The organism is Paenibacillus sp. 32352, assembly GCF_002042965.1.
In the GTDB taxonomy this organism is placed as follows: Bacteria; Bacillota; Bacilli; order Paenibacillales; family NBRC-103111; genus Paenibacillus_S; species Paenibacillus_S vulneris.
The window spans coordinates 1-57,671 of sequence record NZ_MZNT01000010.1 but is presented as its reverse complement, the minus strand read 5'-3'; the positions used below and the strand labels follow the sequence as shown (position 1 = coordinate 57,671).

The 57,671-nt window shown below is 51.3% G+C and carries 49 protein-coding genes and 1 riboswitch (1 of these 50 running past the window's edge); of the genes, 44 read left to right on the top strand and 5 right to left on the bottom strand.

The window, feature by feature from the left end:
* The 10 genes from B1728_RS22275 to deoD all read left to right on the top strand — a co-directional run.
* Positions 1-685, top strand: partial view of a glycoside hydrolase family 88/105 protein gene (locus B1728_RS22275; RefSeq protein WP_256865465.1) — the 3' portion only. Its footprint begins 443 nt before the window's first position; only the last 685 of its 1,128 coding nucleotides appear in the window; its start codon lies beyond the left edge, outside the window; its stop codon occupies positions 683-685.
* 14 nt (positions 686-699) lie between these two features.
* Entirely contained in the window at positions 700-2,217 is a 1,518-nt protein-coding gene (locus tag B1728_RS22270) for an extracellular solute-binding protein (protein WP_256865464.1), read from the top strand.
* Positions 2,218-2,598: 381 nt separating this feature from the next.
* Positions 2,599-10,170 (top strand): pectinesterase family protein, encoded by a 7,572-nt coding sequence (locus B1728_RS22265; protein ID WP_079912616.1) that lies wholly within the window; start codon positions 2,599-2,601, stop codon positions 10,168-10,170.
* Positions 10,171-10,368: 198 nt separating this feature from the next.
* Positions 10,369-12,675 (top strand): glycoside hydrolase family 95 protein, encoded by a 2,307-nt coding sequence (locus B1728_RS22260; protein WP_079912615.1) that lies wholly within the window; start codon positions 10,369-10,371, stop codon positions 12,673-12,675.
* A 161-nt stretch (positions 12,676-12,836) separates the two neighbouring features.
* Positions 12,837-13,238: an NUDIX hydrolase gene (locus B1728_RS22255; protein WP_079912614.1), complete on the top strand. Its 402-nt coding sequence runs from the start codon at positions 12,837-12,839 to the stop codon at positions 13,236-13,238.
* Positions 13,239-13,370: 132 nt separating this feature from the next.
* Positions 13,371-13,430, top strand: a riboswitch (Fluoride riboswitch).
* 76 nt (positions 13,431-13,506) lie between these two features.
* Positions 13,507-14,823 (top strand): voltage-gated chloride channel family protein, encoded by a 1,317-nt coding sequence (locus B1728_RS22250; RefSeq protein WP_079912613.1) that lies wholly within the window; start codon positions 13,507-13,509, stop codon positions 14,821-14,823.
* A 93-nt stretch (positions 14,824-14,916) separates the two neighbouring features.
* Positions 14,917-15,483: a sigma-70 family RNA polymerase sigma factor gene (locus B1728_RS22245; RefSeq protein WP_256865463.1), complete on the top strand. Its 567-nt coding sequence runs from the start codon at positions 14,917-14,919 to the stop codon at positions 15,481-15,483.
* Positions 15,480-16,325, top strand: a complete 846-nt coding sequence (locus tag B1728_RS22240; protein WP_079912612.1) for a DUF4367 domain-containing protein — start codon at positions 15,480-15,482, stop codon at positions 16,323-16,325. The genes B1728_RS22245 and B1728_RS22240 overlap by 4 nt, the downstream gene beginning before the upstream one ends.
* Before the next feature lie 306 nt (positions 16,326-16,631).
* Positions 16,632-17,756, top strand: a complete 1,125-nt coding sequence (locus B1728_RS22235; RefSeq protein ID WP_079912611.1) for a glycoside hydrolase family 88/105 protein — start codon at positions 16,632-16,634, stop codon at positions 17,754-17,756.
* A gap of 218 nt (positions 17,757-17,974) precedes the next feature.
* Positions 17,975-18,688, top strand: coding sequence for a purine-nucleoside phosphorylase (gene deoD / locus B1728_RS22230; RefSeq protein ID WP_079912610.1), 714 nt, complete (start codon positions 17,975-17,977; stop codon positions 18,686-18,688).
* A gap of 138 nt (positions 18,689-18,826) precedes the next feature.
* Here deoD and B1728_RS22225 read toward each other — a convergent pair whose 3' ends face one another.
* The 4 genes from B1728_RS22225 to B1728_RS22210 are packed head-to-tail and all read right to left on the bottom strand — an operon-like array spanning position 18,827 to position 21,309.
* Positions 18,827-19,318: a CcdC protein domain-containing protein gene (locus tag B1728_RS22225; RefSeq protein WP_079912609.1), complete on the bottom strand. Its 492-nt coding sequence runs from the start codon at positions 19,316-19,318 to the stop codon at positions 18,827-18,829.
* 49 nt (positions 19,319-19,367) lie between these two features.
* On the bottom strand, positions 19,368-20,051 hold the full coding sequence (locus tag B1728_RS22220; RefSeq protein ID WP_079912608.1) for a hypothetical protein: 684 nt from the start codon (positions 20,049-20,051) through the stop codon (positions 19,368-19,370).
* Positions 20,051-20,944, bottom strand: a complete 894-nt coding sequence (locus tag B1728_RS22215; RefSeq protein WP_079912607.1) for an ABC transporter ATP-binding protein — start codon at positions 20,942-20,944, stop codon at positions 20,051-20,053. Before B1728_RS22215 ends, B1728_RS22220 begins: the two co-directional genes overlap by 1 nt.
* On the bottom strand, positions 20,941-21,309 hold the full coding sequence (locus B1728_RS22210; protein ID WP_079912606.1) for a GntR family transcriptional regulator: 369 nt from the start codon (positions 21,307-21,309) through the stop codon (positions 20,941-20,943). Before B1728_RS22210 ends, B1728_RS22215 begins: the two co-directional genes overlap by 4 nt.
* A 273-nt stretch (positions 21,310-21,582) precedes the next feature.
* Here B1728_RS22210 and B1728_RS22205 point away from each other — a divergent pair, with 273 nt between their 5' ends.
* The 9 genes from B1728_RS22205 (at position 21,583) to B1728_RS22165 (ending at position 31,651) form a co-directional block, all read left to right on the top strand.
* Positions 21,583-22,572 carry a LacI family DNA-binding transcriptional regulator gene (locus tag B1728_RS22205; protein WP_079912605.1) on the top strand — a complete coding sequence of 330 codons (990 nt, stop codon included), beginning with the start codon at positions 21,583-21,585 and terminating at the stop codon, positions 22,570-22,572.
* Positions 22,573-22,751: 179 nt separating this feature from the next.
* Positions 22,752-24,275, top strand: coding sequence for an arabinosylfuranosidase ArfA (gene arfA, locus B1728_RS22200; RefSeq protein ID WP_079912604.1), 1,524 nt, complete (start codon positions 22,752-22,754; stop codon positions 24,273-24,275).
* Positions 24,276-24,880: 605 nt separating this feature from the next.
* Positions 24,881-25,477, top strand: coding sequence for a CD3073 family putative ECF transporter S component (locus tag B1728_RS22195; protein ID WP_079912603.1), 597 nt, complete (start codon positions 24,881-24,883; stop codon positions 25,475-25,477).
* On the top strand, positions 25,464-25,958 hold the full coding sequence (locus B1728_RS22190) for a CD3072 family TudS-related putative desulfidase (RefSeq protein ID WP_079912602.1): 495 nt from the start codon (positions 25,464-25,466) through the stop codon (positions 25,956-25,958). Before B1728_RS22195 ends, B1728_RS22190 begins: the two co-directional genes overlap by 14 nt.
* 18 nt (positions 25,959-25,976) lie before the next feature.
* A complete protein-coding gene (locus B1728_RS22185) occupies positions 25,977-26,789 on the top strand; it encodes an ATP-binding cassette domain-containing protein (RefSeq protein ID WP_079912601.1) in 813 nt (270 codons plus the stop codon).
* A complete protein-coding gene (locus tag B1728_RS22180) occupies positions 26,786-27,694 on the top strand; it encodes an energy-coupling factor ABC transporter ATP-binding protein (RefSeq protein ID WP_079912600.1) in 909 nt (302 codons plus the stop codon). Before B1728_RS22185 ends, B1728_RS22180 begins: the two co-directional genes overlap by 4 nt.
* Positions 27,673-28,464, top strand: coding sequence for an energy-coupling factor transporter transmembrane component T family protein (locus B1728_RS22175; RefSeq protein WP_079912599.1), 792 nt, complete (start codon positions 27,673-27,675; stop codon positions 28,462-28,464). Before B1728_RS22180 ends, B1728_RS22175 begins: the two co-directional genes overlap by 22 nt.
* Before the next feature lie 201 nt (positions 28,465-28,665).
* Positions 28,666-29,358, top strand: coding sequence for a response regulator transcription factor (locus B1728_RS22170; RefSeq protein ID WP_079912840.1), 693 nt, complete (start codon positions 28,666-28,668; stop codon positions 29,356-29,358).
* Complete coding sequence (locus B1728_RS22165; protein WP_079912598.1) at positions 29,336-31,651, top strand: sensor histidine kinase; 2,316 nt, start codon at positions 29,336-29,338, stop codon at positions 31,649-31,651. The genes B1728_RS22170 and B1728_RS22165 overlap by 23 nt, the downstream gene beginning before the upstream one ends.
* On the opposite strand, the gene B1728_RS22160 is transcribed toward B1728_RS22165, so the two are convergent.
* Positions 31,643-33,907 (bottom strand): helix-turn-helix domain-containing protein, encoded by a 2,265-nt coding sequence (locus tag B1728_RS22160; protein WP_079912597.1) that lies wholly within the window; start codon positions 33,905-33,907, stop codon positions 31,643-31,645. The two genes, B1728_RS22165 and B1728_RS22160, sit on opposite strands and share 9 nt — an antisense overlap.
* A 219-nt stretch (positions 33,908-34,126) precedes the next feature.
* On the opposite strand from B1728_RS22160, the gene B1728_RS22155 reads away from it, so the two are divergent.
* The 25 genes from B1728_RS22155 (at position 34,127) to B1728_RS22040 (ending at position 57,552) form a co-directional block, all read left to right on the top strand.
* Complete coding sequence (locus B1728_RS22155) at positions 34,127-35,032, top strand: ABC transporter permease (RefSeq protein WP_079912596.1); 906 nt, start codon at positions 34,127-34,129, stop codon at positions 35,030-35,032.
* Between the two features lie 16 nt (positions 35,033-35,048).
* Complete coding sequence (locus tag B1728_RS22150; RefSeq protein WP_079912595.1) at positions 35,049-35,930, top strand: carbohydrate ABC transporter permease; 882 nt, start codon at positions 35,049-35,051, stop codon at positions 35,928-35,930.
* Positions 35,931-35,985: 55 nt separating this feature from the next.
* Complete coding sequence (locus B1728_RS22145) at positions 35,986-37,614, top strand: extracellular solute-binding protein (RefSeq protein WP_079912594.1); 1,629 nt, start codon at positions 35,986-35,988, stop codon at positions 37,612-37,614.
* A complete protein-coding gene (locus B1728_RS22140; protein ID WP_079912593.1) occupies positions 37,614-38,705 on the top strand; it encodes a ComEC/Rec2 family competence protein in 1,092 nt (363 codons plus the stop codon). Before B1728_RS22145 ends, B1728_RS22140 begins: the two co-directional genes overlap by 1 nt.
* Before the next feature lie 14 nt (positions 38,706-38,719).
* Positions 38,720-39,739 (top strand): Gfo/Idh/MocA family protein, encoded by a 1,020-nt coding sequence (locus B1728_RS22135; RefSeq protein ID WP_079912592.1) that lies wholly within the window; start codon positions 38,720-38,722, stop codon positions 39,737-39,739.
* Positions 39,732-40,742 carry a Gfo/Idh/MocA family protein gene (locus tag B1728_RS22130; protein WP_079912591.1) on the top strand — a complete coding sequence of 337 codons (1,011 nt, stop codon included), beginning with the start codon at positions 39,732-39,734 and terminating at the stop codon, positions 40,740-40,742. The genes B1728_RS22135 and B1728_RS22130 overlap by 8 nt, the downstream gene beginning before the upstream one ends.
* Positions 40,743-40,864: 122 nt before the next feature.
* Positions 40,865-41,953, top strand: a complete 1,089-nt coding sequence (locus B1728_RS36380; protein WP_179136150.1) for a hypothetical protein — start codon at positions 40,865-40,867, stop codon at positions 41,951-41,953.
* A 25-nt stretch (positions 41,954-41,978) separates the two neighbouring features.
* Positions 41,979-42,542: a HupE/UreJ family protein gene (locus B1728_RS22125; RefSeq protein ID WP_179136149.1), complete on the top strand. Its 564-nt coding sequence runs from the start codon at positions 41,979-41,981 to the stop codon at positions 42,540-42,542.
* A gap of 137 nt (positions 42,543-42,679) precedes the next feature.
* Positions 42,680-42,919: a hypothetical protein gene (locus B1728_RS22120; protein ID WP_079912589.1), complete on the top strand. Its 240-nt coding sequence runs from the start codon at positions 42,680-42,682 to the stop codon at positions 42,917-42,919.
* Between the two features lie 61 nt (positions 42,920-42,980).
* Positions 42,981-43,211: a hypothetical protein gene (locus B1728_RS22115; RefSeq protein ID WP_079912588.1), complete on the top strand. Its 231-nt coding sequence runs from the start codon at positions 42,981-42,983 to the stop codon at positions 43,209-43,211.
* Positions 43,212-43,548: 337 nt separating this feature from the next.
* The gene (locus tag B1728_RS22110) at positions 43,549-43,806 is read left to right on the top strand and encodes an HPr family phosphocarrier protein (protein ID WP_079912587.1); all 258 of its coding nucleotides are present in this window, start codon (positions 43,549-43,551) and stop codon (positions 43,804-43,806) included.
* A gap of 46 nt (positions 43,807-43,852) precedes the next feature.
* Positions 43,853-45,592 carry a phosphoenolpyruvate--protein phosphotransferase gene (gene ptsP / locus B1728_RS22105; protein WP_079912586.1) on the top strand — a complete coding sequence of 580 codons (1,740 nt, stop codon included), beginning with the start codon at positions 43,853-43,855 and terminating at the stop codon, positions 45,590-45,592.
* 13 nt (positions 45,593-45,605) lie between these two features.
* On the top strand, positions 45,606-47,567 hold the full coding sequence (locus B1728_RS22100) for a BglG family transcription antiterminator (RefSeq protein ID WP_256865461.1): 1,962 nt from the start codon (positions 45,606-45,608) through the stop codon (positions 47,565-47,567).
* Positions 47,568-47,569: 2 nt separating this feature from the next.
* The gene (locus B1728_RS22095) at positions 47,570-48,703 is read left to right on the top strand and encodes an amidohydrolase/deacetylase family metallohydrolase (RefSeq protein ID WP_079912585.1); all 1,134 of its coding nucleotides are present in this window, start codon (positions 47,570-47,572) and stop codon (positions 48,701-48,703) included.
* On the top strand, positions 48,694-49,065 hold the full coding sequence (locus B1728_RS22090) for a PRD domain-containing protein (protein ID WP_079912584.1): 372 nt from the start codon (positions 48,694-48,696) through the stop codon (positions 49,063-49,065). Before B1728_RS22095 ends, B1728_RS22090 begins: the two co-directional genes overlap by 10 nt.
* A gap of 5 nt (positions 49,066-49,070) precedes the next feature.
* Positions 49,071-49,436, top strand: coding sequence for a glycine-rich SFCGS family protein (locus B1728_RS22085; RefSeq protein WP_079912838.1), 366 nt, complete (start codon positions 49,071-49,073; stop codon positions 49,434-49,436).
* A gap of 5 nt (positions 49,437-49,441) precedes the next feature.
* Positions 49,442-49,780 (top strand): DUF4312 family protein, encoded by a 339-nt coding sequence (locus tag B1728_RS22080; RefSeq protein WP_079912583.1) that lies wholly within the window; start codon positions 49,442-49,444, stop codon positions 49,778-49,780.
* 51 nt (positions 49,781-49,831) lie between these two features.
* Positions 49,832-50,620, top strand: coding sequence for a DUF4311 domain-containing protein (locus tag B1728_RS22075; RefSeq protein ID WP_079912582.1), 789 nt, complete (start codon positions 49,832-49,834; stop codon positions 50,618-50,620).
* 1 nt (position 50,621) lies between these two features.
* Complete coding sequence (locus B1728_RS22070) at positions 50,622-51,278, top strand: DUF4310 family protein (protein WP_079912581.1); 657 nt, start codon at positions 50,622-50,624, stop codon at positions 51,276-51,278.
* A 26-nt stretch (positions 51,279-51,304) separates the two neighbouring features.
* Positions 51,305-52,405 carry a DgaE family pyridoxal phosphate-dependent ammonia lyase gene (locus tag B1728_RS22065; protein WP_079912580.1) on the top strand — a complete coding sequence of 367 codons (1,101 nt, stop codon included), beginning with the start codon at positions 51,305-51,307 and terminating at the stop codon, positions 52,403-52,405.
* 43 nt (positions 52,406-52,448) lie between these two features.
* Positions 52,449-53,165, top strand: a complete 717-nt coding sequence (locus B1728_RS22060) for a KDGP aldolase (protein ID WP_079912579.1) — start codon at positions 52,449-52,451, stop codon at positions 53,163-53,165.
* A gap of 206 nt (positions 53,166-53,371) precedes the next feature.
* Positions 53,372-54,679: an ABC transporter substrate-binding protein gene (locus B1728_RS22055; RefSeq protein WP_079912578.1), complete on the top strand. Its 1,308-nt coding sequence runs from the start codon at positions 53,372-53,374 to the stop codon at positions 54,677-54,679.
* A gap of 190 nt (positions 54,680-54,869) precedes the next feature.
* Positions 54,870-55,916 carry an ABC transporter ATP-binding protein gene (locus B1728_RS22050; protein ID WP_079912577.1) on the top strand — a complete coding sequence of 349 codons (1,047 nt, stop codon included), beginning with the start codon at positions 54,870-54,872 and terminating at the stop codon, positions 55,914-55,916.
* Positions 55,913-56,725 carry an ABC transporter permease gene (locus B1728_RS22045; protein ID WP_079912576.1) on the top strand — a complete coding sequence of 271 codons (813 nt, stop codon included), beginning with the start codon at positions 55,913-55,915 and terminating at the stop codon, positions 56,723-56,725. Before B1728_RS22050 ends, B1728_RS22045 begins: the two co-directional genes overlap by 4 nt.
* 5 nt (positions 56,726-56,730) lie before the next feature.
* Positions 56,731-57,552 carry an ABC transporter permease gene (locus B1728_RS22040; protein WP_079912575.1) on the top strand — a complete coding sequence of 274 codons (822 nt, stop codon included), beginning with the start codon at positions 56,731-56,733 and terminating at the stop codon, positions 57,550-57,552.
* The last annotated feature ends 119 nt before the right edge of the window (positions 57,553-57,671 follow it).

Sequence of the window (57,671 nt, the reverse complement as noted above, 5' to 3'; positions counted from 1 at the left end):
GCCGTTTCTCGCCCGTTACGGGCTTTTGACCGGAGAGCGCGCATGGCTGGATGAAGCGGCCTATCAGCTCCTGCTGGTAGAGAAGAAGACGCGGGATGAGGCAAACGGATTGCTCCGGCACGGCTGGGATTCTTCGCTTCAGCAGCAGTGGGCGGAGCCTGGTACGGGCCGTTCTCCTCATGTCTGGAGCCGTGCTATGGGCTGGTATATGATGGCGCTGGCGGATGTGCTTGAATGTCTTCCGTCGGATCATCCGAACCGGGATGAACTGAAGGCGGTTATGCAGCGGCTGGCTGCGGCTTTAAGCAAGGTGCAGGATCCGGCGACAGGACTGTGGCCGCAGGTGCTGGATCAGGCAGGACGGGAAGGCAATTACCTGGAATCATCGGGAAGCTCCATGTTCGTCTATGCGCTGGCCAAGGGCAATCGGTTAGGACTGCTTGGGAATGAAGCCAGAGAGCAGGCTGTTCGGGGATATCAAGGACTGCTTGAGCATCTGGTTGTTACGGATGAAGAAGGCCAATATCATCTCACCCAGTGCAACAGCGTTGCAGGCTTGGGAGGCAACCCTTACCGTGACGGCTCTTACAGCTACTATATAGGGGAAGGTATTGTTCATAACGACCCGAAAGCGGTATCTCCGTTTATATTGGCCGGGATAGAGGTGACCCAGACTAGTTCCTAATGAGGGGGGCGGCAATGGATATTCAACGCAAAGCATCGCTGATGAGCATTCTTTTGCTGCTATCTGTGCTGCTGACGGCATGTACAGACGGAACGTCAGAGGATGGGGGGAAAGGCTCGGCCCTAAGAAGCTCCGATGAGGCTTATCCACTAACCATTGTTGTGAATCAAGCGGGCGACATCCCGCCTAAAGACAATGAGATGGAGAAAGCGATTCAAGCCTATACGCAGACCGATTTGCAGATACAATGGATTCCGACTTCCGGCTACGATGAGAAGGTGAACGTCATGGCCGCCTCCAACGAGCTGCCGAAGCTGATCAAGCTTAATTATACGCCGACAATCATGGGGGCATTGAAATCGGATTTGTTTTGGGAAATCGGGCCCTATTTGAAGGATTATAAAAATTTGTCTGCACAGGACCGGCGGTATTATGACAACATTGCCGTAAATGGCAAAATATACGGTGTTCCGTTGTTTCGGGAGCTGGGCCGGGCTGCCGTTCATTACCGCAAGGATTGGTTCGACGCACTCGGCGTGCAGCTGCCCCAAACTCTCGATGAATGGTACAGCGTCATCAAGCTCATGGCGAAGGGTGATCCGGACCATAACGGCAAGGACGATACCTACGGATTTATGCTGGATAAAAAATATAACCAGGATACTTCCTCCACGTTAACCAGATTCACCGTAGCTCAAGGCGGCCCGAACAAGTGGAAGGTAGAAAACGGAGAATTCATCCCGGAATTCATGACGGAGCCCTTCTTCAGCACCATGAAGCTGTTTCGCAAGCTGTATGAGGAGAAGCTGATTAATCAGGATTTTGCGGTTGTCGATGCGACAGAGATCGATAAAGCTTTTGAGTCGGGCCGTACGGCTATCCGGATGTCCGGAGGCAATGCGCAGACCATGCAGGACAAGCTGATCAAGGCAGTACCGGCCGCTGTCATCGATGCAGCTCCCGTAGAAGGACCCTTCGGCAGAAGACTGCCCGGGGAAAGCGGAAATGCGGGCTTCCTGGCCATTCCCAGAGATACGGTCCAAACGGTCGACGAATTGAAAAGAATATTAAAGTTTATTGACCAGCTGATGGATCCTCCTATGGCGACGCTTCTTGTTAAAGGGCTTGAAGGCAGGCATTGGGAAGACAAGGGAGAATTCACCGTGCCATTGAACCCGGAGGCGGATGCAAGAGAGGTGAAGCCGTACCGTGATGCACTGCCGCAGCGCAATGAAAGCTATAATATATCGAAGCCGATGAAGCAAAGCGATTTATATTTAAAAAACAATCAGATTACGAAAGAAAATGAGAAATACATCGTCGTTAATCCTGCGTTAACGCTGGATTCTGCCACGTTCTCCGAAAAAGGGCGGATGCTGGAGCAGCTTATCAGCGACGCGGAAACGAATTTCATCATGGGCAAGATCGACGAAGCCGGCTGGAAGGCCGAAATCGAAAGGTGGAAGCAAGCGGGCGGAGAGAAGATGGCCCAAGAATACAAAGCGGCTTATGAACGAGGCCGTAAGCAGTAAGAACATTCCGTAGGCTCCCTTAAAGAAAAGTCCAAAAGCATCCCGATTCGTACAAATACGGTCAGGGTGCTTTTTTACATTGGCGGATTTGGGTTAAATCCGGCATATCGCATGTTGTTTACAAGCTATATTCGCAGTGTTTGGTAAATATTGGGCAGGTTTCAACATGAAGTTATCTTGCAGGTATAGCTATGAATGCGTTATCAGAGCATAATCGAGTTCGTAATGTTTTTACTGAGCGCTTTTAAACGATTCTACGTTCAGGCAGGAAGCTTCAGGAGGTGTATGGCTCAAAAGGATGTTGAATGCTAATTGGAACCGCATTCAAAATCAAATGCATCAAGCCAAGGTCATCAAAGATTTTTTAGGAGGAGAAAAGACTTGAAGAAGGTAATAAGCTATGCGCTGATTGCAGCCATGCTGGCGTCGTTCGTACCGGGTCAAGCCTCAGCGGATACGACAGCCGTCAAGCTGCCCGCATTTCCGGGTGCGGAAGGCGGCGGCAAGTATACGACGGGCGGACGGGGTCAGGAAGTCTATATTGTCAATACATTGGCGGACTACAGCAAGAATGAAGCGCCCATTCCAGGCTCCCTGCGGGATGCCGTTAGTCAGAGTAACCGAACCATCGTTTTTCGCGTCGGTGGCACCATCCACTTGAAGGAGTCGCTCAAAATATCGGGCTCCAATATTACCATTGCAGGTCAAACGGCACCTGGCGACGGAATTACGGTCAGCGACTACACGACCAGCGTTGAAGCGGACAATGTGATCATCCGCTACTTGCGCTTTCGGTTAGGGGATCGTTTTGCGAGCGAGGATGATGCCTTTGGAATTCGTTATCATAAAGATATTATCATTGACCACTGCTCCTTCAGCTGGTCGGTAGATGAGGTCGTCAGTCTGTATGAGAACACGAATACAACGGTGCAGTGGTCCATATCGGAAGAAAGCATGCTGATGACAAGCCACCAAAAGGGGCGGCACGGCTACGGCGGCATATGGGGCGGAAATAACGCGACGTTCCACCATAACCTGATCGCCCACAGCGTGAGCCGCAATCCGCGCTTCCCGACCATCAAGCAGCTTCTAGATATTACGGATGCAAGCAACAACGTCATCTATAACTGGGGTATTGCTTCCTCTTACGGCGGCGGCGAGGGCTACTATAATCTGGATAGCAACTATTACAAATATGGCCCGAACACGTACAGGAATGTACGCAACATTTTATTCCTGGATGTGATTCCGGAGAGCAAGATGTATTTTAACGGCAATTACATGGATGGTGACCCTGCAGTAACCGCAGATAACTGGAAAGGCGTGCAAACCGTCGTTGACCTTGCATCGTCGAAGCAATCGACGCGGGCTGATGTAGCTGGTTATGTGCCGGAATCCGCACAGGATGCTTATGCTAATGTATTGGCCAATGCTGGCGCTACCTTGCCTAAACGGGATGCCATCGATGCCCGGGTTATCAATGATGTGAAGAACCGAACCGGTCAGCATATTAACTCCCCCAAAGAAGTGGGCGGTTTTGCCGAATATCCGGAGGTGCGCTCTTCCGTCGTAGACCAGGATGGAGACGGGATGGATGATGCGTGGGAAACGGCTCACGGGCTGAGTCCGTCAAATCCGGATGACCGCAATTCGATAACACTTTCTCCGGAAGGGTATACGAATCTGGAAGTTTATTTGAATGATCTGGTGGTCCAAGGGAATGCATCCGGCAGCAATACGGATAACCCGACGGCTGTCATTACGTCTCCCGCCAATAATACGATTACTGAAGCAGGCAGCGATGTCGTCATCAACGCTTCGGCGGACGATAAGGACGGAATTGCCAAGGTCGAGTTTTTCATTGATGGAACGAAGGTAGGCGAGGACACATCGGGGCCATACAGCTTTACCTGGACTAACGTGGAAGACGGCACGCATTATGTCGTGGCCCGCGCTATTGATAACAGCGGTGTAGGGACCCAATCGGATAATGTGACGGTACATGTTAATACGACGACGACGTTGGGCCCATGGCAAGCCGTTGACATTGGAAGCGTTGGAATTCCAGGACATACGCAGCTTGGAGCTGATGCCAAGACCGTTACTGTGAAATCGCCGGGGGATGTCGGCGGAAATGCGGATGCGTTCCTCTATGCGTATCAGAAGCAATCCGGCAACGGGGAAATTATTGCGAGAGTAGAGCATGTTACGGCCAATGACGATAATGCGGAAGCGGGCGTCATGATTCGCGAATCGTTAGACCCTTCCTCCAAAATGGCCTTCCTGTCTATCCCTTATGTCAAAATGGGGAAAAAAGGAGTAATGATCACCCGTGATGCAGACGGGGGAAATACTGCACGAATCGAGCCGGATGCTTTTATTAACACGCCTTATTGGGTTAAGCTGGTTCGCCTTGGCGATCACTTCACAGGTCTCATTTCCCAAGATGCGGTAAACTGGCAAAAGATCGGCACAGTTACGATCGACATGCCGGACGAGGTGTTCTACGGCTTGGCTGCTGACGCCTCGAAGGCGGATAACGACATTAACAAATACAACACTTCGAATTTTAGTGGAGTTGAACTTCATGCCATTGATCCAGACTTCCCTGCGGAACCGACAGGACTCACCGGAACCCCGGGAGATAAATCTGCAACGCTGACATGGAATGTGGATGCTTCAGCAGAATCCTATAATGTGAAAAGAGGCGATATGCCGGGAGGGCCTTATACGGCAATCGCTACTGGAATTGTAGGTACGAATTACACAGATACAAAGCTGACACCGGGCAAGGCTTATTACTACGTGATCAGTGCGGTGAACAGCAAGGGCGAAAGCTTTACTTCTTCCGAGGTTAGTGTGGAGCCCACCGGTGAACCGGAACCGATTTACTACGTAGATGAAGACTTTGAAAATGTGGAGCTGAATACAACACCGGCACTTTATGAAGTGTCGCCGAATCCGCAAACCGACAAAAATAAAGTTGTCGCCTCAGGAGTGCCGGCAGATTCAACAGGAAACTCCTCAGCTAAAGCACTTTACTTGTACGACAGAGCCAATGTGAACACACAATTTATTCGGAAGTTTACGCCTCAGTACGGGACCGTCATCATTGAAACGGATTTTTATTTCCCGGAGGAATCCGGTACGTCGGTACCGCTTCAAGTGCAAAGCGCTGACGGACAGAAGACAGCCTTTACCATTGAAGTCAGGAAGCCTACATCACCTGCGGCTTCAGGGTCGTATACGTTAACTTACAATAAGGGCAGCAGCAATTATTATAAATTGATGGACCCGCCGCAAAGCACAAAGGCTTGGCATAATTTGAAGCTGGTAGCCAATGCTGCAGCGGATAGCGTAGATATTTATATTGATGATGCGTTTGTTCAGACCTTTGCTTTTACGACCACGGATTTCAAAAAATACGGAATCGGACGTATCTTATCCAAAACGCCTGGCGGCGGCAACGGGAGCTTCTACTTTGATAATTTGAAGGTATACGTCGAGCCGGCTGAAACCCCAAAAGGGCTTATGGCGGTTCCGGGCAACGGGGCTGTTCAATTGACCTGGGTAGAGCCGCAAGGAGCGGAATCATACAACATTAAACGCAGCGAGACCAACGGAGGTCCCTACAGCGTAATTCAAACGAATGTAACCGGCAGCTCCTTCATCGATACTACGGTTACGAATGATACGGTGTATTACTATGTTATTACCGCTAACGGAGTTGGCGGAGAGACGGGTAATTCCAATCAGGTTCAGGTCATGCCTACGGAAACCGCGGTAAAGCCTCCGGCACCCGAAGGTCTGAAGGCGGTGTCAAGAAATGCCCAGATCGATTTGAGCTGGAACCCGTTGGAAAATGCCAATTACTACACGGTCAAAAAGGCATCCCAACCGACAGGCAGCTATGAGGTTGTAGCAACGAATATTAAAGGGACTGCTTACCGGATCGGCGGTTTGACCAACGATTCCCTGTCCTCCTATGTCGTAACGGCAACCAGCGTAGCCGGTGAAGGACCTGCTTCCCAACCGATTACTATTGCAGCCTCGGAGCCGCTCGGTACTCCGCAAGTAACAGCCGTTGCGGCCAGCCGTCAAATCGCTCTTCAATGGCCTGCAGTTCCCAGAGCGGACCATTATGTAGTGAAGCGTTCCTCCTCACCCGACGGCGCTTACTCTGTCATTGCTCCTAATGTGACAGGAACAAGCTTCAAAGATACGAATCTGGAGGATGGAAAACCGTACTATTATAAGGTTTCCGCAGCCGGGTTGTCCGCGGCAGGCCTGGATTCGGACATCGTTGCGATTCGACCGGGCGCCGATGCAGGGCAGCCGGGAATACCTGCTGGTCTGAAGGCTGAGGCTGGTGAAGGCTCGGTTACTCTGAACTGGAGTCATGTAACCGGAGCCGCATCGTACCAGGTGGTTCGGAGTACCAGCCCGGGCGGACCTTACTCCGTAGCAGCTGACGGCGTAACAGGGGGCACATTTACCGATACGGGCTTAACGCTTGGGACCACGTACTATTATGCGGTGTCTGCTATTAACGAGAATGGATCGAGCTATCCGTCCATACCTGTGAAAGCTATCCCTGCGAAAGTCATCGTAGTGTCGCAAAACAGCGCAGAGCCTGGAGATTATACAACCATTACGGATGCGATAAACCAGGTGCAGGATAACAGCGCTGCACCTACGATTATCCGGGTGAAAAACGGAGTTTATAAAGAGAAGGTGAATATTGGCTCTTCCAAGAATAAGATTACGATGATCGGAGAGAGCCGCGAGGGTACGATCCTGGTTAATGGCGATTCTGCCAAGACCCCTGGGCCTGGCGGAACAGAGCTAGGCACGAATGGAAGCTACACGCTGAAAGTGAGCGGTACCGATTTTACGCTTGAGAACATGACGGTTGAGAACAGTGCAGGGCTCACGGCGGGCCAGGCAGTAGCCCTGTATTCCGAAGGGGATCGCGGGATATACCGCAATGTGAAGCTGCTCGGTTATCAGGACACGCTGTTTGCCGATAAGGGCAGACAATACTTTGTGGACAGCTATATCGCCGGCAGTGTTGATTATATTTTTGGCAGCTCTCCTGCTGTTTTTGAGAATGGTATCCTTCACAGTCGGGCTTCCGGTTATGTAACGGCGGCCTCGTCCAATGAAGGCAAACCAGGTTATCTGTTCCTTAACAGCACGTTAACTTCCGAGCCCGGATTAACGGCACAAGTGGAGCTTGGAAGACCGTGGCGTCCGTATGCCAGTGTGACCTATGTGAACAGTACCATGGGGGATCACATCAAGACTAACGGATGGAACAACTGGGGAAATACATCGAATGAGGCGACTGCAAGGTTCGCCGAGTATGCAAGCAAAGGGCCGGGAGCCAACGCAGGCGCCCGTTATACATGGTCTAAGCAATTGACGGCCGCCGAGGCGGAGCAGTTTACGGTTCAGTCCACACTTGGAGGAACGGACAATTGGAATCCGAAGGAACCTGTCTGGTTAATACCAGGGATTCCGAACCCTCCGAAGCCAGGGCAAGGAGCGACCGGAATCACAGTAGATCAGCCAACTGTGCAGCTGGAAGCGGGAGACTCGGTGCAGGTTCATGCCACGGTGCTGCCGGAGACGGTCGACCAGAAGGTGGTCTGGTCGGGTGGCAATGATGCAGCGAGCGTCAGCGCGGCAGGCCTCATCAGCGGCTTGAAGCCGGGAACGGCCAAAGCGACGGTGACGAGCGTCACTTACTCGACCTACAGCGCGGATGTGAATGTGACGGTAGTGGATACGAAGGCGCCGGAATGGAAAGGCGGCAGCTTGTCGATCGGAAGCATTACCAGCAGCTCGGCAGCATTAAGCTGGCCGGCGGCAGCCGATTATGTCGGAGTAACAGGCTATAACGTTTATGTGAACGGAAAGCCGTACGGCAGTGTTCAAGGAAATGTATGGAGTCTCGTAGTAGGCGGGTTGAAAGCAGATAGTGCGTATACGTTCCTTGTAAAAGCACGGGACGGTGCGGGCAATGAGAGTGCTGCGGGCTTAAGCGCTACAGCGACAACAGCCAAAGCATCTGTCGATCCGGACCCTAATCCGAAGCCAGGGCAAGGAGCGACCGGAATCACAATAGATCAACCTGCTGTGCAGCTGGAAGCGGGAGATTCGGTGCAGGTTCATGCCACAGTGCTGCCGGAGACGGTCGACCAGAAGGTGGTCTGGTCGGGAGGCAATGACGCAGCGAGCGTCAGCGCAGCAGGCCTCATCAGCGGCTTGAAGCCGGGAACGGCCAAAGCGACGGTGACGAGCGTCACGTACTCGACCTACAGCACGGATGTCAGCGTGACGGTAGTGGATACGAAGGCGCCGGAATGGAACGGCGGCACATTAAATACAAGCGTGTTAACGAATACGAGCGTTGTATTGAGCTGGCCTGCGGCCAAAGACTATGTCGGGGTAACTAAATATAAGCTCGTATGGAATAACAATAACGAAGTGGTTGTTGACGGCAATGTTCTCTCTTATAAGGTAACCGGACTTTTGCCGGCGGCGCCTTATACGTTCCAGCTGACAGCAATTGATGCGGCTGGCAATACGAGCCAGGCTTTAACTGCAGCTGTAAGAACCCATGGAAGCAGCAATGGACGCGGTCCTTCGACCGGCGGGTCGTCCGGGGGCAGCAGCGGAGGCGCTGCAGCGGGCGGAAACGGTGAAACATCGTCAGGAAGCCCGGCTGCTGAAGGTCAAGTTAAGCTGCCTGCCAATGCGATGCAGGTGAAGAATGAAACCCTTGCCGACGGCACCGTTGTATCGAAAGTTACAGTTGATGGAGTCAGGCTTGCTGAAGCCTTGAACCAGGCAGCGAAGCAAAAGTCTTCAAGCGTAGTGCTCGACTTGAATACTTTATCGGCAGTGAATATCGAGCTGCCTTCCCAAGTGTTAATTAACGCCGGGACAGGATCGCCGAATGCAGTCGTTGTGGTTAACACGAGCACAGCTTCTTATGAGCTGCCTTTGAAGGCCGTATCCGGTTTGGCGGCAGCGAATTCGAAGGATGCAGCAGTGCATGTGAGCATCGCGCCGGCCAATCAACAAGCAGCACAGCGTGCGGAAGCCCAGGCCAAACAGCTTGGCGGCACCATGCTGACACAGCCTATGGAATATCGTTTAACGCTAAAAGCTCAAGGGGCGGAACAAGAGCTTAAAACCCAATCCTATTCAGCCAAAACGATGGTGCTCCCGAAAGCTGTTGATCCGAATAAAGTGACGGGTGTTATCATCAACCCGGCTACAGGACAAATGAGATTTGTACCGACGTTGTTTGTAACGGAAAACGGCGTTACGAAGGCAACATGGCTGCACCCGGGCAACGGCGTGTATGCAGTCATCGAATCCTCCAAAGCCTTCGAGGATTTGAAGGGGCATTGGGCGCAAAAAGAGGTAGAGCTCTTGGCATCCAAATGGGTCGTTCAAGGCAGCTCCGAGACGACATTTGAACCGAATCGCTCGATTTCCCGAGCGGAATTCGCTTCTATCCTCGTTCGTTCTTTGGGACTCGACGAGAATCCGCAAGGAGCAGCATATCATGATGTAGATGCCCACGCATGGTATGCAGGTGCCGTTGGTGCAGCGGCTGCGGCAGGATTGGTGCAAGGCTACGAAACAGGGCAATTCCAGCCTGACGCAACCATTACCAGAGAGCAAATGGCCGTCATGATTGCAAGAGCCGCCAATTATGCAGGCATGGCTACAACAGAGACGGCGGATTTGTCTCAAGCCTATGCCGACGCTTCTTCGATCAGCGGCTGGGCGCACAGCTCTGTGGGCTGGTCCGTGAAGGCAGGAATTATGCAGGGTACCGGGGAGCGTTCCTTCGCGCCAGGTGAGCTTGCAACGAGAGCACAGGCAGCGGTAATGCTGAAGCGTATGCTGCAGCATCTGAAATTCATGAATTAATCAAGAACCGCACGGTCGTAATCTAGTTACGGTCGTGCGGTTTGTTTTTTTGCAGACAGGGCATGTTACCGGGTGCCGCCGAGCAATTATATGCAAAAATCGGCGTCTTTTTGAGCAAGGAAATGTAAAGTATTCGCTGCCAGCTTCATGTATAATCAATGCAGTTCGGGAATCTAAGCAGAAAAGGATGAAGCCAGGATGAATTCGAGCATTTGGTTTAGGCGCCCCGCGGGGGACTGGAATGAAGCGCTTCCTGTCGGTAACGGAAGGCTTGGCGCTATGGTATTCGGCCTTGTGAAGGACGAGAGAATTCAGCTGAACGAGGACACGGTGTGGTATGGAGGCCCTTCGGATCGCAACAACTATGATGCTTTGGAGCATCTGCCGGTCATCAGGAAGATGCTTTTTGAAGGAAGGCTGGACGAAGCGCATCGGCTGGCCAAACTGGCCTTCTCCGGCACACCCAGCAGTCAGCGGCATTATATGACCGCCGGCGATCTTCTGCTTCATTTTGACCACCATCAAAAGGAGCCGCTTCAATATCGAAGGGAACTCGATCTGAACACGGCGATAACGTCCTGCAGCTACCTGCTGGACGGTTACCGGTATAAGCGGGAAACGTTTGCAAGCTATCCGGACGGCATCATCGTGGTACGGCTGGAGACCGATAAGCCGCAAGGCCTTTCTTTTCATTCCCGGTTCGACAGAAAAAAAGCCAAATATATGGACTGCTCTACGAAAACAGCCCATGACACTATTGTCATGCGTAACAGCTGCTATGGGACGGGCGGTACCGATTACGTATTAAAAGCCAAAGTATGCTCCGAGGGGGGGACGACCCGCACGATCGGAGAGTACGTTGTAGTAGAAGGTGCCAACGCCGTTACGATCCTGCTTGCAGGGGCAACGACCTTCCGTTATTCCGATCCGGAGCAGGCTTGTGACGAGCTGTTGGAACGGGCGGCTTCCCAAGCTTATGACGCCCTTCGGAGCAAGCATATAAAGGATTACAAGCTTTTGTACGATAGAGTCGTTCTGCAGTTGGGGGACCCGGGAACAGATGGCTGCGAACAAGATGTTTTGTCCGGGCTCTCTACGCCGGAAAGGCTGGAGCGGATAAGAGAAGGGGAGAAGGACCCGGGTCTCGTCGCCCTATATTTTCAATTCGGCCGGTACCTGCTTATTGCAAGCAGCCGCCCGGGATCGCTTCCGGCCAATTTGCAGGGCATCTGGAACGATCAGATGCTTCCGCCGTGGGACAGTAAATATACGATTAATATCAATGCCCAAATGAATTATTGGCATGCGGAAAGCTGCAATTTGTCGGAATGTCATTTGCCATTGTTCGATCTCATCGAAAGAATGAAGGAGCCCGGACGCCGTACCGCGTCGGTTATGTATGGCTGCCGCGGGTTTGTCGCTCATCATAATACGGATATATGGGCGGATACGGCACCGCAGGACATTTATTTGCCGGCAACCTACTGGACCCTGGGTGCAGCGTGGCTGTGCCTTCATCTGTGGGAGCATTATCAATTTACACAAGACCGGGCATTTTTGGAGCAGGCTTACGAAACGATGAAGGAAGCGGCGGTCTTCTTCCTTGATTTCCTGATTGAGGACGGAAGCGGATACCTGGTTACTTCTCCATCCGTTTCACCGGAGAATACCTATATTCTTCCTAACGGCCAATCCGGAACGCTCTGTTACGGTCCGGCCATGGATAACCAAATTATTACCGAGCTGTTCAAGGGCTGCATAGAAGCGGGCCGATTGCTTCGAAAGGACCAGGATTTCCTCGCTCAGCTTGAAGAGACGATGCAGAAGCTACCGCCGACCAAAATCGGCAGACACGGACAAATTCAAGAATGGCTTGAGGACTATGAAGAAAAAGATCCCGGACATAGGCATATCTCCCATCTGTTCGCCCTGCATCCGGGAACGTCCATCAATCCTTGGGAGACGCCGGAGCTTGCTGCGGCCGCGAGGGCTACGCTGGATAGGCGGCTTGCCAATGGAGGTGGTCATACCGGGTGGAGCCGCGCATGGATTATTAATTTCTGGGCACGACTCGGAGACGGGGAGAAGGCGTCCTTTAACGTGAACGAGCTGCTTCGCAAGTCTACGCTCAACAATTTATTCGATAACCATCCGCCGTTCCAAATTGACGGCAACTTCGGAGGCACGGCGGGAGTTGCCGAAATGCTACTGCAAAGCCATTCGGGAGCGATCCATCTGCTTCCTGCCCTTCCTTCGGAATGGAAGCAGGGCTTCGTAAAAGGACTTAAAGCAAGAGGCGGATTCGAGGTCGGGATCGATTGGCAGGAAGGCAAGCTTCAGCAGGCGACCGTCCGGTCTTCCCATGGGGGAGTATGCCAAGTAAGACTTGATCAACCGGTGCGAGTTGTTGATGAAAATGGAAAGCCGATCGAAGCAGGGACGGCAGGCAGCGATATTTTATTTACAGCGAACCCGAATCATACTTATACCCTGATTGCTATATAACTAATAGATGAAACCGTCAAGCCTCGGAGCTTGGCGGTTTTTTCATCAGAATGGTATCCTTACAGCATTTGTGGCTTTGCTTGGGGCTGAGAATTCTTCCGGAGTTTTGATGTTAAGGCCGATCATGCTATAATTTTCAGAAAACAATCGAGGGATTATTGATGAAGCCAACCATTGATAAAGTTGCATGGATCCATGTTGTCGAAGGACGGTTACTAGGCGCCCGGTCCAAGGGAAAAGAAGTTTATTACATTCCCGGAGGGAAAAGGGAGCCCGGTGAAACCGATAGGGAGACTCTAATTCGGGAAATAGAAGAGGAGCTGTCAGTTAAAATCAAGCCGGAGACGATATCGTCTATCGGGACATTTGAGGCACAGGCCCATGGTAAATCGGAAGGCGTTATGGTGCGGATGGCCTGCTATACGGCCGATTTCGAAGGCGAGCTTCGCCCTGCTTCCGAGATCGAGGAGCTGCTTTGGCTCGGTTACCATGACAAGAACCGTGTTTCGCCGGTGAGCCAAATCATTTTTGACCAATTGTATGAGATGAAGCTGCTGTTTTAATTTGATGAAATCCTCTCCTATTTTTATGGAGGGAATGGCTATCAGAGCTCGATATTCATAAGCCGACCGAGTAGCCCGCTTTACTGCTATAAAGCATTGACCTTTCCAGTCATTTCAATTACAATGAAAAAAAGTGAATCGGGCGATGGAGTTCGCCATAACCGCCTTTGGGCTAATGACTCCTACCAGTGGTGTTACTGTCGCTGGTAGGAGTCTGTTTTTTGCCTGAAGCTTTCCATGTTAATACGATGACGGGAGCATAAATGAAATGAGAAACCTTGCAAGAACGGCATATCTTTATGCGGAAAAAGTGATGCATCTGGCATTGCTGGGATCGCTTATCAAGTGGATATTTTATGGAGGGATCATAGGCGTCTTATCGGGCTCGGCCTCCGCCTTGTTTTTGGCGAGTCTGGATTTTGCGACCGGGCACCGCCTGCAGTATCCGTGGCTGCTCTTTCTGCTGCCGTTCGGCGGCGCATTGATGAGTTATTTCTATTTCAAAATAGGCAAGAACTCAGGCAAAGGGAACAATCTGATCCTCGAACAGATTCAAGGAGGACAAGAATCGATTCCGTTCCGGATGGCCCCTTTGGTCCTGCTTGGCACGTTTTTGACTCATTTATTCGGGGGCTCTGCTGGCCGGGAAGGGACAGCCGTCCAGATGGGCGGGAGCTTCTCAGAGCTGGTCGGCAAGCTCTTCAAGGTCGATGAAGCGGACCGGAAAATGCTTTTAATGTGCGGAGTCAGCAGCGGCTTCGGGTCGGTATTCGGAACACCGCTTGCAGGAGCGATATTCGGCCTCGAAGTAGCGGCTGTCGGGCTTGTCAGCTACCAAGCGCTGATTCCGTGCTTCGTCGCGAGCTTTGTAGGGGATTTGGTTACAACAGCCTGGGGGATTCACCATATCCATTACGTTATGGGACCTGTTCCTGCTTTGTCCGTGCCGGTTGTGCTGAAGGTTGTACTGGCCTCTGTTGTGTTCGGCTTCGCCAGCATTTTATTCAGTGAACTGACCCACACGCTCAAAGCATGGTACGCGAAGCTGTTCGGAAACCCGATGGTCCGAAGCTTTGCCGGAGGCATCGTGATTATTGCTCTCGTCTCTCTTTTCGGCACCCGCGATTATTTGGGCTTGGGTATCCCGCTGCTCCAAGAGTCGTTTGAGGGACCGGTTCCGCACTGGGCCTTTTTGTGGAAAACGATATTTACAGCATTAACCCTCGGGGCCGGCTTTCAAGGAGGGGAAGTCACTCCGTTATTCGTCATAGGCGCAACGCTGGGCAATGCCTTGGCCGATTTATTGCACCTCTCCGCGCCTTTCCTTGCCGGATTAGGCTTTATCGCCGTGTTCAGCGGCGCAACCAATACGCCGATCGCCTGCTTCGTCATGGGGATGGAGCTGTTCGGGTCGGAAGGCATGCTCTATATGTTTATGGCCTGTGCAGTAAGCTATTTGTTCTCGGGTCATACGGGGATCTACACCTCCCAGCAAATTGCCGTATCCAAGTCGAGACTGCATCCGATTCCGGACAAAGCCACTTTGGCCACCGTCAGACAACGGCTAAACAAAAAAACGAAATGATATGGGATTGGGGTGTAATGAATTTCCTTGGGAAGCGTATTTACAGTTGAATTACTTAGCTAAGTAATATTCCTTGGAAAGGAGTTCCCCCCATTGCAGGAGCGCGCGATATCCCCTAATTTCGTAAGTAAAGAAACGATGGATTCTATAGACGTTGAAGCTTATTTTACATGGATATTCGAATCGTATTACAAAAGAATTTATAACTACACCAGCTATCGTGTGAATTGCCACTATACGGCCGAGGATTTAACCAGCCAGATCTTTGAGAAAACGATGAAGAAAATAGATACATTTTCTCATGGAAAAGCTCCCTTTGAGGTATGGCTGTTCGCCATTGCAAGGAATGTAGTGAACGATTATTTTCGCAGTCAAAAAAGACGAAGGCTCTTCTCGCTGGACGGCTTCAAGGAGCTGGTATCCGGTAGAAAAGGACCGGAAAGACTGGCGATTGAAGGGGAAGTGAACGACAGTCTGCAGCAGGCCTTGGAAGCCTTAAGCGCTAGAGAAAGGAATCTGATCGCACTGAAGTTCGGCGCACAGCTGAAGAATACGGAAATTGCCGAGCTGCTTCATATCACCGTTGACAATGTGGGCGTGATCCTGTACCGCAGCATGAAAAAATTAAGAAAGACACTGGGGAGCGTGGAATTGGAATGAGTCAAGCCAAGCGGCACGGAAGCTTTGCAGATGAGATGGATTCCTATTTGGAGACAGGGAAGGAGACGGCTGCGGCTAGTGAATACAAGCCGTTATTTGAACTGGGCCGTGTGCTCGCAAACCGCGATTACAGCCAGCACAGCGACCCGGAAACGATGTACCATCGGATTATGCGGAACAAAGAAAACGGGAAGGAGACCCGAGGCTCGAGGAAAAAATGGACTCGGCTGGCGGCTTCTGCCGCATCTGTGGCTGCTGTTGGAATCATTAGCTTATCCATAGTCCAGCCTTCGTTTGCATCTGATATTGTGAGCCGAATTATTAACACGATTTCGCTCGGCCATATTTCGGTATCGCAGATGGAGCCTTCTGTGACGCATATACCTATCGATGAGATGAAGAAGCAGGTCATGGTAAGTGCGCAAGATCAGGCAGCTTCGGAATCGAATACTCTGGTTGTTCGCGATCCGGGGCAGCTGAATCAGTATACATCCTTCCAGGTACTGCTCCCAAGCTATCAGCCTGAGGGATATGTGTTTGACCGCGCTGAATTTTATAAGGATGAGCAGGGCGTCGTGAGCGGCTCCAAGTACATCAATATCTATTACAAGCAGCCAGCGACAGGCAAGCAAATCTTCATGCAGCAGCGTCATGCTGATGAAGAAACGGCCTTCGGATTGTCCACAACGAATAAGATTGAGGCTATCCAGATCCATGGAGTCGATGCCGTCATGACGGGCGAGCATTCTATTGATTGGGAAACGAACGGCGTACTGTACAGCCTAACAGCCAAAGGACTCGAGAAAGATGAGGTCATCAAGATCGCGGAGTCCATACGGTAATGAGATCATGAGCGGGTAACGACCAGTTGCCTGCTCGTTTTTGCTTTTTTGGCACTTACTGGCGTATCCAGCGCCGCGCGGAACAATATACTATTATTTCTGCCTCCAAAACAGCAAAAAACGTAAGGCTTCTTGTCCGCAGATATGCTAATGTAGTATCGAAGCACTATGCAGCAGGCCGTTCGGATTTCGGCAAATCGGCTGCAAGAAGCAGGGGCGAGCGCCTAATGCAGGGCCCCGTTTTCCATGGGAAGAAGAAGGAACGAATCTACCCAACTTTTTATTTATAAGAGGAGGAACTTGATAATGAGCACGATTTGGTCTGTAGCTATGGCGGATTCCTTTATGACAAAATATCCTATCGTTTCCGATATGCCGTTTCAAAAAAGAAGAAGCTGGAATTATGAAAACGGATGCGCGCTGACAGCAATGGAGCGTCTGTGGAGGAAAACAGGAGACGATAAGTATTATCGGTACATCAAAGAGAACATGGATCTGTTTATTCGCGAGGACGGCACGATTGACACCTACGAATTGAACGAATATAACGTAGATCAGATCAATCAGGGCAAATCCTTATTCTTGTTATATGAAAAGACGGGCGAGGAAAAATATAAAAAAGCTATTGAGCTGCTTGTAACTCAACTGAAGAGCCACCCTCGCACCAGCGAAGGCGGACTGTGGCACAAGAAAATCTATCCGTTCCAGATGTGGCTGGACGGTGTGTATATGACCTCGCCGCTGCTGGCAGCTTACGCGAAGCTGTCCGGCGAGCACGAGTGGTATGACGACGTAGCCAATGAAATTTTGCTGATGGAAAAAGTATCCCGCGACCCGGCAACCGGTCTGTTGTACCATGGCTGGGATGAATCCAAAGAAGAGCGTTGGGCTAACAAAGAAACCGGCTGTTCCCCTCATTTCTGGGGGCGTGCTATCGGCTGGTACGTGATGGCGATCGTAGACGTGCTGGATTACCTGCCGCTGGATCATCCGAAGCGCGGACTTATCGTAGGTATTTTCTACCGTTTGGCCGGAGCCATCATGCGCTATCAGGATCAGGAATCCGGTCTGTGGTACCAAGTTATGGACCATGGAGACCGCAAAGGCAACTATCTGGAAGCCTCCGCCTCCTCGATGTTCGTCTGCGCATTGGCAAAAGGCGCTCGCAAAGGCTATTTGGGCAAAGACGCATTGAACGCGGCGCGCCGCGGACATGCAGGTCTTGTTGAGCGCTGCGTAGGCAAAGACGAGAACGGTCATTTGTACCTGGATCACATTTGCAGCGTGGCAGGCCTTGGCAACAAGCCTTACCGCGACGGTTCCTACGCTTATTATATCAGTGAGCCAACACGCAGAGACGATCCGAAAGGCTCCGCTCCGTTCATCATGGCTTGCCTGGAAATTGAAGCAGCGGACGAAGAGCAGAGATAACAAGGCTATTCGAATAGGTAGATAGAGCTGTCCCTCGGCGAGAAGCCGGGAGGCGGCTCTTTTTCCATTACCTTGGTACGAAGCAGGATACATCCGGGTATAGCTAACCTTCGTTAGTACAATTTTCATTTTCATGGTACATTAGTAACCGTAGATTACAACAAAGTAGGACAAGGGAGGTGAATACCGCTGCATGTCGATATGCAACGGTATTTTGAATGAGTATCCATATTAACGCCAAAGCAGGCGAAATTGCGGAAGCATTACTGCTGCCGGGAGATCCGCTCCGGGCCAAGCATATTGCGGAAACGTACTTGGAAGATGTCATTTGCTACAATGAGGTCAGAGGTATGCTCGGGTTTACAGGGACCTATAAAGGAAAACGGATTTCCGTTCAAGGAACCGGCATGGGAATGCCGTCGATCTCGATCTATGTCAATGAACTCATTCGGGAATATGGGGCGAAGAAATTGATCCGCGTCGGTACTTGCGGAGGAATCCAGCAGGATGTAAAAATTCGTGATGTGATCATCGCTATGGCGGCGAGCACGGATTCGAACATGAATAAGCATATTTTCCCGGGATGCGATTTTGCGCCTCATGCGGATTTTGATTTGCTGAGACAAGCTTATTTAGCCGGTTTGGAAAAGGGTCTTTCTATCAAGGTGGGCAGCGTATTGACAGCGGACGCTTTTTACCGTGACAGCATGGAACCGGTCAAAAGGATGGCCGAATACGGCGTTCTCGCCGTGGAAATGGAAACAACCGCATTGTACACGATCGCGGCTAAATATGGGGTACAGGCTTTATCGATTCTTACGGTCAGCGACCACTTGTTCAGCGGCGAGGCAGACACGACGGCGGAGGAACGCCAGACGACATTCAACGATATGATCGTTGTTGCGCTGGAAGCCGCGATTAGCGAGGATTAATGCCGGGATAGGGATAAGGTCCTGGTAATAAAAATAACCAAGCACCTTCCATGGGATGATTTTTGCTGGAGCCATCTGACAGCTCTGCGTCATCTTCTGGGGGTGCTTTTGTTATACCTTCCTATTGCTGCTCATACATTAGCTGCTGCTTACCTGACGGAATTTCATAAAGCTGCCTACACGCCAAACACAGATGTACATATAGGCCATAACCATAGTCAATACGGTGAATTCCGTATAATCCAGACCTTTAAAATATTGGGATAAGCCCACCCTGATCAAGATGACCGCGATGATCACGTACTTGAAGTTTTTGTTGCGCTTGGCATAGATCAAACCGTCCTCTCGCCTCTCATACCCGGTGTGATAGAGCATAATACTGCCCAGAGCGATGCCGAGAACGCCGGCTATCACTATCTCCCATATCGCAGGAAGCTGAAACGGGTGATTGGGAATTTGGGTTAAGGAACGGATTGAAAAGCCGAAAACGACAAGAAGCAGGATCGGAGGAAGCAGCATGCGATAGCCTTTTCTCCGTATGGGCTTATCTTGGCGCCGGGATCTGAGCCAAACGACAAGTACGATGACTACAGCGATGATGATGAATTGGATTAGCGTTTGAGTCGTCATAATCTACCCCCAATTTAAGGTTATTGTGCAAAGTTGGTGCAGGTATTATTCAAACGGTCGCCCTGCGCAGCAGTGCATAGGAAGCCAATCCGTAGAGGATTGCCGCAATTGCCAGGCAGCATAGGAACAGAGCAAAGTGACCGGTGAACCAGAGAGTGATTCCTACCCATAGATTGTAGTGAGTCAATATGAGTGCAAGAGCGCTAAGAAGGACTAATACAGCCGCAAAGAAAGTAAATAATCCGGTCGGGCCAAAACGGCGATGAATACTGGATATAGCAAATCCAAGAAAGTGCTGATGCAGCAGGAGAACGAAGTAAACCACAAAATGCCCCAGGATGCTGAAAGTCTCCATGAAAGGAAGGTTGAAAAAGTGCATCTTGACCCCCCAGCCATCCGTCGTTTGTTCCACAAGGGAGAATATGCTTAACAGCAGAGCGGAAGCCACGTTGACAATTACCGCGGCTAAGGAAGTGCCCAGAAAATAATCGGTTCTTCGTACGCTCATGCCTAGTGCAAACGGAAAAGTATGAGCTAAGGTGACCGCTCCGATAATGGTAATGCTTATGAATATCGATATAAGACCGCCGGTATAATATGACTCTCGGTTATTGATCAAATAGCTAATAAACACGTTAATAAGAAAGCTTGAGAGCAGAATGGCCCAAGGGAGAAGGATCGATATCCACTTGTCTCTTAAATGCATTGTGGTTATGGCTGAAACACGATTCATCAGGCTTCCACCGCCTTATTATCGAATTTGCCGTTGGTGAGATGAACGATCAGCTGCTGCAGAGATACCGGAGCAAGCTCCAATCCTAGAGCCGCCGCACGATTACGCTCCTCTTCACTCAAGCTGCCCATGATGGTAGCTGTTACTAACGCGCCGAACGGTTCGCGTGAGATTGTTTGTTTACCGGCAATGAAACTATCGACTACAGAAGCCAGGCCTGCCACGGCAACCGCTTGCCCGCGCAGCGCTTCCGCTTCTTCGTCCAGAATCAGCTTCCCTTTATCAATGACGATGACATGCTCCAGCATGCGGCTGACTTCATCGATCAGATGGGTAGATAAGATAATCGTTCGAGGGAAAGCCGCGTAATCCTCAATCAATCGATCATAGAACAAGCTCCTGGCAACGGCATCAAGCCCCAAATACGGCTCATCAAATATAGTCAGCGGTGCCCGGCTGGCGAGGCCGATGACAACACCTACCGAGGAGAGCATTCCTCTCGACAGCTTCTTGATTCTTCGCTTCAGGGGAAGCTGAAATTCCTCAATCAGCGAATAGGCAAACTCCTCATCCCAATTCGGAAATAAGGCTGGAGCAAGCTTTAGGATGTCTTCAATTCTGTAGTGTTCCGGATATTTCTGGCTTTCCTTGATGAAGCAAATTTGACTTAGAACACGGTTATTTTCATAAGGGGCCTCTCCGAATACTTTCACATCCCCGGTTGTAGGGAACAGCTGTGCCGTGATCATATGCATGATCGTCGTCTTTCCGGCGCCGTTCCTGCCGAGCAGTCCGTATATTTTGCCGGACTCGATGACAAAACGGATATCATCGACCGCCTTGACGCTGCCATAAGATTTGCTAAGTCCTTGAACCTCAACAGCATGGCTCATGAATGGGCATCCCCTTTCTGGATCATCTCCGATAACTGTTCCTTTGTGATCCCAAGCTTCTCCGCTTCCCGGATCATCGTCACGACAAACTGCTCATAAAATTGATGCTTTCTTTTTTCCAGCAATTCTTTGCGGGCTCCAGTCGATACAAACATGCCGATCCCTCGCTTTTTATACAAAATACCTTGATCCACCAACAAATTGACACCTTTAGCGGCCGTAGCCGGATTGATCTGGTAAAAGGAGGCGAACTGATTCGTTGAAGGAACCTGCGATTCTTCGGGCAGCCGCCCTTCAACGATGTCGTCCTCGATTTTTTCGGCAATTTGCACGAAGATCGGACGGCTGTCGTCTATCATCCCCATAATGTATTCACCAACTCTCCATTACCAAACTGGTTAATTACTCATGTAACTAACCATACAAGTGATAAGCATATTTGTCAATAAGCTTTTAACTATTTTGACGGTGAAACAGGGGAGGAACGAAGCCGAGCTCGCTTCGACTTTCATGATTCATAGCTTTAAATTTTGATTGACAGGTTGGAAAAATGAGCCTATATTATCTGTAGTATCGTTTTCGTGGGCGCACACGGTGCTATTATAGATTCATTCTGCGCAACTGAGCTAGGAGGCTTTATGGGAGTTACGATTAAGGACATTGCAGCTCTATGCGGAGTATCTCCCGGTACGGTAGATCGTGCCTTGAATCATCGGCCGGGAATCAGCGAGAAAACCAAAGCACGCATCCTGCAGGTCGCCGAACAAATGAATTATCAGCCCGATCATATGGCGAGAAGCTTGGCCAAAGGAAGAACGATGACGATCGGCGTGGTGCTGTTCGATTTGTACAACCGTTCCTTCTCCCAGCTGATGAATTCGATAGAAGCGGTTTCACGGCAGCAAGGCTACTTTGTCGATCTGGTATTAACGAACAAGGATCCGGAGAACGAGAAGAAATGCATCGAGCACTTGCTTCTCCGCAAGGTGGACGGCATTATCATTTTTGCTATTAATCAGGGAGAAGCTTTCAACGATTATTTAAAAAGCCTGAGCATCCCTGTCGTTACGATCTGCAATTATGTATCCGACGACTGGAGCTACATCGGAATTGATGACCGGCAGGCGATGAAGGAAGCCGTACGATATATTTGCGGAAAGCAATACGAGCGGTTCCTCTATGTATGCCCGCCGCTGGCGTACCGGGGAAAAACAAACATCTATACGCAGGAAGAGCGGCTCGCGGGCTGTCTCGAGGGGCTCAAGGAAAGCGGGATCGAGGCGCAGCCGACCGTTATCACGGACAAGGATTATATTGGGGCCATCAGCCGGATGGACTTTGGAAGCGGGACGAAGACGGCGATCATTTGCTCGTGTGACATCTACGCTTTGGAGGTCATGAATCATTTGAAGGGCAGAGGTATTCGCATCCCTGACGATGTCGGACTTATGGGCTTCGATAATATTGATGTTTTGAAATATGTCTCGCCTGCTTTAACTACAGTAGAATACGCCGTAGAAGAATTCGGCTCCAGAGCCGTACAATGCGTGATCGAGCAAATCGAGCAGGGGACCCGCACGCCTGTACCGCGGCTCCCGTATCAAGTCATTACCGGGGATTCGACCTGATCCGGTTCTTCTTTTTTGGCTTTAACGTGCACGCACACGGAGATTATAGAGGCTTGCTTAGAGGGATGTGCAGCAAATACAACACGATTCTGGATGTCCCGAGCAGGAATTTCTTTTTCATCATTTCGTGTGCGCACACGGTCAAATATACATAGGATATTAAAGGAGGAAGCAAGGATATGAGCAGCAGCAAAGCGACTATGATTTTGGACAAGGACTTCATCATCTCATCTATCGACAAAAGAATTTATGGATCGTTCGTTGAGCACTTGGGCCGTGCGGTTTATGAGGGCATTTATGAGCCGGAGCATCCGCTTGCCGATGAGCAGGGCTTTCGCAAGGACGTCATCGAATTGGTGAAGGAGCTGAATGTTCCGTTGGTACGCTATCCCGGCGGGAACTTCGTATCCGGTTACAATTGGGAGGATGGAGTAGGACCGAAGGAGAACCGCCCCCGCCGCCTGGAGCTCGCTTGGAGAACGATTGAAACGAATGAAATCGGCACGAACGAGTTTGCCGATTGGGCGAAGAAAGCCAATACGGAAGTGAATATGGCGGTTAACCTTGGAACACGCGGAATCGATGCCGCAAGAAATTTGGTTGAATACTGCAACCATCCTTCCGGTTCTTACTGGAGCGATCTGCGGATTTCGCACGGGTACAAGGAGCCTCATAAATTCAAAACCTGGTGCTTGGGCAATGAAATGGACGGTCCTTGGCAAATCGGGCATAAAACCGCCGAGGAATACGGGCGTCTCGCCTGCGAAGCGGCCAAGGTCATGAAATGGGTCGATCCTACTATCGAGCTTGTTGCTTGCGGAAGCTCCAACAGGGGGATGAAGACCTTTGCCGATTGGGAAGCCACGGTATTGGATCATACGTACGATCATGTGGAGTATATCTCGCTGCATACTTACTATGGCAATAAGGATAACGACACGGCCAATTTTGTTGCCCGTTCTCTCGATATGGATGCCTTCATTCGTTCGGTCACCGCGATTTGTGATTACGTAAAGGCAAAGAAACGGAGCAAGAAAACGATCAACCTGTCCTTTGACGAATGGAACGTATGGTATCATTCCCATGATGCCGACCGCAAGCTGGACCCATGGCAAATCGCCCCTCCTCAGCTGGAGGATGTCTACACGTTCGAGGATGCCATCCTTGTCGGCTGCATGCTGATCACGCTGCTTAAGCACTCGGACCGCGTTAAAATCGCCTGCATGGCGCAGCTGGTTAATGTTATTGCCCCTATCATGACCCAAAAAGGCGGCGAAGCGTGGAAGCAAACGATTTTCTATCCGTACATGCATACTTCCGTTTACGGTAGAGGCGTCGCGCTAAATCCTATCGTTTCATCTCCTAAATACGATAGCAAGGATTTCACGGACGTTCCGTACCTGGAGTCGACGGCGGTATATAACGAAGAGAAGGATGAACTGGTGATCTTCGCCGTGAACCGTCACTTGACCGAATCCTTGTTGCTGGAATGTGATGTTCGCAGCTTCAACGATTATCAAGTGGTCGAGCACATCGTGCTGGAAGACGATGATGTGAAAGCAAGAAATATGGTGAATCAATCCAACCGTGTAGCTCCTCATAACCGCGGCAACGCGCAGGTGAAGGATGGAAGAATCGAGGCTTCGTTATCGAAATTTTCCTGGAATGTGATTCGGTTGGCGAAACATGCCGTTACTACCTAACTTATAAATCAATCCTAAGGTCATCATTAAAACTTAATCCTGTGAACGCGATATGTGAATAGGCAAAGGAAAAACAAGGCTTATTACCGGGAAGAACTTAAGTGGCATGAGCATGGCTTGGATTCTACCGACGAATAGTTTAGTGGATCCGTTCGATCCTATGTTCGAGAAATATTGCAATCATCTTTGTGACCGTCTGGCTGCCCCGCGCGCAGCAGGGATTCACGATAGAACAGATACGCAAGCAGGCCGTGAATTTGGAAGCATGCCACAAACAAAATTGACTTCCTTCCGTGACTACCGAAGAAACATTGCAAAAAGGACATCGCTCTCCTTAGTGGAGAGAGGGTGTTCTTTTTTTCTTCTTGACAAAATCTCCGATTTCGGGGAATGACTATTGACTAATAGGCAAAAACTCATTAAATTATTTACAAGTTATACTATAACTTTACTAGGATTTATATTCGTCGGTAGGGAACATTCGTAAGGCGCCAATATGTTGCCTCGTTTATGTACAAAGGGGGAATTCGGATTCGCTTATAAAGCACGATCTTTCTGTTAAGAAAGCATTGTTTTTATTCTTGAATCCTCGGAGGTAATTTGGCATGAGAAACCAAAAAACAGTCATCATTACATTAGGGGCTCTGGCGGTCGCTATCAACGTGATCGCTGGCACCGTTGTCGGCAGTTTGAAAATTCCGTTTTTGTTTCTGGATACAGTAGGAACGATCTTTATGTCAGCTTTGTTTGGGCCATTATGGGGGATGCTGGTAGGCATTCTTACAAATCTGGTGCTCGGTGTAACGAAATCGTATACTTCGATTCCATTTGCCGTCGTGAACGCGATTGCCGGTCTTGTTGTCGGCTGGATTTCCGTGAAGCGGGGATATACCCTCTCTTCTTCGGTGATTGCAGGTATTATTCTGGGTATTGTATGCCCGGCGGTAGGGTCAGTCATTGCGATCGGCGTGTTCGGGGGATTGACCGGCGGGGCACAGGATATTGCCGTCTTGTGGCTGAAGCAAGCAGGATCGAGCGTATTCACGGCTGCCTTCCTGCCGAGACTGTTCGATAACCTGGTCGATAAAATTTTGTCCGCTATTCTCGTTTATTACATTATCAAAGGAATTCCGCAATCGCTGCTAGGCCGTTCCGGACGTACTTTGCCGAAGCGAGGAGGTGTGTCTCATGAAGCGAAGTAAAAAAATCATCGTAGCTTCCCATTGCGTACTGAATCAAAATGCCGTCGTATCTCATGAAGCAAGGAGTCCGGGAATCATGCGGGCGGCTGTAGAGTGGTCCGATGAGCAAGGATACGGGATCGTACAGCTGCCGTGCCCTGAGTTTACCTTCCTTGGGCCGGAACGTCCGCCTATGACGGTAGAGGAGTATGATACCCCCGAGTTCCATGCGCATAATCGGCGCATTCTGGCACCGGTCATTGAGCAGCTGAAGGTATATCAGGATCACGGATATGAGATTGTAGGCGGACTCGGGATATCAGGCAGTCCCTCATGCGATCCGGGTAAAGGTGTATTTATGCAGGACCTGCTTGCCCTAGCGTCGGAAGAAGGTGTTCATATCGATTTCTTCTGGCAAATTCCGAACACGGAAGACGGTACTTTCGATCCTCGTGATGACAAAAGCGTATTCGGTTCTACCAGAGCGGTATCGAACGGGTAAAGGGGGCGTGGAAAACCGATGATATCGATTCGAGACGTTTCGTTTTCTTACTTCGGGGCGGAGTCGAATGAATGGGCTCTGCGGGACATCGATCTCGATATCGCTCCGAATGAATTTATAGCTTTACTGGGGCCGAACGGCTCCGGCAAATCTTCCTTGTCGAGGCTGTTGAACGGGATCGAATTGCCGACGAAGGGAGCCATCACGGTTGAAGGCATAAGTACAGCCGATCCAGTAGGGATCTCCGCCATTCGCCGTGTGGTGCAGATCGTATTTCAAAATCCGGAAAATCAACAGGTCGGCGTAACGGTCGGGGAGGATATCGCTTTCGGTCTGTCCAATATCGGTTGGCCGCAGCACGATATCCGGGCGCGAATGGAATGGGCGCTTCAGCTGGTGAATTTGCCGGTGGATGAGGATCGGCTTGTAGCACACTTGTCGGGCGGCGAAAAGCAGAAGCTGGCGCTAGCCTCCGTACTGGCGCTCTCTCCCCGGTATTTGATCCTGGATGAATCGACCTCTATGCTCGATCCAATCGCCAGAAGACAGTTCGTCGACATCCTGCATGCGGCTCGCCGGGCACAGCCGTTTGCGGTCATTTATATTACACATCATTTGGAAGAAGTAGTGAATGCCGACAGGCTGGTATTGTTCGAAAAGGGACGTATCCGCGCGACCGGTAAACCGGAACAGCTGCTGCTGGAGGGAGAACTGCTGGAGGCTTGCGGTCTGGAGCTTCCGTTCGAGCGAAGCCTTGCATTGTCTTTACGCAAAGCGGGCATTCCTATATCGGCTTCCCCCGACCTGGAAGAATGGAGGAGATGGCTGTGAATATAGAGCTGGCAGAAGTTTCTTTCTCCTATAAGAAGCGACGCAGAAACACGAAGGTTACGGAGCTTCCTCTTGTGCTGGATCATGTCAACGTAACGGTTCGGAGCGGAGAAATGCTGGCGGTTGCAGGAAAATCAGGTTCAGGAAAATCTACTTTTATGCAGCTGCTAAAAGGCTTTTTAAAGCCCAGCTTTGGTAGCATGCTGATAGATGGAATCGATCCGTATGCGGCCAAGCGGCCGGAGCTTTTTGACCGGGTCGGCTTTATTTTTCAATATCCCGAGCATCAGCTGTTCTCCGTCACAGTAGCGGAGGATGTGGCGTTCGGCCTGCGTCACAGCGGTCTCGCGCCGGAGCAAAAACACGAGAAGGTCAAGCAGGCCATGAACGCAGTAGGGCTCGATTACGCTACCTATGCGGAGCGCAGTCCGTTCGAGCTGAGCGGAGGAGAGAAAAGGCGTGTCGCCATTGCGGGCGTGATCGTACTGGAGCCGGAGATCATCATTCTAGATGAACCGACCGCCGGCCTTGATTATCCATCGAGAACCGCGCTCTTCGCTATGCTCCATCAGCTGAATGAGGAGCGGGGCACGACGATTCTTTGGGTCAGCCATCAGCTGGAAGAGATGCTGGAACACGCCTCCCGCATGCTCATATTGAAGGATGGCAGCTTCATAGCCGAAGGAACGCCTGATGTGCTGTTATCTGACAGGGCCGTACTGGATGCGATGGGCTGGGAGCAGCCGGCTGCACTGGCGCTGGCCCAGCTAGTGCTGGACACTCACGGAATTAAGCTCCCGCATCCTTGGGATGTCAGTGAAGTTGCACCGGTGCTCCTGGATCTGCTTCAGCGCAAATTGAAATCGGATAGCGAGGGGATATCATGGCCGCAGCAAGCTATTTGATTTATCAAAAGAAGAACTCTTGGCTCGAACAATGGGATCCGCGAATGAAGATCGTGGCCGCCGTTCTGTTCGCAATAGGTCTTCTTGCATCCCACAACTTGGGTATGAAGAGCTTTATGATCATCCTGCTGATTGCTTTATGGGGGATTGCCAAATTATCGTGGCGGGTGCTGGCTGTAACGACGCTTTCCCTGCTGTTGTTTTTTGCTTCGACGATGGTGTACCAAGCCATGCTTCTTTCGGTGCCAGGGGAGAGGATGATTCAGTGGGGCCCTTTGCAGTTTTCATATGAAGGGGCCATCAAAGGGATTTTGATGTGCGAACAGATCCTCGGCATCGTAATAGTCTTGTCGCTCGTCGTCAGAACAACCTCACCCATCATATTGGCGGAAGGGCTAGAGCTCTTGTTAAGCGGGCTGAAAAAGTGGAAAGTGCCGGTTCACGAAGCCGTCATGATGTTCTCTATAGCACTGCGGTTTCTGCCGCTTCTGCTGGAGGAATTCGATAAGATTCGCAAGGCTCAGACCGCGCGAGGAGGCGGATTTCACCGCAAAGGGGTGCTGGCCCGGTTTCGTGGAGTCCTGCCGATGCTTGTGCCATTGTTCGTTCTAGCGATCGTAAGAGCCAAAGATTTGGCGACAGCCATGGAATCCCGCTGCTACACGGGGGACGAGGGGCGGACTCCGATCCGCCTCTATCGATTCACATTCCAGGACTACGCGGTACTCGCGTCGTCGGTATTGCTTCTTGTTTTGATGGTTTGGCTGTAAGTAGGGCTGCTTCTTAAGCGGGTGTATAGCTGCTTGAGGAGCAGCTTTTTTTGTATTTACGCCATACCGGATTCTTAAGAAATTTGTCAGACTTTTCATCGTACATTTGTTAAAATTATCTTTTACTATAAAGATGACGGGACGACTTGGAGAAGACCCGATACCCTTTACATAGCAAGGTGGATGAGGCTGATGATAACAATGCAAACCTATCATGTGCTGGTTGTGGATGATGAATCGGAAATTCGGGACGCGATTGAAATTTATTTAAAACATGAAAATTTGAAAGTATATCAAGCGGCTAATGGATTGGAAGCTCTGGATCTGCTGGACAGGGAAGACATCCATCTGGTTATTCTGGACATTATGATGCCTGAATTGGACGGCATCCGGACGGCGCTGCGCATACGCGATAATAAGAATATCCCGATTCTGATGCTTTCTGCGAAGTCGGAGGATACTGATAAAATTCTCGGCTTGAATGTCGGAGCCGATGATTACATGACCAAGCCGTTCAATCCGCTGGAGCTGGCGGCCCGCGTGAAATCGCAGCTGAGAAGATATACGAACCTCGGGAACTATAAGCCGAACGAGGACGAGCTTGAGGTACGGGGGCTTGTGTTGAACCGGCGCACCAAAACCGTCTCTGTGGACGGAACGGAGGTTCGTCTCACGGCCACGGAATACAAAATTCTTGAGCTGCTGATGGAGAACCGGGGAAGCGTTTTTTCCATTGAGGAAATCTATGAGAAGGTGTGGAAGGAGCCCTATTGGAATGCGGACAATACGGTGGCTGTCCACGTGCGGAGAATCCGGGAGAAGATCGAAATCAATCCGCGGGAACCCAAATATTTGAAGGTGGTGTGGGGCATTGGCTACAAAATTGAAAAATAAAGCGCTGGCTGCGGCAGCAGTATGTATCACGGTTCTATGGGCTATATCCGCTCTTTGCTTCATCGATTCCTTCAAGCATGCCTCCTACCTGGATACAGACTATTATGCCAAGGGCGGACCGCTCTACAGCCGAATATATCATTTTTATACGATGCTGAAGGTGCAGTATATCGATCCCGACTCGAGCTACAAAAATTACAGTCAGAAGCTGGATATCGAGAAAATCGGCAAGGCGGAGTACGATGCCTTAAAAGAGAAGGCTTACCGGGAAGCCGATCAAGGGAAAGAGGCCAGAGAAGCGAGCATTAGGCAAAGCTATGCTTTGAAGATGGAGCAGGCAGAGAAGTCGGGCAATGCCGATCTAACGGCTCAGCTGACGGAGGAGCGCAATCAGAAGCTGGCTGAGTCGCAGCAACTCGGGGACCGGCTCTTGGCAGAGATGGTCAAGAAACGTATTGCCGTCCTCGATCAGGAATACGCGGATCGGCAAAAACAGCTGGATGCTTATAACGACGCCATCTTTTACTTTATTCGCGATAACGAAACCAATGAGACGTATACGAATATGAATCCAGCTCCGTCGAGTGCGGAGGACTTGACCAAGACGGCATTGTACCGCGAAGCCGCACAGAGCATTGCCCTTCCTTTGTCCCCGGAGATGTATACGTCGCTGCCGTACAAAGACTTTACATCCTCCTTGCAGTTTATGAGCAACTCATTCGAGGATAGGCATCTATCCGGCTTATTGATCCTACCCGAGAACGCTCTGTACAGTAAGTCTATTAACAAAGATTACACCTATTATTTATCTGTAAGAGAGCGGATTATAAAAGAGCTTATTCTAGGTGGAGTCTGCCTTATCGGCGCACTGGGATTCATGCTGTACTGGAGGCGCAGCGGCGCAGCCCGCATTTTGTTTCAAGAGAGCCGTACGGCTGCCCTGTGGCGCCGTATTCCGCTGGATGTGAGAGCGCTGCTTATGCTTCCGGCGGCATGGATCGGCTGGGGCTGTGCCGTTGATACCGCATTCTTCTTCCGGCTGCCTCTGCGGTTTGAACATGTGTATCAATTGAGCGCACTCTCTCTATGTATCTTTTATTTGCTGTTCCACTTGGAAGAAGCGCTATGGTTATTCCGCCGCCGCGATACCCTTCGCGAGCTGAGACAGCGATGCCTGTACCGTCGGGCGAAGGGCTCCATTGGAAGCCGACTGACGACCAAAGGAGTAATGTTCAAGGCCGGTCTCTTGTTCGTCCTTACCGTGCTGATCGGGCCGGTGCTCCTCATGCTGAAGCAATCCATGCTGTACGGTTCCGGCGGGGGCGCGATGGTAGGCCTGCTTTATCTCGCCCTGTACAGCGCCTGGGTCGGCCCTTATGCGCTGCGGAGAATCCGCATGCTGAATCAAATGACGGCCTTCTCCTCCGAGATGGCGGCAGGCCGGTTCCCGGAGCCTATCGAGGCCAAAGGCCGCGGAAATCTCCCGCAGCTCGCACAGCATCTGAACCGGATGCGGGAAGGATTTCAGGCTTCGCTTGAAAACCAAGTAAGGAACGAGCGACTCAAAACGGAGCTGATCACGAACGTATCGCATGATTTGAAAACGCCTCTGACGTCGATCTTGAACTACATCGATCTTCTCAAGCAGAAGGAGCTGACGGCGGATGAAACGGCGCGCTGCGTGGACGTGCTGGACCGGAAATCGCAGCGGTTGAAAATATTGATCGATGATTTGTTCGAGGCTTCCAAAATGTCCAGCGGTGCGGTGGAGCTGACGATCGAGGAGGTTAATGTCTCAGCGCTGCTGACCCAGGCACTCGCCGAATACAGCGATAAAATCGATTCCTCCGACGTGACCTTCCGTGTGCAGATAGCCCATCCGCATATTCTGGCCCGGCTGGACGGCAACAAAACATGGCGAGTGTTCGACAACCTGCTGAGCAATGCGCTGAAATATTCTCTGCCTCATTCGAGGGTATATGTCTCCCTGGAAGAACAAGCAGGCCAGATCGTCCTGACCATGAAAAACGTCTCCGCCTACGAGATCGATTTTGAGGTGGAGGAGCTGTTCGAGCGGTTTAAACGCGGAGACCGGTACAGACATACGGAAGGGTCCGGCTTAGGGCTGGCGATCGCCAAGAGCATCGTCGAGCTTCAGCAGGGACAATTGAAGATTGAGATCGACGGCGATTATTTCAAAGCGATCGTGACATTCCCCCAAGGTGCGATTGCCCAAGAGGCTCCCTCCCCGAAGGAGGGGCCAAGTGACTTGTTGATGTCATATTCAATGTAACGATTCCTGCGTCACCATAGAGGTTCTGCGGTATTCGCTTGGCGTCATTCCGGTCCACTTCTTGAACATCCGATTGAAGGATGTGCTGTTACGGTAGCCGATCTGCTGGCCAACGTCATTAATGCTGGTATCGGTGCCGGACAGCAGCTCCTGGGCCTTGCGGATGCGGATATCGTTCAGATGATCGCTGAAATTCGTGCCGGTCTTCTCCTTAATATAGACGGACAGGTAGGCGCTGGACATGTTCAGCTTATCCGCCAAATAATCCAAGGATAGCTCTTCGCCGTACTTCGTATGAAGATGATCCATGACGAAGGTGATGATCGGGTCGCTTTCCCCTTTTTTCTCCGTAATCAAGGCTGCTGCCAGCTGGAGCAGGTCACGGTAGGCTTGCTTGTATTCCAGAAGCGTGCAGCAGTCCTTCAATTTCTGCATCAGCGGCTTAAGCGCCCACGAATCGCCCTGCTCGATTTTATAAATATCCATAAACTTCCAAACCTTGGCTTCGATCGATTCCGCAAATAGGGTAAACTGCGTAACGCTGGCTTCCTTGCTGGCCATTTCGTCTAGAAACCGCTCTATGAGTAAAATGGCCCCCGTATCATCCCCGGCCTGAAGAGAGGCGTTCAATTCCTGATCCTGCGCCGGGCTTAAAGTAAAGGTAGCGGGGAGCGGACGGCTGCCGAACATGATTTGGGTTTCTTCCACCAGTCTTGCCTGACGAACGATCTCCAGCACCTGCCTGTAGGCGTGATTGAACTGGGAGGAATGCTCGAACCAGGAGCTGACGGCTATAGTGAACAGACTGTAGTCGCTGTCCCGATCGAATACGATCTTAAGCTCCTGCAGTACCTCTTCAATCAATTCCTGCTCGTACCGACCGCTGATAACCGTCAAGATTTGATTCTTCTCCATCTGAAAGGTGTGGCATCCGGGTATTTTCTCCGAGAACATCAGCGAGATATGCTCCCGGAAATAGTAAGCCGCCCGGTCCTGCTTCAGCACCAATTCGTCAAAAGGACCGCTGCGGAATCTTAGCAGGAAGAGCACGATCGTAAAGCTTTCCTCCGCGGCTATGAAATCCTTCCACTCATTGATATCCGTGTTAATGCTTTTCAATTTATTAATGTAATTATAGCTTTTGAGTATCGACTGTTTGCTGGACAGCTCGGTTTGAACGATATTTTTCTCCTCTGCAAGATCGAGTATTTTTTGATGGATAAAGGCGAATTCGCTGATGGAGCTGGTCATATCCGCGCTTTGCCCGTTCACGATGGAGGAGATCAACTGCTTGACCGGCCGGTTGATCCGCTTGCTGTAGAAGAAAGATGCAGCAAGCGCTATCGCGATGGACATGATGAAAATAACCAGCAGAGTGACCATCAGCCGGTTCAGCTGAGCGGCGATAGCGGCATTAGGCACAGCCGTAATATAGGTGAGCCCTTCGCTGTCCTTTTCCTTGAAATAATAGATGCCGTTCTTCAGCTCATAATCCAGGCCGGAGGCGAAGGAAGGAAGCTCTTCGTCCGATTGCTCTCCAGATGAACGGTATATCATGGCATTGTCCTTATCCAGTATCATGAATTGACGCGAATGATCGTTATCGTCGAAGAACGCCTGCTGCGATTTGCTGATATCCAAATAGGCCGTAACCATATAGCTGCTGTCCGGAAGCTTGAAGCTGATGGGCAGCAGTTCTTTCTTGTCCGGAATGTTCCAGGCGGTTTGAAACCCGGAAGCGGGCAGCAGGGTGAAATTGGACTGCCGGGTTAGCTGGGATTCCCAGAACGATAATGGATAAATCCCGCTCGTATACAGCTGGTTGAACTGATCCTCCGCATTGCTGCTGCCTTCTTTATCGAATGTAATGGAACCGGTGCCGAAATACACGACGATATTATCCAGGAACAGCTGCGGAGTATATACCTCGGTTCGCAAGCCTTCGATAATTTTTTTCCCTTGCAGGTAATCGACGTCCTTGGACGGTTTGGTCGCCAGCTGCCGGTTAAAGCCCGTTACATCCGTATCGTTATACATTTTATAGAGCACGGACTTGATTCTGGCAAAATGCGTGTTGTAACGCTCCGCTGTATTTTGCAGGCTCAGCCGGTTGAAGCGGATAAGCTCCTCCTGATATTTGCTTTTAAAAAACGCGAACGCAACCATGTTGAACGTGAAGAACAACAGAATGATGACCAAAAAGCTGATAAGAATGGTAAAAAACAAAGAAGTTTTTTTGGTGCGGATTCGTTTCATTCGAGTGACCCCTTTGACAACTTTGGCTGTTTCTTTATCTTACAAGATGCGGTTCCAACAGGGAAGGAACAAAATTTTAGATTCTTATCACTTTTTTAGAAACCAAGGTAAAGCCGGAAAACCAAAGAAAAGACAATAGGCAAGACGCCGCAAGTCGTCGTATGATCCGAAGCAGGAACAAGAACACCAAGAGCGTGTAACGCAGAAAGGAAGGTGACCATGAATACAGCGATCAAACGAATACGAAGAAATGCGGACTTGTATCTGCTGTTCCTGCCGGTCCTGATTTTCTTTATCGTATTCGAATATGTGCCCATGTATGGGGTCCAGATTGCTTTCAAGGATTTCATTGCAACCAAAGGAATATGGGGGAGTCCGTGGGTCGGGTTCAAGCATTTTGAACGCTTTTTCTCGAGCTTCTACTTTTGGCGGATTATGAAAAATACGCTGGGCATCGGCTTGTACCAGCTCCTGGTCGGCTTTCCCGTACCTATTCTTCTGGCGCTTATGATTAATGAAGTGCGCTCAAGCCTGTACCGCCGGTTTATTCAAACGGTAACGTACGCGCCGCATTTCTTATCGACCGTCGTTGCGGTCGGGATGATCATGATGTTTCTTGCGCCGGAGAGCGGGATGATCAACCTGCTGATCCAATGGTTCGGAGGAGAACCGATTGCATTCCTGACCGATCCGGCCTGGTTCAAGACGGTCTACGTGTTATCGGGTGTGTGGCAGCAGATGGGCTGGAGCTCCATTATTTATTTGGCCGCCTTGTCCGGAATCGATCCGCAGCTTCATGAAGCTGCAAGAATGGACGGAGCCAGCCGGCTGCAGCGCATTTGGCATATTAATCTGCCGGGCATTATGCCGACGGTCGTGATTCTGCTGATCCTGAACGTAGGCTCGATCCTCGGAGTTGGATTTGAAAAAGTATTCCTGATGCAAAATTCGCTGAATATGTCCGCATCCGATGTCATATCCACGAACGTCTACCGAAGCGGTATTCTAGGGGCTGAGTTCAGCTATTCCTCGGCAGTCGGCCTGTTCAATTCGGTCGTCAATTTCGTGCTGCTGCTGTCGGTGAACCGGATCGCGCGCAAAGTAAGTGAAACGAGTCTATGGTAGGAAGGGGGAGACTGTAATGCTCGAAAGCCGGGCAGATAAAGGGATCGAGATACTCATTTATATCATTCTGGCCTTAGTGACGGCATCCGTTCTGTACCCTCTGGTCTTCGTACTGGTTGCTTCGATAAGCAGTCCGGAGATGGTGATCCGGGGAGAAGTATGGCTGTGGCCCAAAGGGCTTACGATGGTAGGGTACGAGCGCATCTTTCAAAATAAAGAAATTTTATCCGGCTACACGAACACGATTGCCTATACGCTGGTAGGAACGGCGATCAATCTGGTCATGACGGTGGCGGCTGCGTATCCGTTGTCCCGCAAGGACTTTTACGGACGCAATGTATTTACCGCGCTCATTCTGTTTACGATGTTTTTCAGCGGAGGCATGATTCCTACGTATTTGCTCATTAAGAAGCTCGGGATGCTGAACACCTTCTGGGCCTTGGTCATTCCTTCCGCCGTGTCTGTGTGGAACATCGTCATTATGCGGACCTTCTTTCAGAACAGTATTCCGAATGAAATTCAGGAATCCGCTTCCATCGACGGCTGTTCGAATATGCAGACGCTCGTCCGCATCGTGCTGCCGCTATCGGCGCCGATCCTTGCCGTTATGGTGCTGTTCTACAGCGTAGGGCACTGGAACGCGTACTTTAATGCGCTGATCTATTTGACAGACCGGGCCAAATATCCGCTACAGCTCATCCTGCGGGAAATTCTGGTGCAGGGGCAGATGCAGGAGATGGTGGACGTAAGCGATTCCACACTCGCCAAGAGCGTCATGGATGCGGAGGCGATCAAGTATGCGGCGGTTATCGTAGCGAACCTTCCGGTGCTGCTGCTGTATCCGTTTTTGCAAAAATATTTTGTCAAGGGCATCATGGTCGGGGCCATAAAAGGCTAGCTTGATAGAAGATTACGCTATAATGAAAATGGAATGATCCGAGGAGGAACTGGATATGAAAAAACGCAATAAGTGGATCGCTTCAATGCTTACTATGACGATGGCGGGCGGGATGCTTGCAGCCTGCTCCTCGAATTCCGACAACGGCGGTGCGGCGAAGCCGGGTGCCGACGGTACGGGCAAGAACGTGAATCCTAGCGGAATGCCGATTGTGAACGAGCCGCTGTCGTTGAAGTTTTTTACGGGGAAATCGCCTACCAACGGCAATAAGTTCGAGGATACGCTGGTATGGAAGGAATATGCCAAACAATCCAACATCAACGTAGCATTCGAGCTCGTTCCTTTCGAAAATTTAACCGAGAAGAAAAATCTTGTTCTCGCAGGCGGCGATTACCCGGACGCTTTCTATTCTGCCAGACTATCCGCAGCGGAGCTCTCCAAATACGGAAGCCAGGGCGTCTTCATCAAGCTGAACGATCTGATCGACCAATATGCGCCGAATTTCAAGAAACTGATGGAGAAATATCCGGATATCAAAAAGGGTCTGACGATGCCGGACGGCAATATTTATTCGCTTCCTTCGTTCTATGATCCCACCTTCCTGCCGATGCTGATCGGAACTCCGCTGTGGGTCAACAAGGAATGGCTGGATAAGCTGGGAATAGAAGAACCCAAGACGACAGAGGAATTTTACCAATATTTGAAGAAAGTAAAAGAAACGGATCTTAACGGAAACGGTCAGCACGATGAAATTCCATACAGCAGCGCCGGTATCGGCAACCTGATCAACCAGGTGAAAGGTGCCTGGGGTCTTGGCAACCGGGGACTCGGACATCCTTATGTCGACGTTGATCCTGCCACGAACAAGCTGAGATTCACGAAGACCGACCCGAAATATAAGGAAATGCTGCAATATGTGAACAAGCTGTACGCGGAAGGCCTGCTGGACAAAGAAATCTTCACGATAAAAGACAGCGCGCTTTATGCCAAAGGACAGAAGGGAGTGCTCGGCTCCACCGTTATTCCGAATCCGGCTACACTGATGAATCAGAAAAATTATATCGGTCTGGGCGCTCTGAAAGGGCCTCATGGCGATCAATTGTACTCTCATGTCAAAGTGCCTATGGTCCATGTCGGCGCATTTGCGATCACCAACAAGAACAAAAATCCGGAAGCTACGCTGCGATGGATGGATTATTTCTACAGCGAGGAAGGCGCGAAGTTCTACTTCATGGGCCAGAAGGACGTGACATATAAGGAGGGGGCTGACGGAAAGCTCGAGTATGTCGAGGACATTACCAAAAATCCTCAAGGCTTAACGCAGGACCAGGCTTTGGCCAAATACTTCACATGGCTCGGGGGCAGCTACCCGGGGTATGTGCAGGAGAAATATTTCAAGGGCTCCGAGACGCTGCCTGAGGCGCTTGCCACCGGTAAAAAAGCCCAGCCTTATGCTGTGAAGGAAATATGGAACAACTTCAACTTCACCGATATCGAAACCGAATTGATGTCCTCGATCGGCAAGGATATTCAGTCTTATGTCACCGAGATGGAAGCGAAGTTCGTTAACGGCTCCGCATCGTTCGATGAATGGGACAAATATGTGGCTACGGTACAAAAAATGGGTCTCGATCAATATATGAAGACGTACCAGGCCGCTTACGAAAGGTACAGTAAAAAATAATGACGGAGCGGGAGCCTAGAGGGAATCAAGGCGATGCTCCCGGAAGCAAGAGCCGTTGGCGCAGACGGCTCGAGCTGGCCGGGGCGGCGCTGGTGCTGCTCGCCCTTATTGCCGTCGGCTGGCACCAATGGAAGCCAGTGCAGCCGTCGGAGCCTGCGGAGGCATCCACTGCGGCACCAAGCACGGCGCCTGCAGACAAGCTGCGCACTGCGGAGATCTTCGACGCCGGGAGGCACCAAGGGCTGCTGACCGTCCGGTATTTGTATTTGGACGGGGATGTGCTGATGGGCGACAGCATCGTGATACAGTCGCCGGACGGCAAAACCATGCTCATTGATGCGGGAGTCAATGATGCAGGTCAGCAGGTAGTGAACTATTTGAACAAGCTGGGGATTAACAGCATTGATATAGCTTTGAACACCCACCCGCATTCGGACCATATCGGCGGCTTCGCCTCGGTGGTGAACAGTAAAGAAGTGAAAGCCTTCTATATGGAGAACTTTCCCTATACCAACTCAAGCTACTACCGCCGTACGATGGAAGCCGTCAACGCCAAGAAAATCCCGGTGACCTATCTTGAGGAAGGCTCTGCCTTCCAGTTGGGCAGCGACGTATTCATCGAGGTGCTGAGCCCGCCGAAGGGGGCGCTGCCGGATGCAATCAAATCGTACTCGGCAGCGGAAATTAATGATTTTGCTTTGGTATTCAAGCTGACGTACAAAGATACATCGTTCCTGTTCACGGCGGATATATATAAGCATCGGGAGCTGGAGCTCATCGGCTCCTCTGCAGAACCGAAGCTGAAGAGCGATATGATGCATGCGCCTCATCACGGCAACGAATCGACATCCTCCTCGGAAGTATTTCTGAATACCGTGAGTCCGAAGATTTCCGTACTGAGCCAAAATCTGTTCGTTAGTCCGAATCTGATGGAGCGGTACAAGAAGAAAGGGATTACGGCGTATTCAACAGGAATGCACGGGAATGTGTTGATTACATCTGACGGTCAAACGATGAACGTCATAACGGAGCGTGAAGGCAAGCGTCCTATCAAGTCCGCCATGCCGGGAGCGCAAATGGATGAGAAATGAGGGGAGAACAGAAGATGAAGGCCGTTGTAGTAGGTTGCGGAATTATGGGCAGAACCCATGCGCGCAATTGGAGCTCCGTTCCCGGAGTTGAATTAGCTGCAGTTTGCGATATGGATAAGGAATTGGCGGAGAAAACGGCGCTAGCGAACGGTACGAAAGCATATACGAGCTTCGAGGATATGCTGGCGGCAGAACAGCCGGATATCGTCAGCGTCTGTGTGCCGACCCACCTGCATAAGTCGCTTGTGCTGATGGCTGCGCAGGCAGGAGTTCACGTTGTGTGTGAGAAGCCAATTGCGCCGTCCCTAAAGGATGCGGAGGAAATGATAGCAGCATGCAGGCTTAACAATGTCAGGCTGTTTATCGCCCATGTGGTGAGGTTTTTCCCAAGCTATAAGGATTTGGCCGCCAAGGTGCGGGCAGGTATTATCGGCGACCCGGGCGTCATGCATACGAAGCGGATCGGAGGCCATCCGGGACGTGCGAAGTCCTGGTATTACGATGAGGAGAAAAGCGGGGGCGTTATTCTCGATCTGCTGATTCATGATATCGACTATATGCGCAGCGTCTTCGGAGAGGCGGAGTCGGTGTTCGCGATGAAACGCACGACGGAAGCATTGGATTACGCGCTGGTAACGCTGCGGTACAAGAACGGCGCCATTGCGAATCTGGAGGGATACTGGGGATATCCCGGCCCGTTCACGACGGCGGTCGAATTCGCCGGGACCAAGGGCATCCTCCGGTTTCATTCGGATGATGCGGTTTCCCTGCGGGTACATACAGCGCGTTCGTCAGACGAGGAACGCCCTCGTGTCGCGGTGCCGAAGAGCCCGGCCTACCACGACCCCTATTATTATGAATTGGAGCATTTTGCCGAATGCCTGCGTAACGGTTCGGAGCCTGTCGTGAGCACAGGGGATGCGTATAAGGCTATGGAGATTGCTTTTGCCGCCATGGCTTCGGCTCAGACGGGCCAGCCTGTCCGGCTGGATACGGACGCACATGGCTTGAAGGGAGGAGTGCCGCATGTCTGAACCGAACAAAGTGAAAATAGGGATGATCAGCTTTGCCCATTCCCATGGGCGCAGCTACTTCCGTGAGCTGGTATCGATGCCCGATGTGGACATCGTAGGAATATCGGATGAGAGCAGGACAAGAGTACAGCCTATACTGGATTCGTACGGGATCCCGTATTTCGAGGATTATCAGGATCTGCTCGCGATGGAGCAGCTGGATGCGGTCGTCATCTGCTCGGAGAACGTCCATCACGCCCGAATCACCCTAGCTGCCGCCAAGGCCGGCAAGCATATCATTTGCGAGAAGCCGCTCGGAACGACGGTGGAGGAGATGAAGGCGATGATCCGGGCTTGCGAAGAGAACGGAGTTCGCTTGATGACCGCCTTCCCATGCCGCTATCTGCCTGCGGTGGTTGAAGCGAAGGAGGCCGTCGACCGTGGAGATATCGGAGAGATTGTCGCGATCAAAGGTACGAACCGCGGCTCGATGCCGGGGAGCTGGTTCGTAGATCCCGCCTTGTCCGGCGGCGGTGCGGTGCTGGATCACACGGTCCATGTGATGGACCTGATGCGCTGGTTTCTGGGCAGCGAGCCGGACCGGGTATATGCCGAGATGGGGACGCTGTTTCACGAGCTGCCCGTCGAGGATGCCGGGATGGTACATGTGACGTTCACGAACGGAGCTGTTGCAGTCCTTGACACAAGCTGGTCGCGCAGCAAGTCGTTCCCGTTCTGGGGCGACGTGACGATGGAGATTATCGGAACGAACGGAACGATCAGCGTGGATGCGTTCGGGCAGAAGAACGAAGTGTACAATAACGATGCAGGCAAGGCCCAGTGGAGCCATTGGGGCGATCGGATGGATGCCTATATGCTGAAGGATTTTGTCCGGACGATTAAAGCAAACGGCTCCGTGCCGATCAGCGGCGACGACGGCATGCGGTCTGCAGCCGTTGCACTGGCGGCATATGAATCCGTCAAAAGAAAAGCATCCGTCGCGATGAGCGAGATTATGGGATGAGTACGCGAGCGGCGTTTATCCATGGCTGGAGGCCGGGGTAAACGCCGTTTCCCGTTTGCCGTCAGGTTATTGATCTATCTAGGGATAAGGCAGCGGGATGCCAAAAGAAAGGTAGGTGCCCAGTGAGCCGCCGCTTCATCGCTAGTATGGTTGGCTTCGCGATTGTGCTCTGCTTGTCCTGCTTGAGCGTTCAGGCGCATAACTACAATAACGGGTACTCCTATGTCACTATGAAGGAGAACACCATAGTTTATGAGCTTCTGCTGCCGTTTCCAATGCTGCTGCAGTACGATACGAACGGCGATCAATCGTTGGAGGATGCGGAGCTTGAAGCGCATAAAGAAGCTATCAGCGTTTATGTGCTGGAGCATCTTGTGCTGTTCAATAATGAACAGCGAATGGAAGCGGAAGTGGTTAGCGTCCAGACGGCTGTTCAGAAGCAGACGGAGGATTCCGTTGTGCGCATCGTGCTTGCCTTTCATTCCCCCATGTCCATCGGCAATGTTACGATACGCTACAAGCTGTTTATTCATGACCTGGATGCCGGGCATCAGAACTACATTCAGCTGTACAAGGAAGGCCATGAGCTTGCCGGACATTGGGTTGTGGAGAAGGATTCGGAAGCGGTCCGTTATATGCCGGACGGCAATGCGAAGTTTCATCCGGGGCAGCTAGGGACTTACATGGCGTACGGAGCACAGCATACAATTCGCAGTCTATTCGCCTGGCTTATCCTGTTGTGTATCGCAGCTTCTGGGAGATCTGTCAAAGAAACGTTTGCTTTGGTCTCCACGGCCTCGTTGTACAGCTTGATCGGCCTTACGGCAGCCGATAAGCTGGCTTCGAAGGTACCTGCTGCATGGCTGCATGATGCCGTGCTTATTGGACTTGGCGCCATGTTGGTGTACCGGTGGACCAAGGCTTCAAAGAGCAGCGGGAGGGCTGTCTCCGCATTGCTCGGGCTTGCCTGGGGCACGGGTTCGTCAGGATTGATCGGGCAGCTGCAGCTGGATCATTCATTCCGAATGATCTCACTGCTTTTGTATGCATCCGGCGGTTGGCTTGCGTGGCTCGGCATCCTGTATGTCCTGCAAATCGGGTCCCGTCAGCTTGCTGGACCGCTGCTTGCAACCGGCTGGAACCGTGGAATCGGATGGTTTCGCAAACCTGTGCTCATTCTGGTGTTCGTGGCGGCCTGGCTGGGGCTATAACCTATGGAAAGGAAGCGCAAGCGATATGGATTTGATGACCGTCGTGTTCATGTACATCAACCTGGGGCTGGAACATATTCTTTCCGGCTATGATCATCTGCTCTTTTTATTGGCGCTGCTTATCGCCGCGGAGCGGTTTACCGCCATATTAAAAATCATTACCGCGTTCACCATCGCCCACAGCATTACTCTTTGTCTCGCTGCGCTCGGTCTCGTGCCGGTGTATCCCAAATGGATCGAGGCGGGGATTGCCCTCACAATATGCTATGTGGCCGTTGAAAATTTCTTCGTCAAGTCGTTCCATTGGCGCTGGATACTGACGTTCGTGTTCGGACTGATCCATGGTCTTGGATTTGCAAGTGCGATAAGTGAAATCGGGTTTCACCAAAGCTATCTGGTCACCTCGCTCATTTCTTTTAATGTCGGGATCGCGCTAGGGCAGCTGGGAATCGTTGCGATTCTGCTTCCGCTGTTTGTGCAGCTGCGGAGGCGAAAGCCGGTATACGCTTGGTTTTTCAGGGGAACCTCGGCATGTATTTTCGTCATAGGGCTGTATTGGCTGATCCAGCGTTTGGGATGGGCTGCGTGACTGGGTGCTAGCGGCTCATGATGGACTATTGCTGAGGTTCATGGAGCGCGGTAGCTCTATACGAAAATGCCTGAAGCAGATTGGGCTTATGGTGCATATAGTATAGATATCCATAGGCAAAGGTGGAATCTTGTACGATGGCACGGAATAATCCTTACGCGGCTACCTTCGATAAGCTGTACGGCCTGCTGCTGCAGCTGAGCGTCAGCGGGCAGCATATCCAGGACATTATGTTTCGTATGACCAACAAAGGACAATCTTTTCTTCCGCAGGCGTGGGAGCGGATTTTATCATTTTTTCAACAAGGGGCTGTATTTTCATTATCGGGCTCAGGGCTTCGTAGAATGCTTCTTATCCACAGAGAGCTACTCCCCTAAATCCATTGGAATATGGGCGAATCAGCTGGTTTACCCGGCGAACGACAGCTTCAAGCAGGCGATGCTGTATTGGGACAAAGCCCGGTATGCTCCGAATTTTGCTTCGCAGCCGGAGTTTGCCGAGCTGGAACGGCAGCTGAGAACGTTCTGGGCTATTGAAGGCCAGATCATGGTGCAAACCAATGAACTGCTTGGAGCAGGGGCAGCGCCTGTATCGGCAGCCGCATCTCTGGCCGAGTCCGGGCAATCTGATTCCCAAGATGGCCTCAACCAAGAGCAGGCGTTAGCTTAGGTCCGCGCTTTAATTGGATTGCATTACTCATGCAGGTGAAGAGGAACAAGCAAAGGCAGGCGATCGTTTCATCGTGACTTCGGCGCATGCCGCCCGCAATAACAGGAAACGATAAGTCGATTCTCCTTACGGAGGGTCGGCTTCTTTGTTTTTCAGTTCCCAACTGACTCGCCCATATTGCAGGAGATGTATTCCTGCAATATGCCTCACGAACGAAGGTGCAAAAGGTTGAATCTTTGCAACGCTGGAGTGTTAAGTTATTGTTAAAATGCAGATGCGGCTTACTGCTCTGTTATATGATAGCTTTCAACAAGATTCTATAATCGGAGGAAAGAGGATGCAGAAGGAATTTACTATTGCGAATCCGTTAGGAATCCATTCAAGGCCTGCAGGGGATGTAATGAAAAAAGCGAAATCGTTTCCATGTGATGTGTTCATCACCAAGGCCGAAAAACGCGTCAATGCGAAAAGCATCGTCGGAGTGCTGGCGCTGGAAATGCGCTGTGGAGATAAAGTGATTGTGGAAACAAAGGGAGAGCAGGAGCAGGAAGCTTTGGATGCCGTCGGAGCCATGCTCGAATCGATTTTGGAATAGATAAGAGATATTGATTTGAATGACAGGATAAGGAGGTGGCGGTACTGTGCTGTTACAAGGGATTGCCGCTGCACCGGGAGTTGCTATGGGACCTGCGTTGGTCCTGAAGAACGATACCCATACGGTACAACGCTACGAGATCGCGCCGGAGCAAATACAGGAAGAAGCGGAGCGTCTGGAGGCACACATACGGCTTGCCATAAGCCAATTGGAAGCGCTTATTGAACAGACCCGGGCTGCAGTAGGTTCAGAGCAGGCCAAAATTTTTGAGTCCCAAATCTGGCTGCTCGAGGATGAGGAATTTACGGGAGCCGCGAAGGAAGCTATCCTCTCCAAACGCATCAATGCGGAGGCAGCCCTGGACGATGCATCGAAGGCGATCATCGGGATTTTCGAGAGCATGGAGGATGAGCATCTACGGGAACGGGCAGCCGATATTCGTGATATTACGGGCCGTGTGCTGAGGCTGCTCGAAGGTAAGGATGCGAGGCCGCAGCAGGAATCGGGTGCTCCGGTTATTTTAGTCGCACATGACCTGACTCCGTCGGATACGGCTCAGTTGGACAGAAGTTCAACGGCCGGCTTCGTTACAGATATCGGAGGAAGGACATCGCACTCCGCCATTATGGCCCGTTCGATGGAAATTCCCGCCGTAGTAGGCTCGCGGGAAGGCACGGTCCAGGTGAAAACGGGAGATTACGTCATTGTGGATGGTAGCCTGGGCCAGGTGTATATCAATCCCGAGCCGGCAATTATCGAGGAATATAAAGCCAAGCAAATCCGGTTCGCAGCCCGCCGCGACGAGCTGAAGAAATACGACGGACAGCTCAGCAGGACAGCGGACGGGCATCGGGTAGAATTAGTCGCTAACATCGGCAATGCGCAGGATGCACTGGCGGCTAAACAGAGCGGTGCCGAAGGGATCGGGTTATATCGGACCGAATTTCTGTACATGGGAAGACAGCAGTTCCCGACGGAGCAGGAGCAGTTTCAGGCCTATAAGGTCGCTGCCGAGATTTTTGGTAAAGATCAGCCCGTCATCATCCGCACGCTGGATATCGGAGGGGATAAAGAGCTGCCCTACCTGGATTTGCCGAAGGAAGCGAATCCATTCCTCGGCTACCGCGCCATCCGCATGTGTCTTGAAGAAACGGAGCTGTTCAAGACGCAGCTGCGTGCCATAGTAAAAGCGAGCGCTTATGGAAATATTAAGCTTATGTTTCCAATGATTGCTACCCTGCAGGAGCTGAGACAGGCGAAAGCGCTGCTCGCCGAGGTACAAAACGAGCTGGAGCGGGAGAACGTCAAGTTCAATCGCTCAATGGAAGTCGGGATTATGATCGAGGTGCCCGGAGCGGCACTCGTGGCCGATCAATTGGCCAAGGAAGCGGATTTCTTCAGCATCGGCACGAATGATCTCGTTCAGTATGTGATGGCGGCGGATCGGATGAACGAGCGTCTGGCCTATCTGAACGAACCGTTCCAGCCAGCGGTTCTCCGCATTATAGATCAAGTCATTCAGGCCGCCCATCGCGAAGGCAAATGGGTCGGCATGTGCGGGGAAATGGCCGGTAATTTGACGGCGATACCTATACTGCTGGGGATGGGACTGGACGAGTTCAGCATGAGCGGAGGGGCTGTGCTCGCGGCTCGAGCGCTGCTCCATCAGCTGGATCGTCATGAGATGAAGCGGCTCGCAGATGAGGTGCTCCAGATGACCTCCTCAGAACAAATCAAACTTCATGTGGAGAGCAGAGTACCGGCTATAGCCGAATGGAGAGCGTAAGGACTCGGCGGACTTGTCGGACACGAACTTATTGCAAACAGAGGTGAGTCCGATAGCACTTTCTACACGTTCACGAATGCTTCTCAAAAAAATGCTCCTGGATCCTGCGCCATTGCGGGTGAAGGAGCTGGCAGATCAGTTCAATGTAAGCGAACGGACGATCAAATACGATCTGGAAACGATTCGTGTCTGGCTGCAGGAGCAGGAGATTTTCATGCGCTCCAATCCGAGCAAAGGCATCTGGATCGAGTGTGACGAATCGGAGCGAACCGGACTGCTCAGTAAGCTGGAGGCTTCCGGGAGCCACGTCTTCGTCAACCAGCATGAACGCGCACGCGGTATCATTCTGGATTTGCTGCTTAGCGACAAGCATATCACCATCGGCGAGATGGTGAAGAAAAACGACGTCAGCCGCAATACGATTTTGTCCGATTTGGCGATTGCCGAGGCATTTTTCCGGGACTGGCAGCTGCTGCTCGAGCGCAGCCGGTTCGGCATTCGATTGATAGGAACGGAGAGGCAAAGGCGTACCGTTCTGGAGAAGGTCATTCATGATTTGCTCGATGGCAACGACATGCTGCAAATCGTCCAAGGCGTGGCCCAGCAGCAAAAGCCTGCACTGCATTTTAACAAGGTATTGGCAAGATTTCTGGAGCCGGTCCAGGACTTGGACGCCCTGTTCGAAGCCTTGTCCCGAATTGTGAGGGAGACGGAAGCCGAGATCGGCGTGCTCTTGTCGGACAGAGTTATTATCGGCGTATTTATCCGGCTGTGCATTGTAATTCAAAGGCAACGGCAGCAAGGTGAATTTGTGGAGAACGAGGCAAGAAGCCAGGAACATGTCTCCGAGCACAGCCTGAGCATCTTCCGAATTTTTCGCAGAGTGCTCTCAATGCTCCCGGAGCATGAAACGATCTCGCTGACGGATGATGACGTATGGTTCGTCAGCTTGCAGGCTATCGGTATGGCTGCGCCTTTTCCATATGAGGTAAGCAAGGGCGAGGGTCTGCCGGATGTGTACACGATAACCCATGACATGATTCGGCATGTGATGGAGCAGATGCGGTTTCCTTTCTCGGAGGATCAAGAGCTGTTCAATAACCTGCTGGCTCATATGTCGGATAAGCTGACGAAGCACAGCTATGGTGTCGTGGAGCCGAACCCGCTGCTGAAGGAAATTATGCATTCCTACCGGACCATGTTCGATTATGTGAAGCAGGCTTGCTCGGATGTGTTAGGGCCGATAGGAATTCAGCTGACGGATCCGGATATCGCCTTTATCGTGCTTCATTTCCAGACAGCCTACGAGCGTAAAGCCGAACAGCAAAAGTGGAAGGCGCTTATCGTATGCGGAACGGGCAGAGGCACCTCGAAATGGCTGATGACGATCATTGAAAATGAAATCAAGCACCTTCAATTCGCGGCTTCCTGTTCGGTGATGGATGTGGAGAAGGTATTGGAGCAGGTGCCGGTGGACCTGGTCATTTCGATTTTGCCGGTGAACGTGAACGTACCGGTCGTTGTGATTCATTCCATTCCCGGAAAGCGTGATTTTCAGGCGATACAGGCACAGCTGAATCAGCTCGGCAGCACTAAGGCGAGAGCATCTGCGAGGAACACCGCGGGGCTTCGAAGACCTGAAAGGCTCGCGTATGATGCAGGGCAGCTGGAGAATATGGTGCAGGACATTATTTATACCGGCTACGATCTTAGCAGAGAGGTGATCGCTCATTTCAGAGACTATCTAAGCGATGAGCGGGCAGAGGGCTTGACCCTGCATCTTCTTTTTATGGTCAACCGGCTGCATTTTGGCACGGCCTACACGCAGTACGGAGAGAGCCCTCTCTTAGGAATCAAGGCAATGGCTTTGAAAGAGGAATTGAACATAGTATTGCAGAGGAAAAATGTAAGCGCTACAGAGGGAGAGCTGCATGCGATTCTGAGATATTTTGAACCTCTAGATAAAGGAGAATGACTATGCAAATCGACGTTCTAATCGAGCACGGAACGGTGATCGATCCGGCTACCGGCCGTTCCGGCAAGTATGATGTGGCCGTCAAGGGAGAACGCATCGCCGGGATCTGGAAGCCGGGGACAGCCGTTGGTGGAATCCTGCGGCGGGTGAATGCGGAAGGCTGTCTGGTCACGCCGGGCCTGATCGATATTCATGCTCATATTTTTGAGGCTGTACCTCAAATGGGGATGAAGCCGGATACGATCGGGATCGATCAGGGAGTAACGACCATTGCAGATGCCGGCAGCTCCGGCGAGCAGAACTTCCCCGAGTTCCTGGAACGAAGCGTGAAGCCAAGTGCTACCCAGGTGCTTGCCTGGCTGAACATTTCCAGTCCGGGGCTGGTGGAAGGAAGAAGCGAATTGGCGGACATGAGCAGGCTGACAGCCGAATCCACCCTGCAGCGCATCGCGGAATACCCCGACACCATCATAGGCATCAAAGCGCGGATGAGCGGCTCGGTTGTGAAGGAAAACGGGATTTATCCTCTGGCTGTAGCCAAATCGGTAGCCCGCAGAGCGGAGCTTCCCGTGATGGTTCATATCGGCAACGCTCCGCCAAAGCTGGCGGAGGTCCTAGATTTGCTGGATGAGGGAGACGTCGTCACCCATGCTTTTCATGGCAAACGGGGAGGCATTCTTGATGATCACGGGCAGCTGATTCCGCAGGCCAAACGCGCATTGGATCGCGGAGTGCGGTTTGATGTCGGGCACGGCAGCTCCAGCTTCAGCTTCGCAACGATGAATAAGGCCCGCGAATTAGGCATTACGCCGTATTCTATCAGCACGGATCTGTACTTGGAAAATTGGCTTCACGGGCCTGTATACAGCTTGACGATGACGATGACCAAGTTTTTGGCGCTAGGCTATTCCATGGAGCAAATTATTGAATGGACTACAGCGGCCCCGGCCCAAATTTTGCGTAAATCCGAAGAGATCGGGACGTTAAAGGAAGGAACGATCGCCGACATTTCGATCCTTAAGATCGTGGAGCAGCCGGTCGAGCTGGTCGATTCCGAGAAGGAAACGCTGCACTATGACAAGCTGATCCAAGCACAATACACCATGAAATCTGGAGAAATATACCCATGCAAATGATGGAGAACCTACTAAAGGAAATACCGGAGAAGACCACTGTTACAGAGGCAGAGCTCAATGAGCTGCGACCCGTGCTGGACTTCATGACGGATATCGCCAGAGAATCCGGCTTGAACTTATCCTATGAGAAAACGTTAGTCATCGGCATTCATCTATTGGCTTTTATGCGCAGAGTGAAGAATAACGAATATTTGCCTGAGCTGGACGAAGAAATGTTTGACGAAGTGAGTCCCGAACTCGTGGACCTGAGCAAGCGTGTACTTCAAAAGGTTTTGAAGACATCGGAGCGGCAGCTTGACGCGGCGGAAATCTTTTATTTAACCGTACATTTTGAAGCGGCCAAATTTAATGAAGAGGGGTAATGGACATGGAAAATAAAGTGAAAGTAGTCATCGGCGATCGTTTGGGTAAAGGACAAAATGTTGCAAAAGGGGTCGAAGCGGCCGGCGGCATCGCGATTGTTATTCCCGGCGTCGGAGCAGATATGAAGCTCGGCGATGTGATGCATAAGGAAAACGCGGACTTCGGCATCTCCTTCTGCGGCAGCGGCGGAGCAGGCGCCGTAACGGCAAATACGAAATACAAGTACCCGATGGAGTTCGGACTTCGTTCCGTTGATGCGGGAGTGACGGCTATTAACGCCGGCAAGAAGGTTATCGGCTTCGGCTTTATGGATGTCGAGGAACTGGGTAGAAGGCTGACGGAAGCTTATATCAAAAAACACAGGGGGTAACGCTCATGTTCCAGGTGATGGAGAAGTCGATAATCGTTAGCGGAACGGCGGAGACAAAGGCCGGTGCTTTCCAGAATGCGTTGTCGCAAATGAAAAAGAACATCGCCAAGGAGATTCCCGATATTCTGCTGCAGATTGAGCCGCAGGATGTGGAGGTGCTGAAGGCGACGGAGCACACCTATAAAGAGCGGTTTCTGGGCTTATTGTTTCCTAGAACGAGAACCCGGTACGACATTACGATTCGGGTGGATGTGAAAATTCGGGCTGTGATGCTCTCTGAGGTTCCATTCGAGCAGCAGACAGAAGCATTGCCTCCTTTACAGCGCATTCTTCGGATGAGATGAGCGGGATGAAAGAATGCCATAGATGTTGGAAACCAAGTTAGGGGGAACCATATGAATACTCTTACGATAGTATTCGAATCCATTATTATCGGTCTATTGGTTGGGTTTGGGGTAGGAGCGGGTGCGGCCCGGATGTTCCATGCGCCCAATGTTCAAGGGATGGGGGCATTCCGGACATTCGGAGAGCTTAACGCCTGCGAGGGCGATCCTGTCGCGCATTTCTCGTTCGGTTTAGGCTTCTTGTTCAACGCATGGGCCTCTGTTGTCGGTGCCGGTGGATTAACGCAGGATGTCGATCACCGGATTATACCGAACTGGGCGGCTGCGATTCTGCTCGCGAAGAACAAGAACGTGGAAGAAACACTGCACGATCCGAAGAAGATGGCCATCGTGGGCGCCATTATCGGCGCCGTAGTCGTAGCCGTACTGAACTCTACGGCCGCAGCGATCCCGGCCTCCCTGCAGGCTATTGCAACCAAGGTGCTGGTGCCTGCGGCAAACTGGCTGATCAATCCGATCATGCCTATCGTATTCTGGACGGCGGCGATGGATGCCGGCAAAAGAACCGGCGTATGGGCGACCGCGTTGGGCGGCTTGGCGCATCTGGTCATGGGGAATGCCGTTCCTGGGCTTGTACTCGGCATTCTGATCGGCAAGGGCGTCGATGACAGCGGTTGGAACCGCATTACGAAGACGCTCGTGGTCGCTGTCGTACTCTTATATATTCTCAGCGGATTTTTCCGCGCCTTCGATGTCGCTTTACTGCACAGCTTGAACGTGCAAGTCATTCCGCAATGGCTGATTGAACTTCATGCATTCTTTGGATCGGTGGTGAAGTAAGATGGAACAAGTAGAACAAGTGAAAAAAGGGTTTTGGTATTCGGAGTGGGCGTTTACCTTGTTTGTCGCTTGCTTGGCTTCGGGGATTTTTGCCGGAACGCATCTCTATTATGTGTATCATGTAGGGGCCTTCAATGATATTGCCATCGTCGCCTTGCTGGAGGCGGGGATTAAAGGAGGAAGCTTCGGGGCTGCCGCGGCGTTCGGTGCGAGCTTTTTGTTCGCCCGTATCCTGGAAGGACCGCTGGTCGGGATCTTGGACATCGGCGGCTCGCTGCAAACCGGTCTAGGGATCGGCGTTCCGGCTTTGATGCTCGGCGCAGGCATCACGGCTCCGTTAACCTCATTCCCGCTGGCCTTGCTGACAGGCGCCGTACTCGGGTTTCTGGTCGGCTTTGTCATCATTATGATCCGCAAATTTACGATCAATGCATCTAATTCCACCTTCGGCGCTGATGTGATGATGGGCGCGGGGAACGCTGCCGGACGGTATTTGGGACCGCTTATCGTTATCTCTGCGGTTATGGCATCCATCCCTGTAGGCATCGGGGCGACGGTCGGCGCAGCGATCTTCTATTATTTCAAAAAGCCGATTGCCGGCGGAGCTATTATCGGAGCTATGGTTCTGGGAGCCTTCTTCCCGATTATTACGAAATAAAATACGATTCAGCTAAGGAGTAAGCCATGAGTATATTCGAACAATACGGCTGCAGAAAAGTCATCAATGCGAGCGGTAAAATGACCGCACTCGGCGCAAGCGCCGTCGCTCCGGTTGTTGGCGAGGCATTAAGCGCAGCTGCTAAAGACTACGTGGATGTTTCTGAATTGATGGTAGCGGCAGGGAAAGTGATTGCATCCGTAACCGGCGCAGAGGATGGCTGCCCTACGACTGGGGCTGCGGCCGGAACGGTCATTGCCGTCGCTGCAGTTATCGCCGGAACGAAGCTGTCCTTGATCGAGAGCATTCCGCATACGAGCGGAGTGCCGAATGAAATTATTATCCAGAAGGGCCATGCGGTTCACTTCGGCGCTTCCATTACGCAGATGATCGCCATCGGCGGAGGGAAAGTCGTGGAGGTCGGTCAGGCGAACCATGTGGAGAGAGCGCATATTGCCGAAGCGGTGAATGAGAACACGGCTGCCCTGTTTTATGTCAAATCGCATCATGCGGTGCAAAAGGGCATGCAGTCCATTGAAACGATGATATCGATCGCCAAGGAAAAGGGGATTCCGCTGATCATCGACGCGGCGGCTGAAGAGGATTTGCACAAGTATATCGCAATGGGAGCCGATCTGGTCGTCTACAGCGGGGGCAAAGCGATCGAAGGCCCTACATCCGGCATGATCTGCGGACGCGCCTCGTTAATCGAAGCCTGCCGGGCCCAGTATCACGGGGTTGCAAGACCGATGAAAATCGGCAAGGAAGGCATTGTTGGCTTCCTGACCGCTTTGCAGCGTTATGATGATAAGCCGGATGAATCCGAGAAGCAGCTGGAACGCATGAAGTGGCTGATCGAGCAGCTTAAGGATACACCGGGAGTTACCGGTACGATCCTTCAGGATGAAGCGGGCCGCGCCATCTACCGCGCGCAGTTGGCCATTGACGCCAAGGTAACGGGAAAAACGGCTTACGATGTCATTAAAGAGCTGGAAGCTGGCAATCCTGCCGTTTATACGCGCAATCATTATGCCAATCTCGGCCTAATTAATATCGATCCTCGACCTTTATTGGAAGGGCAGGAGCAAATCATCGTCACAAGACTTAAAGAGGTACTGGCTCAGTAATGAAGTCTAGCGACAACAGGACATATGAAGGAGAGGACTTACTGTGAGTAATCCGAAGATTCAATTAAACGTGCTGGCGAAAGACGCAGACAATGCCAAGCAAATCGTTGAAGCCGCACAGGGCAATGTATATGTGGGCTTAATGGTCAAAAACTTCGCAACCGTAGATGCGGCCGTTGCTGCCGTTCACGAATTTCAACAAGCGGGCGTTCCGGTTTCCGTAGGCTTGGGCGCAGGCGATCCGGCCATGTGGAACAAGGTGGCTGATGTCGCTGTCCAAACGAAGCCGGCTCATGTCAACCAGGTATTCCCTGCGGCAGGATATACCCTGGGAGCATTGAAAAGCGCAGGCAGCACGCATTCCATCGTCAATGCGCTGATTACTCCGAGCGGTACGCCGGGTCAAGTCATCATAACGACCGGACCGCAGAGCGAAGCTTTGAAAGCAACGGTTTCCTGCGATGCTGCGGCAGCGATGCTCGCTGAAATCGGCGTCCATTCCGTCAAGTTTTATCCAATCGGAGGGACGGACCATCTGGACGAGGTGGCGGCCATGGTCAAAGCTGCCGTGAAATACGGGATCCGCATTTTCGAGCCGACGGGCGGCATTGATCTTCATACGATCGGCCAAGTTATTGAAGTGTGCGCCGCCAATGGTGCGGAGCATATTATTCCTCATGTGTACACTTCCATTATTGACAAGGCCTCGGGCTTGACTCGCATCGAGGATGTGAGGGAGCTGGCCCGTTTTTGCAGATAGCAGACCAGTTTAGGGATGACAGGGATTTACGGTTTTTAACCGTAGGTCCCTGTTTTTGTTTGTAGAAGGAATGGATGCATCTGAAAAGAAAGGACAAAAAAAAGAAATTTATAACCAAATTGTGCCTATTTTTATGAAGAAAATATAATTTCCATGATCTATAATACAAAAATAACCAATTTACTCAAAAGATAGGGGGATTCTTGATGAAACACAGTATTGTTATAACAGCGCTTACAATCGCTTTGTTAAGCGGAATGACGGCAGGATGCGGAGGCGGGGCGTCACCGGATGCAGAGGGGAAGACGGCCAAGGAGATCGATTTTAACGCGCCTTTGGAATTTACGCTGACCTCCAGCGGTGCTACCTCTCCGGAAAATTTTCATCTGGCGGTGACTCAATTTTTGCAGAAGAAATTCCCGAACTGGAAGTTCAACTACATCCAGCGGACGCAGGGGACGACCGCCCAGGAGCTGGTCACGGCAGGGACGGCGATCGACGTCGTGCTTGAGGCGCATACGGGGATTATTGACGGAGTCATCAATCCGGGAATCCAATATGACATCTCGGACCTCATTAAGAAAAATAACATTGATTTGAACCGGTTCGAGCCGGTGACGATCGATGCGATGAAGACGATGGCGAACGGGCAAATATGGGGGCTGCCGGTCAGCATGATGTCGGTCGTAACTTTTTACAACAAGGACATCTTTGACAAGTTCGGCGTCCCTTATCCGAAGGATGGGATGACCTGGGACGAAATGACGGAGCTGTCCAAAAAGCTGAGCAAAGAGGTGGACGGCACGCAATATTTGGGGCTCGTCGGCAACACGGGGCATATGCTGCTGATGAACAACTTCTCGCTTCCTTATGTCGATGCGCAGACGTCGAAATCTACCTTCCATAATGAGAAGTGGAAGACGATTATGGAGACGGTCTTTAAAGGAGAAGCTCAGGATTCCGGGTTCAAAAAATATTTGACGGACAACAAGAACAAAATGCCGGGCAAGGACGAGTTCATCAAGAAGAAAAATCTAGCCATGTATGTATATTTCTCAGAGCTTGCGACCGATCCGAATATGCAGGGCATGAACTTCGACATGGTATCCGCGCCGACATATAAGGAGCTGCCGAACGTAGGCTTCCAGCCGATACCTACGTATGCGATCCTGGCTTCAACAAGCAAGCATAAGGAAGAATCGATGGAAATCATCAAGTATTTGGCTTCTGACGAATATCAGATGGCAAGAGCCAAGCTCGGCTTTATAACGCCGCTGAAGAGCGAAGAGGTGCGCAAGTCCATGGGAGCGGATTATAGCAAGAAGTTGAATTGGAACGCTGTATTCTACAAGCCGTTTGCTCCGATTCCTGTGAAGGGAGCTTACGAAAATATTGGCGAGAAGCCTCTCGTGAGCCTGGTTCCGGACTATGTGCTGGGGAACAAGGATGTCAATACCGTGATGCGTGAAGCTGAAGAGACGGCTAATAAGGCGATTGACAGCGCGCGGAAATAATGAAATAAAAAATTCTGATAGTTATTAGGACTGCGGATCGGCTGGAAATTCGTTCTTAAGGGTCACACAGTTTTCACGCCAATCCCATTCTGATTTCGGTCAGAATTTTTTGTTTTATATGCCAAATCTGGAAAAAAGTCTGCTATAATACATTATCCGCATCACAAGCTTCAGGGGGAGATGATAGACGATGTCATTAATTGAAGTGAAACATGTGCGAAAGGTGTTTGAGACAAACGTCAGACGCAAGGGGAAATTCGGAGCGCTGCGCAGCTTGATTAACCCGGAGAAGCGCCAGGTAGTGGGGGTAGACGACATCAGCTTCACGATTGAGAAGGGGGAGAGCGTGGCTTATCTAGGGCCTAACGGGGCGGGCAAATCGACTACGATCAAAATGCTCACAGGCGTTCTGGAGCCTAGCGGCGGAGAGATTCTGGTGGCTGGGGTAGTTCCGGCACGGAATAGGAAGCTGAACAGCTATCAAATCGGTGTCGTATTCGGACAGCGAAGTCAGTTGATCTTCGATCTTCCGGTCAAGGATTCCTTTGATATGCTGCGGTATATGTATAGCATTTCATGGGAGCGCTATCATCAAAACGTAAAGGACTATTCGGAGCTGCTGGAAGTCGGCCATTTGCTGGAGAGGCCGGTAAGGACACTGTCGTTAGGGCAAAGAATGCGCTGCGAAATATTGGCCGCGCTTCTGCATGATCCGGAAATATTATTTCTGGATGAACCGACGATCGGTCTGGACGTTGTAGCCAAGGAACGTATCCGGGCGTTTATCGAAAGCATTAACCGGGAAAAGGATGTCACGCTCCTTTTGACGACCCACGATATGCATGATATCGAAAGGCTTTGCCCGCGGACGATGATCATCGATAAAGGAAACCTGATTTATGACGGAAGCCTGCAATACATCAAGGATCATTTTGCGACGGAGCGCCAAATTCGTGCAGTCTTCCCGGACGTGCAGGCAGCGGCAGCCGCAGCGCACGTATTCGCAGGCATGGCGGAGGTAGCCGTACATACCGATGAGCAGGTGGTCAGAATCACGTACGACCAGCACAGGACGGACACGTCGGAGCTATTGAGATTGCTGCTGCAACAAGCGAACCCGCGGGACCTGACGATGCAGGACGAAAGCATCGATGCCTTGATCAGCCGCATCTACCGGGAAGGCATAGATTCCAAGCCGAAGCCGGCTTATGCAGCCGTGGGGGGACCGGGCCGATGATGCAAGCGGTAGAACGCATGATAGGCATGTCGCAGATTGCCGTCCGCCAGAGGCTGCAGTTTCGCTTTGATTTTATTATGACGCTGCTCTCCACGCTTATGTTCAGCGTCATGTATTATATGCTGTGGAAGGCGATCTATCTGTACTCGACGGAGACGGCACTGCCGTGGGAGCAGCTGATAACGTACGTCATGGTGGGACAAGCGATCAATTTCGCACGCTGGTCTCCGGCGGAAAGGGCTCCGACCTATGCTATGGCGCAGCGTGTCAGGAATGGCGATATTGCGCTCGATTTAATTCGCCCTGTCGATTTTCAAATGCAGCGGTTCTCGGAGGCAGCGGGGTTTTTCATTGTAGAAATGCTGTGGGTCAACATACCGGCCATGCTGCTCTTGATTTTTATTTTGGGCATATCGCCTCCGGCAGACCTGATGGCTGCGTTAGGCTTTGTTGTAAGCCTTTGTATCGGCTTTTTTGTTGCATTCAGCATTAATTCAATCATTATGATGATTTCCTTTATGACTACCAATACGTTTGGCGTTCAGCTGGCGAAGAGGGCGGTAGTGGATATTTTCGCAGGGACGCTGATTCCTTTTGAGTTTTTTCCGGACGCACTGCGCAAGGTGATGGAGTATTTGCCGTTCCAGTCTATGGCGTATATTCCTTTATCCATCTACACGGGACGTCTGACAGGCTGGGAGATGGTTCAATCGCTGCTGGAGCAGCTAGGCTGGGCTGTTGTGATGATTGTGATCAGCCGCCTGCTGTGGATGAAGGCAGCCAAGCGATTGACGATTAACGGGGGGTAACAGGTATGATTGCGCCGCAGCGTAATGCGTTTCAGCAAGCCGCTTATTTAATAGGGATGTACGGCCAATATTTGAAGATTTATTTCAAGACTCTGGTGGAATATCGAGCAGATACCTTGATTGCCGTCATAGCGGGGATCGTTGCCCAGGGAAGCACGCTGGTCTTTTTGTCGGTCATTTTTCAACGTATCCCCAAGCTGGCGGATTGGAGCTTTTACGAGCTGGTTTTCCTATTCGGACTGGCGGCAACAGGGAAGGCGCTGAATCAGACCCTATTCAATGCGCCCTTTTCTTTAACCGGCTATATCCGACGGGGGCAACTGGATATTATGATGATCCGCCCTGTGGGCGTGCTGTTCCAGGCTATAGGTAACTCTCAAGAGCTTAATGGCGTAGGGCAGCTGATTACGGGAGCGGTCATTATGGGCTATGCGGGAGCTCATCTGAATATGCATTGGTCCGTCGGGACGGTACTGTACGTCATTATCGCCTTGATCAGCAGCGCGGTCATCCAGTTCGCGGTTCTTCTGACCATCAGCGTGCTGACCTTTTGGGTCCAGGAAATACGGTCGGTCATTTATCCGGTCAATTGGCTTTACGATTTCACGCGCTATCCGCTGGAAATTTTTCACCCGCTGCTTCGCGGGCTGTTGACGTACTTGATTCCGTATGCGGTCGGCAGCTTCTTCCCTGCAGCCTTCCTGCTTCGTCCGGGTGAGTACGGCTGGGCGATGTGGGGAGTGCCTGCCGTAGCGGCAGTGATGATGTCCATCACCTATTGCATTTGGAGCTTCGGACTTAAGCGTTACTCGAGTGTGGCCGGGTAAGCGGCTTTGGAGGGAATAAAAAGAGAGTGCTTGCTAAGCACTCTGAGTCTGTCGAGAAACCTAGTTTTGCGAGAACTTTGCTAAATATGGAGGTGGGGTATTCCTCGGAAGAGTTTACG

Coding starts and splice junctions, on each gene's coding strand:
- B1728_RS22205 (WP_079912605.1), top strand. CDS start 21,583: ATGGGAGTTACGATTAAGGACATTGCAGCTCTATGCGGAGTATCTCCC.
- B1728_RS22140 (WP_079912593.1), top strand. CDS start 37,614: ATGACGGAGCGGGAGCCTAGAGGGAATCAAGGCGATGCTCCCGGAAGC.
- B1728_RS22110 (WP_079912587.1), top strand. CDS start 43,549: ATGCAGAAGGAATTTACTATTGCGAATCCGTTAGGAATCCATTCAAGG.
- B1728_RS22130 (WP_079912591.1), top strand. CDS start 39,732: ATGTCTGAACCGAACAAAGTGAAAATAGGGATGATCAGCTTTGCCCAT.
- B1728_RS22185 (WP_079912601.1), top strand. CDS start 25,977: ATGATATCGATTCGAGACGTTTCGTTTTCTTACTTCGGGGCGGAGTCG.
- B1728_RS22155 (WP_079912596.1), top strand. CDS start 34,127: ATGAATACAGCGATCAAACGAATACGAAGAAATGCGGACTTGTATCTG.
- B1728_RS22070 (WP_079912581.1), top strand. CDS start 50,622: ATGGAACAAGTAGAACAAGTGAAAAAAGGGTTTTGGTATTCGGAGTGG.
- B1728_RS22195 (WP_079912603.1), top strand. CDS start 24,881: ATGAGAAACCAAAAAACAGTCATCATTACATTAGGGGCTCTGGCGGTC.
- B1728_RS22250 (WP_079912613.1), top strand. CDS start 13,507: ATGAGAAACCTTGCAAGAACGGCATATCTTTATGCGGAAAAAGTGATG.
- B1728_RS22240 (WP_079912612.1), top strand. CDS start 15,480: ATGAGTCAAGCCAAGCGGCACGGAAGCTTTGCAGATGAGATGGATTCC.
- B1728_RS22125 (WP_179136149.1), top strand. CDS start 41,979: ATGGATTTGATGACCGTCGTGTTCATGTACATCAACCTGGGGCTGGAA.
- B1728_RS22210 (WP_079912606.1), bottom strand. CDS start 21,309: ATGGGGATGATAGACGACAGCCGTCCGATCTTCGTGCAAATTGCCGAA.
- B1728_RS22160 (WP_079912597.1), bottom strand. CDS start 33,907: ATGAAACGAATCCGCACCAAAAAAACTTCTTTGTTTTTTACCATTCTT.
- arfA (WP_079912604.1), top strand. CDS start 22,752: ATGAGCAGCAGCAAAGCGACTATGATTTTGGACAAGGACTTCATCATC.
- B1728_RS22270 (WP_256865464.1), top strand. CDS start 700: ATGGATATTCAACGCAAAGCATCGCTGATGAGCATTCTTTTGCTGCTA.
- B1728_RS22065 (WP_079912580.1), top strand. CDS start 51,305: ATGAGTATATTCGAACAATACGGCTGCAGAAAAGTCATCAATGCGAGC.
- B1728_RS22120 (WP_079912589.1), top strand. CDS start 42,680: ATGGCACGGAATAATCCTTACGCGGCTACCTTCGATAAGCTGTACGGC.
- B1728_RS22215 (WP_079912607.1), bottom strand. CDS start 20,944: ATGAGCCATGCTGTTGAGGTTCAAGGACTTAGCAAATCTTATGGCAGC.
- B1728_RS22255 (WP_079912614.1), top strand. CDS start 12,837: ATGAAGCCAACCATTGATAAAGTTGCATGGATCCATGTTGTCGAAGGA.
- B1728_RS22090 (WP_079912584.1), top strand. CDS start 48,694: ATGCAAATGATGGAGAACCTACTAAAGGAAATACCGGAGAAGACCACT.
- B1728_RS22080 (WP_079912583.1), top strand. CDS start 49,442: ATGTTCCAGGTGATGGAGAAGTCGATAATCGTTAGCGGAACGGCGGAG.
- B1728_RS22150 (WP_079912595.1), top strand. CDS start 35,049: ATGCTCGAAAGCCGGGCAGATAAAGGGATCGAGATACTCATTTATATC.
- B1728_RS22115 (WP_079912588.1), top strand. CDS start 42,981: ATGCTGTATTGGGACAAAGCCCGGTATGCTCCGAATTTTGCTTCGCAG.
- B1728_RS22045 (WP_079912576.1), top strand. CDS start 55,913: ATGATGCAAGCGGTAGAACGCATGATAGGCATGTCGCAGATTGCCGTC.
- B1728_RS22190 (WP_079912602.1), top strand. CDS start 25,464: ATGAAGCGAAGTAAAAAAATCATCGTAGCTTCCCATTGCGTACTGAAT.
- B1728_RS22235 (WP_079912611.1), top strand. CDS start 16,632: ATGAGCACGATTTGGTCTGTAGCTATGGCGGATTCCTTTATGACAAAA.
- B1728_RS22050 (WP_079912577.1), top strand. CDS start 54,870: ATGTCATTAATTGAAGTGAAACATGTGCGAAAGGTGTTTGAGACAAAC.
- deoD (WP_079912610.1), top strand. CDS start 17,975: ATGAGTATCCATATTAACGCCAAAGCAGGCGAAATTGCGGAAGCATTA.
- B1728_RS22095 (WP_079912585.1), top strand. CDS start 47,570: ATGCAAATCGACGTTCTAATCGAGCACGGAACGGTGATCGATCCGGCT.
- B1728_RS22040 (WP_079912575.1), top strand. CDS start 56,731: ATGATTGCGCCGCAGCGTAATGCGTTTCAGCAAGCCGCTTATTTAATA.
- B1728_RS22075 (WP_079912582.1), top strand. CDS start 49,832: ATGAATACTCTTACGATAGTATTCGAATCCATTATTATCGGTCTATTG.
- B1728_RS22170 (WP_079912840.1), top strand. CDS start 28,666: ATGCAAACCTATCATGTGCTGGTTGTGGATGATGAATCGGAAATTCGG.
- B1728_RS22085 (WP_079912838.1), top strand. CDS start 49,071: ATGGAAAATAAAGTGAAAGTAGTCATCGGCGATCGTTTGGGTAAAGGA.
- B1728_RS22220 (WP_079912608.1), bottom strand. CDS start 20,051: ATGAATCGTGTTTCAGCCATAACCACAATGCATTTAAGAGACAAGTGG.
- B1728_RS22145 (WP_079912594.1), top strand. CDS start 35,986: ATGAAAAAACGCAATAAGTGGATCGCTTCAATGCTTACTATGACGATG.
- B1728_RS22260 (WP_079912615.1), top strand. CDS start 10,369: ATGAATTCGAGCATTTGGTTTAGGCGCCCCGCGGGGGACTGGAATGAA.
- B1728_RS22225 (WP_079912609.1), bottom strand. CDS start 19,318: ATGACGACTCAAACGCTAATCCAATTCATCATCATCGCTGTAGTCATC.
- B1728_RS22175 (WP_079912599.1), top strand. CDS start 27,673: ATGGCCGCAGCAAGCTATTTGATTTATCAAAAGAAGAACTCTTGGCTC.
- B1728_RS22135 (WP_079912592.1), top strand. CDS start 38,720: ATGAAGGCCGTTGTAGTAGGTTGCGGAATTATGGGCAGAACCCATGCG.
- B1728_RS22055 (WP_079912578.1), top strand. CDS start 53,372: ATGAAACACAGTATTGTTATAACAGCGCTTACAATCGCTTTGTTAAGC.